The sequence below is a fragment of the Paenibacillus sp. JMULE4 genome, assembly GCF_013337105.1.
GTDB classification, from domain to species: domain Bacteria; phylum Bacillota; class Bacilli; order Paenibacillales; family NBRC-103111; genus Paenibacillus_G; species Paenibacillus_G naphthalenovorans.
Window position 1 is genome coordinate 461,372 of record NZ_SGWF01000010.1, and the last position, 56,554, is coordinate 517,925.

Consider the following 56,554-nt stretch of genomic DNA (forward strand, 5'->3'; position numbering starts at 1 on the left):
AATCCTGGAGTTTGAACAGTCCCCTTTCCTCAGCCTGATAAGCAATAACAGAAGCAATGGCGTCTAAAAACAACCTTTTTATCGAATCATGTAATAAGACTTAAAAATTTTGGAAGCTAAGAGGTATACCACCATGAGATTCGTGACCAAAACCAGGCTGGACTATCTTCAATCCATGATTCAAGCCATGGGAAATGATGATGAACATAAACTGGCATTGCATATCCTCGAATCCATTAAACGGGATATTGAAGAAAATTATGCGGAAATTAAAAAACCGATCCGGCTGCATGATAAGCTGAAGGATCGGTCCGAAAATACATATTGAAGGCAGGTTCGGTTCAATACATTTTGTTGCATTTATGTAAACTATGTTTACACCTTCGCCCGATTAAGTGTAAAATAAGGCAAAAACAAAATCGGGTGATCACCATGAGGATTGGCTTCCGCACGATTAAAACCGCGATTGGCGTCAGTATTTCCATCCTGCTGGCACAGGCCTTGCAGTTGGAATACTATACGGCTGCGGGGATATTAACCCTGCTGTGCATTCAGAAATCCCGCAAGCAGTCCACCCAAGCTGTGATCAGCCGTTTTTTCGCCTGCATAGCAGGTCTCTTGTTTTCGAGCCTATTATTTGAAGTGATCGGATACCGGCCCTATTCCTTTCTTGTGCTTCTGCTGTTATTCATTCCTTTTTGCGTTCGCTTCCGGATTCAGGAAGGAATCGCGAGCAGCTCCGTTATCGTTATGCATGTCTACATGCACGGGAAAATAGAGCCTTCCTTCTACTGGAATGAAATTCAGGTCATGTTGGTGGGGCTGGGTGTGGGCTTGCTGATCAATTGGTATATGCCTAGTATCGACAAAGAGCTCAACCGTTACAAAGAAGAAGTGGATCAACTGATTTCAAAGATTTTGAACGAAATGGCCAGCTACTTGAAAGAAGGCTATACGCTTTGGGACGGGAAGGAGCTGCTTTTGCTGTCCGATACTCTCCAAAAGGCCAAGCGTCTGGCCATTCTGGATGCAGAGAACAATCTGCTGCGCAAGGAGAATTCATATCAAGCCTACTTTGAACACAAGCAGAGGCAGTATGATATTCTCGAACGGATGCTGCCCTCCATTTCAAGAATAACCGTGCAAATGGAACAAGGGATACGGATCGGGGACTTCGTGCAAGAATTGAGCCATCACCTGAATAACCGCAGTCAAACCGCCTATTTTCGCGAAAAGCTGCGCGATATCAGAGATTACCACAAGCATCTTCCCTTGCCTGAATCAAGGAACGAATTCGAGAATCGGGCCAGCCTGTATACGGTAGCTAACGAGCTCGAGCGTTTCATTAATACGATTTGAGCAAGAACTGGAGGGGCGTTCCATGGAACGCTCCTCTACCTTCGTTTTCTTTACAGTGCCAATTAACCCGGTCCCAATCAATGACACCGGCAGAGATTCAGATAGAAGATTCCGTAAACGATACTGAACTTCCGCATGGAGGAATGTTAACGTCCGGACGCCAATACAATAGGAATATCCACGCACGGGAAAGAGGTGTTAACCTGTGTACTTTACTCAACCCTGGCATCCGGCCTCAAGGATGAATCCCTCCGTTCACCATCACCGCCAAATCATCGAGGTATCGGGTGAAGGAACCGTGTCTGCCCCTCCCGACAGAGCCGTTATTGATTTAGGTGTCATCACGGAGAAACCGAGCCTCTCTGACGCCCAAAGAGACAATGCCGCCTCCATAGCCAACATCGTTCACTCCCTCGTACAGCTGGGCATTCCCAAAGAACAGATCCAAACGGTAACTTACAGAGTCGACATCCAATATAATTATGTAGAGGGAAAACAAATCCTCAGAGGTTATCAAGTGACGCATATGCTTCAAATCACCCTGGAACAGATAAATCAAACCGGACTTGTTGTCGATACGGCTGTGAACCATGGGGCGAACTCCGTTTCCGGCATCCGATTCAGCATAGCGAACCCCGACATGTATTATAACCGCTCCCTTGCCTTAGCCGTCAAAAATGCCGAAGCCAAGGCCATGACCATCGCCAGAACGATAGGTGCGACTCTGATTACACTTCCGGTGAAGGTTCAGGAAGAAGCCCGTTCACGGGAACCCATACCTTATCAGGCCTCGCTGATGGCCCAAAGTGCGCCCGCCACACCGATCCTGCCGGGAGAATTGAAAATTACTGCTGCGATCAGGGCTGCATATACTTATGCTTAAACGTTTGTCCGCTCAGTCTTCTTTCCGTCCGGAAGGGAGGCATAACGATTAAAGCTTTAGCCTTTTTCGTTTTTTTACAGTTCCGACAATATACAGAACCAAGGGTATGCCTACAAAATTGATTGGGAAAATATACGGCATCCAAATAGTTTTGGGATAGTCGATGGAGGATTCAACGATATTGTTATAGCTCAATGCGAGAATGATTCCCGCCAGCGCCACAAACCAAATCATGATCTTCCATTGTCTAATATGCAGCCATTGTGCTGTTCCGTAGCTCGTAATAAATAAGTAAACGGATAATTTGATGCAAACACTTAAAAACCAGACAATGACAATGATGCTTTCAAGGTTTTGGATAAATTCCATGAAGGAAATATATCGAATCATCTCAAAAAACGGGTACCACATTTTTGCGCTCAAATGAGGTCCAAACGTCATTAAGCTGGCCAATACGGACAACGATAAAAAAAAGGAAGCGATGCCGACTCCCCACAGAGCTCTTGACACAACTTTTTTTTGATCATTGACAAAACAGGTTAACATCAACAATATGGTAGACGACTCCCCTAAAAAGGCAAGAGGCGGTATGGCACCTTTTAATATATTTATCCTTCCGGAGTCGGCATAAACGGGAAGCACCCGATTGACATCCATATTGATGACGCCCAGCAGCAAGACAAGTCCAAAAGCGAAAAATATAATCGGTCCCACGATTTCACTGCACCTTCCGATCCCTTGAATCCCGCCGTGGTACGTTACATAGATTACGGGGATAAGCACCAGCATAAGAATAAGAAGAAGCGGTGTCCTCGTGAACATGATCATGTCGATAAAATCGGACGCCTGCCGGAGAATGATGGGAATGACGGAATACCATTGAATAAAATAAGGAATGACAATGATTTTGCCAAGCCATTTTCCCAAGATGCTCTGGCTGAATTCGATAAACGTCAGGCCGGGATAAAGCAGGCTCAATTTTACCGATACCACCGTAATGAAAATGGCCGCGGCACCTGCTAATAAAAACGAAATCCATGCATCTTGTTTCGCATCCATAATGGAGGGCGAGGCGGTCAGCAGGATTGACATTCCAAGTTCGAATGTGGCTAACAGCCAAAGAATTTGCCGGCTTGACAGTTTCATTATTTTATCGCCCCTCCCTTCTGATGCAGCGGCAGCCCCGTAAGTCCCGTATTTTTGATTTTCAGGTCAACTCTAATGGACAGCTCGGCTTTCCGAAACTTCTCGTTCCATGTCTCTTTCATTTTTTTCCAAGCGTACGGATGTTTTTTATGGATAGCTTTCCTAAAGCCGAAAACGTCTGTTCCATAATTTTTTTGTACCTTTTTGATCATGTTCAGCATATCCTTTTGAACCGTTTCCTCAAGTGTTTTTTCCAAAACTTTAAGATTATTGAGCTCCTTTAAATCCAAATTAGTATTATTTTCCAGGATTTTTCCGGTCCCTTCCAAGAAGATTTCAAAGGAAATTTTATCTCCGGTTATGACCGGTTTAATTGTACTTTTAAAATAGTCCCCATCATACGAAATATTGCCCTCGCCTTCAGGAATATGGGCTATAATCGTATGTTTTTTCAATCGATTCAAAAGCCACAATCGTTCAACCGCTTCTTTATATGTATTTGTCAACTGAAAATCCGGCCACATAATCATTTAATTTCCGGCCACGCGGCATAAAAATAAAAGCTACGCCAACTGCTGTTTTTGCAACCACTCCTTTGTTTCTTTCATGCGATATGAATTTCCGTTCATGTTGACGATGTAAGACTGATGCGTCAGCCGGTCAATCATCGCAGCGGTCATCACCGGATCTTGAAAAATCTCACCCCATCGTTCAAAGGACAGATTGGTCGTAATGATCGTCGATTTACGTCCAGCCCGAAGTGACAGATGGGTAAACAATAATTCAGACCCTTCTTTATCAAACGAGATGTAACCCATCTCATCAGCTATGACCAGATCATACTTCTCGAAACGGTTCTGGAATGCACGTAGAGTCTGTTCCGACCGGCATTCCCTGATCCGGTTCACGAGCAGGGGGACGGTTGTAAACCATACTTTGTAACCCTCCAGGCAAGCTTTCAGACCTAACCCGATGCTAATGTGCGTTTTTCCAGTCCCTGGGTTTCCGGACAGAATTACGTTGCGCCCTTCTCGGATAAAATCTAGCGTTTTCAACAGTTTTAACTTCTTCTGTGCATCTTCCGGCAAGTCCCCGACAACCAAATCTTCGAGATATTTTTTGTGCGTAAATTCCGCCAACCGTATTCGGTTGTACCGGGACGCTTCCCGACGGGCATCGCATTCCTTTTCGAGAAGTTGCGTCAGAAATTCTTCGTAACTGGCGTCCCGTTGAGTCGCTTCCTGAATTTGCTCTTCCAAATGCTTACGAATCATCGGGAGCCGCAATTCTTTGCTGTATTCCAGAATCATTTCCTTCAACGCCTTGCGCGGCGAGTGGCTCATGCAGCGCCCTCCTTCGTTTCTGTCGGCCTAGTATCAAACAATTCATCGTACATGCGCAAATGCTCAACTGATCGCTCCGCAATCTCTTGGCCGGTTTCCGAATGTGTCGTCCGAACCACCGGCGCCAGATCTCGGTTTTTGGCACATAGCACTTTAATTTTATCCGTGGTTACATGGGCTGGGTGGATCCACTCCAATTCCTGAATAGCTTGCTCGATCTCCGCGAAACTGGCATCATCTCGAATATATTGCAATAGTTGTACAAATTCCTTGTTGCGTCTGGTATAATACCTTTCGTAGATTGTTTTTATCTTTTTGGGAGCCTGTTGCCACGCCGCGCTACCGGCGAATGCACCAGGTTTTTTCTTTAGCGTATCTAAATAATGGTTCAAGTCCAGCCGCCACTCATGGCTGCCGGTACACCGTACATGCTCCGCTACTTTCGTTTCTTGGTGAAAACAAAGCACTCGGGTCGAGTACACCTTGATCATGATCGATTCTCCAACCAGATGATCTGGTACGGAGTAACGATTTTGGTCCACCATAATCGTCGCGTATTTATCCGCCCGCCCGTAAAGTACACGGGCTGCGTCAAACGGGGGCGGGGAAGGCAAAAGGGTGGGGCGTTCTTCTTCCAGTCGTTCCTTCGCCGTCTGGCCGTTATTCTCGGTTTGCGGCTTTTGGTTGCGCTGAGTGCACACCTCCTGTAAATATTGGTTCGCTTCTTCAAGCGATTCAAATTCGTGCCGGAAGGCGAAGGCTTTCCGACGCACGACTTCTACGCTGCGTTCCACATGTCCTTTCTCATTGCCGCTGCGAATATTGCAAAACCGGAATTGAAAGCCGTAATAAAGCGACAGTTGGAGTAATCCTTGTGTCGGCTCCTTATCCGTTCCGACGAACCGTTTCACCGCGACTTTCATGTTGTCATACACCATGGTTCGATACACACCGCCGATATGCTGAAAGAACAGGGCATGTGCTTCTTGGAAGCATTCCGTCGTTTGCTTGGTGAACAGGTATGCAAAACGGTAATTCCCATATGCGGATGTGAAGACTGCCATCTGAAAAGTTTGAAACTTTCCATTAATTTTGAGCTTCACTTCACCCCAATCGAATTCGCAAATGTCCCCAAGCTCATACAGTGCCTTTATGTATGCTTCCTTTGGTTTTCGTTCCAAACTACGAACCGTCCGAAGAACAGTACTATAGCTGATTTGGATACCTTCGGCTTCTAGTGCCTCGAAGATATCTACCGCCTTCTTTTGCTGTTTGCGTTGCCCTTGGCTTCGCTTTACTTCGTTCTCATCCAGATGAGCCTGAATCTTAGCTGTCATTTCGTCGGTCAGTTTTCGTTTGGGTCGAATTCCGACTGTATACTTGGGCGCGGTAGTGAGGGCATCAATCAGTGCTTGGATATCCACCGAGTTGTTCCCCTCAGCTAGTAGCTGTTGTCTCCTTTCCTCATATTGCCTGATGTACTTCCCAACCGTCTCCCGATGGATCCCTGTCAATCTTGCAATCTCCCGGCGCGACCTCCCCTCATGAATATGCATCATTAATATTTGTTGCATCGTGTTCATCGCGATCATTCTCTCCCAGCCCCTACTTGTTGATTTTCTCTCCAAGTAGGTTTATCGGTTGTGGCCGGTTTTTCAATGATTTTGCTGGCCTGTTTTTAAGTTACCATAGACATTTATAACTCAAATATCCGATCAAGTTTAGTTTTTCATCAAAAATAGCTCTGCCGCCAAGCCGAATGGCTGAACTGTCTTTATTCCGGACAATTTCAACCGTCGGTACTGTCGGACTTTCCTCATCGCCACTTGCTGCCATAAGAAAATCCGCTAAGGTTGTGGTTGCGGAAACGGCTTCCAGACGAATTTTATGCGCAGCGATGGCAGGTACCTTCTCAAACGGGTAAGAAACGTTTAAAAAATGGTTAGCCGTCTCCCCTTTAACAACAAATATATCGCTTCTAAGTCTGACATCCGGATTTCTGCTGTATTCATCAATCAGTTTTGAGATCCCATGCCTGGCCAATTTTTCTCCGATAAAAATCGACCTTCGGTGACCGCCGAAGACGGTTCGGGAAAGCTTGTTTTGAATTCTTCGAGATACATCCATTAAATTTTTTCCCTTTGCCGTTTCAATAAAATAGGCTTTTTCCGGTCCGCTTTTTCCGTCACTGCTTAACTTAGGGCTTGCTGAACAAGATTCGTTCCATTTACACCCAACGTAAGTCTCTAAACCCAAGCAGTCTGAAAAAATGCAAAAAGAGAACACGCAGTCGCCGCTCCAGATTCATGACCAGAAACTGAAGGGCGATGACGGTCAAACTGGTTTCGGCGCCACGCGCCCGAATGCGACCTAGGCCCAATTTGCGCTTGCCTTCTCCAAATTTTCCTTCGATCGCATTACGCTGTACAGCGTCCTGGCGCTCTTGCCGACGATCGGCGACTTCACTTTGCTCTTTCGAGGGTCTGCCGAGCTTCGGGCCACTAAGGCGAATCCCTAGCGTTTTGCAATAGTTCAGGTTGTCTCGATTGCGGTAGATTTTATCGGCTAGAATGACGGCGGGATAATACCCGAATCGCTGTTTGTACGCTTCCACCGATGCTTGCAGCGTGGTTGCCTCGTTGAAGCTGTCCCATTGTGCCGTTTCGATCCAAGCGTAACCGTCCACCAGACTGGCGGCGATTTTGGCGCCGAACTCCACGTTCGCTCCAGCTTTGCCTCGAACCATCGGACGTACATGCGGCTGTTCGATACTCACGATGCGATCGGCGACGATATGTGTCTTCTTCTCCATCATTTCGCGCTGCTGACGGTAGAGCTCCGAGATGATCAGAAGCTGGCGATAGTGTCTTTTGCTCAGTTCCGTGAGAGGCGTATACTTCACGAGGGCTTCAATAATCCGCAGATTCCGTCCCACGTAGCCAAGTTGCTTTTTGATCGCTTTGCGGATCACCTTGCCCGATGCCTTGCGTTGCTTGGAAACACTCAGGTACGATTTTCTGGCTTTCTCGCGGTACGTGCGCGGCTTCTCCATCGCTCCGACATGGGGACGGTGCAGTACGTCGATGATGTCTTCCAGGATTTCACGGGCGTGATTCAGCAGCCCCAAGTCAGTCGGATACTTGATGTCCGCAGGCGCGCATGTCGCATCCAGCATGAGGGTGCCCTTGTTCATGACTTCCGCTGTCGGTGCGGCTGTAGGTGGCAGGACGTGTAGCTTTTTCGCCATGTTGCGGGGTTTCTTCGCCACAACAGGGGGCTCCTCGGGAATGGAGAAAGCGTCCCCTACCTCCATGGTGAGCTGCGAGCCACCCGCGTCGTTGTCGTCGTCATCGCGATCTCGCTTGGACGATTTCGGTTTCGCCTCGGCCTCTCGATCTGCTTGCAGCGCGGCTTGGGCGATCCAGTCATTGACTTCAGCTAGGATTTCCAAGCCGAGCCGTTCCCGAAAATGCGTGAGCAGGGAGTGATGAAACGGCACTGTATTTGTCAACTGAAAATCCGGCCACATAATCATTTAATTTCCGGCCACGCGGCATAAAAATAAAAGCTACGCCAACTGCTGTTTTTGCAACCACTCCTTTGTTTCTTTCATGCGATATGAATTTCCGTTCATGTTGACGATGTAAGACTGATGCGTCAGCCGGTCAATCATCGCAGCGGTCATCACCGGATCTTGAAAAATCTCACCCCATCGTTCAAAGGACAGATTGGTCGTAATGATCGTCGATTTACGTCCAGCCCGAAGTGACAGATGGGTAAACAATAATTCAGACCCTTCTTTATCAAACGAGATGTAACCCATCTCATCAGCTATGACCAGATCATACTTCTCGAAACGGTTCTGGAATGCACGTAGAGTCTGTTCCGACCGGCATTCCCTGATCCGGTTCACGAGCAGGGGGACGGTTGTAAACCATACTTTGTAACCCTCCAGGCAAGCTTTCAGACCTAACCCGATGCTAATGTGCGTTTTTCCAGTCCCTGGGTTTCCGGACAGAATTACGTTGCGCCCTTCTCGGATAAAATCTAGCGTTTTCAACAGTTTTAACTTCTTCTGTGCATCTTCCGGCAAGTCCCCGACAACCAAATCTTCGAGATATTTTTTGTGCGTAAATTCCGCCAACCGTATTCGGTTGTACCGGGACGCTTCCCGACGGGCATCGCATTCCTTTTCGAGAAGTTGCGTCAGAAATTCTTCGTAACTGGCGTCCCGTTGAGTCGCTTCCTGAATTTGCTCTTCCAAATGCTTACGAATCATCGGGAGCCGCAATTCTTTGCTGTATTCCAGAATCATTTCCTTCAACGCCTTGCGCGGCGAGTGGCTCATGCAGCGCCCTCCTTCGTTTCTGTCGGCCTAGTATCAAACAATTCATCGTACATGCGCAAATGCTCAACTGATCGCTCCGCAATCTCTTGGCCGGTTTCCGAATGTGTCGTCCGAACCACCGGCGCCAGATCTCGGTTTTTGGCACATAGCACTTTAATTTTATCCGTGGTTACATGGGCTGGGTGGATCCACTCCAATTCCTGAATAGCTTGCTCGATCTCCGCGAAACTGGCATCATCTCGAATATATTGCAATAGTTGTACAAATTCCTTGTTGCGTCTGGTATAATACCTTTCGTAGATTGTTTTTATCTTTTTGGGAGCCTGTTGCCACGCCGCGCTACCGGCGAATGCACCAGGTTTTTTCTTTAGCGTATCTAAATAATGGTTCAAGTCCAGCCGCCACTCATGGCTGCCGGTACACCGTACATGCTCCGCTACTTTCGTTTCTTGGTGAAAACAAAGCACTCGGGTCGAGTACACCTTGATCATGATCGATTCTCCAACCAGATGATCTGGTACGGAGTAACGATTTTGGTCCACCATAATCGTCGCGTATTTATCCGCCCGCCCGTAAAGTACACGGGCTGCGTCAAACGGGGGCGGGGAAGGCAAAAGGGTGGGGCGTTCTTCTTCCAGTCGTTCCTTCGCCGTCTGGCCGTTATTCTCGGTTTGCGGCTTTTGGTTGCGCTGAGTGCACACCTCCTGTAAATATTGGTTCGCTTCTTCAAGCGATTCAAATTCGTGCCGGAAGGCGAAGGCTTTCCGACGCACGACTTCTACGCTGCGTTCCACATGTCCTTTCTCATTGCCGCTGCGAATATTGCAAAACCGGAATTGAAAGCCGTAATAAAGCGACAGTTGGAGTAATCCTTGTGTCGGCTCCTTATCCGTTCCGACGAACCGTTTCACCGCGACTTTCATGTTGTCATACACCATGGTTCGATACACACCGCCGATATGCTGAAAGAACAGGGCATGTGCTTCTTGGAAGCATTCCGTCGTTTGCTTGGTGAACAGGTATGCAAAACGGTAATTCCCATATGCGGATGTGAAGACTGCCATCTGAAAAGTTTGAAACTTTCCATTAATTTTGAGCTTCACTTCACCCCAATCGAATTCGCAAATGTCCCCAAGCTCATACAGTGCCTTTATGTATGCTTCCTTTGGTTTTCGTTCCAAACTACGAACCGTCCGAAGAACAGTACTATAGCTGATTTGGATACCTTCGGCTTCTAGTGCCTCGAAGATATCTACCGCCTTCTTTTGCTGTTTGCGTTGCCCTTGGCTTCGCTTTACTTCGTTCTCATCCAGATGAGCCTGAATCTTAGCTGTCATTTCGTCGGTCAGTTTTCGTTTGGGTCGAATTCCGACTGTATACTTGGGCGCGGTAGTGAGGGCATCAATCAGTGCTTGGATATCCACCGAGTTGTTCCCCTCAGCTAGTAGCTGTTGTCTCCTTTCCTCATATTGCCTGATGTACTTCCCAACCGTCTCCCGATGGATCCCTGTCAATCTTGCAATCTCCCGGCGCGACCTCCCCTCATGAATATGCATCATTAATATTTGTTGCATCGTGTTCATCGCGATCATTCTCTCCCAGCCCCTACTTGTTGATTTTCTCTCCAAGTAGGTTTATCGGTTGTGGCCGGTTTTTCAATGATTTTGCTGGCCTGTTTTTAAGTTACCATAGACACGGCACTTCATCGACATACGCGGTGTAGCCCAAGAAGAACTGCAAATATGGATTTTCCTGGATTTGTAAGGTGGTCTCGCGGTCGCTTAAACCAAGGCGCTCCTTGATGATGAGCGAGCCAAGGGCGATACGTGCCGAGTACGCCTTTTGGCCGATGGCTGGGGACTTGAAAGAGCTCACATATTTCTCTTCTACTTTGTCCCAAGGGATGATCGCCGCAAGCTGCACCCACCGATTGGTTGGATTTAATTTTCCGCCAAAGGGCAAATAGAAGTTTTCCAACAAGTCTGCCATATCTCGATTCAGCACGAACACTTTCGCTCACTCCATCTGCAAGGTTTTTTACCGATTTTCCGTGTTTTCTTTGCAGATGAATTCGACAAAAGTGCCTCTAAACCCTTGTGAGATAAGGATTTTTTGATTTTTCAGCAAGCCCTAACTTAGAAGGCAAAATAAACTGAGCGCTTCCGAAATAAGTTCCATCTTCGGATAAATCCATGCCCCATCCAAGTAAAATGGCAAGATCGTTTAATTCCTTACGGTCCCAGCATCCTGTTATCACAATGGAAAGCAAGCTTAATAGAATCAACAGCTTCTTTTTCATTCTACTTATTCCTCTGTTCCTGAGCCTGGTTTTTGATTCTCTGGAATTCGTTTTTTGTTGCGTCCGCTCACTAAAGAAGGGCGATATTGCAGACTCCTTCGCGGCGCACGTATTAATACATCCTTCATGTTTGCCGGGATCTGCGGAGCTAACGGACTCATATAAGGAACTCCAAACGAACTCAGACAAACTAGATGGATTAATATGCAAACCGCTCCAATCATTATGCCAAACAGTCCAAGGGTCCCCCCCAAGATGAGCATCGGAAAGCGAAGCAGCCGATAAGCTGTTCCAAGATTGTATCGCGGGATAGCAAACGATGCTATCCCTGTCGTTGCCACGACGATAACCATAGGTGCAGAAATAATCCCTGCTTCTACGGCAGCTTGTCCAATAACAAGCGCACCTACAATGCTTACAGCTGAACCTATCGGTTTGGGAAGTCGAATGCCCGCTTCGCGCAATCCTTCAAACATAAATTCCATCATCAGCGCTTCAACAGCAGCAGGAAATGGTACCCCATCTCTGGCAGCGGCAATGCTGATTAACAAATTGGTTGGAATGAGCTGTGGATGAAATGTAGTGGTTGCTACGTATAGCGAGGGAAGAAATAAAGCAATGTTTAACAATAAATAACGAAGCCAACGAACGAAGGTAGTAATATAAACCGCTCGTAATAATCCTCCGACGCTTGAAGTCCAGCCCAAAACGTCATGGGAACAAGCAATGTAAATGGAGTGTTATCTATGATGATGGCCACTTTTCCTTCGAGAAGTCCCGCGCATGCAATATCAGGCCGCTCGGTATTTTGCACCTGAGGGAAGGGGGAATAAGGAAGATCTTCAATAAAATCCTCGATATAACCGGAATCCACTACCCCATCGATTTGTATGCGTTTGATTCTCTTGCGAACTTCCTCGAGCACGACATCCTGCACGATCCCCTCGATATAGGCAATGACAATATCCGTCTTTGAGAATTTTCCAACCGAATAGGTTTCCATCTTGAGTTTTGAACTTCGAATTCTCCTGCGTATAAGCATCGTATTGGTCCGAAGCGTTTCAGTAAAGCCGTCCCGCGGCCCACGAACAGTGCTTTCTGTAGTCGGCTCTTCAATACCCCGCTTATCGAATCCTTTCAAATCAGCTATAATGGCCTGGTTTTCTCCATCCACAAGAATAGCCGCATCGCCTTTTAGAACATGATCCACCAGATCGTTCAAACATGAAGCCATTTGAACTTGAGCAACGGCAATAAGCCTCTCATCGATGACAAACCTAACATCTTGAAGAATCCCTTCAAGGAGCGGTTTTAAAACAACTTCTTCCAGTGTTTTGGTATCACATAACCCATCGACATAAATCAGCAATAGATGTTTATTGTCGTTTAATCCTATCGGACGAAATATAACGTCAGTACAATTCCGAAATATTTCTTTCAAGCTTTTTTCATTGACGGATAGATCTTCGGACAACATCTGGCTTGGGATATCGGATTTCATTTCGACCACCTTGATTTGAACGCTTTTTTTAAACAGGTGTTACCAACCATGCTTTGTTTTCCTGCATAATTTACCCATTTATATGGCAATTATTCACCTGAAAGCGCCGGTGAGCATGAACCCGTATTCTCACAAAACAGCTGCCCGGGAACTGAAGCTGAGGCTTTTCGGGAGGGGTTAATTTTGCGGTGTCGACGGATCCGTCCGTGTGAAAGTGAAATGTTGTGCCACAATACGCACCAACCATTCCCTGTCCCACTGCTTTACCCACTGTTGGACATATTCGGATAAATTCGTTTCACGGATCCACTCCTCAAAAAGAGTTTCTTTTTTCCATATTAAAGCCTCCCTGCAATTAATCATAGACTTGGATACCGAACCATAAAGACATCCGCAGATCGAGTAAGCGACTGCTTTGAAAAAACAAAAAATTCTTTACTCTTATCCGATGGCAAAATCAAGGACCGCCGCCAGATCAATAATCAGAATGCTTCTTTGCCCTTCGTTCAATTTCGCAATTTCATGGATATACTTCTTTTTATTCCCGGCATCTAACGCTCCGGTACAATTTTCAAGAAGCTCCCTATGAACCATAATGACTTCTGTAACGGAATCGATAATGATACCTATACGTTCTTTTTGGTATTCAACAACCAAAAGCTTGGAAAAAGAACTCTTTCTTATTGAAGTTATCCCAAAAAATGTTCTCAAATTTAAAACAGGCATGATATCCCCTTTTCGGTTTACCATTCCGTCGATGAAGTCGGGAGCCCCGGGGAAGCTGTAAATTTCATCAATATTGATCACTTCACATACAAAATCGATGTTTATGCCATATTCTTCGTTATCTATTCTAAAAGCTACAATCTGCTCCTGATCCAAATATAAATTCCGCAGCCTTGCTTGGTTAGAAACGTTTCCGTTTTCTCCGCATACCTGATTCTCAAAGCGAAATGCTTTCAAATCGTTACAGGGTACTATCTTGTATGGGTCAAGAGTCATAACAACCTGTTTCCCTTCATTGATATGGGCAAATTGACGTATAAACTGCATTTCGGCATATGGAATCACATGATGAGGTTGGTAAAAAAGATTATTGGGAACTCGCGCCACTTCCGACACTTTATCGACAATCATCCCATAGGAAATATCGCCGGCATCAATCCACTTTCACTGTTCTTTAATAACTTTAGTAATTCTTCATCGGTAATCTGCTGCATTCGTAGTCCTCGTTTATGATTTTATGAAAAAAAACTTCAAACTATCTTGATACCCAAACGTACTTGCCGAAGCAAATCACTCCAACAGGATATCATACCCGTGAAATTCTCCTCCTCTTAGATAACTTCCTTTACAAGTATTGTAAAACTCCTGGATCTTCTTGACAGGGGAAGCTACGGTATGATTTCTATAAAGTGACATCAATCATCTTTAGAAGGAGGATCAAATAGAATTTTTGAGCTATGGTGCATATCTGGTACTGACGTAGATTTGAACATCCGCGTCGGTATACACAGATGCTCTGACATGATCGGATATTTCCGAGTCGAGAATCTATCATCCGAGAGATCGATCCTTTTGATCGAGCGGCAGGATGAAGGACGGTCACACACCGGTACTATCAAACGATAGGATTCGATTTTACTCCGTTTGACAGAACGCTATCTCCCTTTTGAATTTAACAAAATGATACTTTTGTTTTGTAGTTCGAAATCAATTTTCTTATCATAGGACAATTTTTTTTTTTTTTTTATTATTAAGACTTCGTTTAAATGAAAAAAACAAACTTAGTTGTAAAAGTGTTTCGAGAAAAGTCTCAAAAACAAAAGCCAATCTTACAAAGCGTTTATTTTGTAAGATTGGCTTTATTTTTTAAGCAAGGGTGAGCGATGAATCGTTTTGCTTTAGAAAGGGCAGACGAATGATGGCATTCAACCTGCCCTTTTCTTATCATATGTATGACTTCAATTCCAGCAATGAATACTAATTCCGGCCCAAACGGATAATCTATCGCATGATTGTTGTATGGGCGATATGCATTTCATTTTCTGCTAAATACGATAACTTAGGTTATATTTCAAATACCGTCTTACGGTTAGCAGAATCCAGGAAGCATCGTTTTTTAATCTCCGTAGAAAATAAGCTTGCTCGAGTAATCATTTCTCGGAAGGAGAGCGAAAACAGTTTCTCCCTATCTTTGCTTCCAAGAAAGACCCCTACGGAGGCACTTACTGTAATATGTCCAATCCTTATTTCTTCGGATAAATTCTCCGCCAATAATAATGCCCTTTCTTCATCTCGAAGAGATACGACAACAAATTCATCTCCTGCATACCTGCATAGATAGTCGGTTTCTTCCGAGGTTTCCTTTAGCCTTCTGGCATAGTAAACCAGCAAATCGTCTCCGACGGGATGACCATACTGTTTATTGATATCTCCGAATCGATCCAAATCGATAAATAGTACCTGGAACGCCTGTTTGTTTTCAATGAAATGTTCAGCCACGGCATGTATGTATGCTTGACGGTACAAACCGGTTAATGGGTCGATAAGCTGACTTAAAGCGCTTTTGAGCGCTTCGCGTGTCACCATTCCGCAAACCTCACTTCCGTCTTTGACAACCAGACGTTCAATTCGATGTGTATCCATAAGCTGGATGGCATCCCAAATAAAACACGTTCGGGGAACTGTGATCAGTTCGGTGGACATGGCGTCTGCAACGATCCGGTTGGGATGCGCGGATCGGACATCAAGTGAAGTGATAATACCTACCGTAATCCCGTGATCGATGACAAGAAAAGAACCTACTCGATGCTCATTCATCCGTTCCGCAACGTAAGCAAGACTTTTGTCGGAAGAAATCGTCATGACTGAAACATTCATTATTTCCTCCACTCTCAATGAAGCTCCACCTCCCGTTGAACAGAAATAGCCACCTTGAGTTCCGAGCGAAGCACCATCGTTTCGTTAATGAGGCCTTCCGCTTCCTCCAAAACGATTGACATCAGAAGGTCTTTGTCCAACATTTCAAATAATGTCTTACGAACCAGTACCGCCTCAATTTTAGGGTGTTCAACCTTTATAATGACAAACTGATCCGGTGACAACGCTTCGGCCATACGGCGGACGGCTTCAGGCCCAACCGGAGCTTTTCTGCCGATAATCAGCAAGTCCTGCATGGGTGGCACTTCAAATTCAGTTATTTTCATGGACAGCGTTGCTTTCCGGGAATAGAGCGACCGATTCATCCTCATTTACCTCGTTACTTAAAAATTCAATAATTCTATTGTAACTTTAGACATCGCACTTGACAATGTATCTAGGTTTTGTTATACATCAGCATCCCAGCGCTTTTCACAAAAATGTAAATAGAGATTCAATAAAACGAATTGATCGATATATCCACCAAACACACATGCTGGAAATGCTGAATCTTTGTCGTATTTAGTAGAGCAACAAAAAATCCTGATTTCTCAGGATTTTCCAAAACATGGTAATTAATTCCGCCAAACCGTTTCCTACAACTACGCCTTCACCAGTTCCCGCAGCTCCTTCACCACATTCGAAGGAGAATCACTGGTCAGCGCCGACACCAGATTCTTCGCGGCCAGCATGGCCATGTCAAATCGAGTAACGGCTGTGGCCGAGCCGATATGCGGAAGCGTCACGACGTTAGGCATCTTCAGCAGAGGGTTATCCGGTGAAGGCGGCTCCGGATCGAATACATCAAGGCCGGCCCCGCGAATCCGGCCGGTTTGAAGCGCCTCGATCAATGCCTGTTCGTCCACGGTTTGGCCGCGGGAAGCATTGATAAAGAAGGCCGTCGGCTTCATCATTTCAAAATGCTCTTTACGAATATAATGAACCGTCTCCGGCGTCAATGGCGTCATCAATACGACGAAATCAGACTGCTTCAGCAGATCTTCCAGGCTGCTGTATTTTGCACCGTAAAGCTCCTCGGCCTCCGGACGGCGGCTGCGGTTGTAGTATAACAGCTCCATATCGAAGCCGTTGACAGCCCGTTTGGCGACGGCCTCGCCAATGCGGCCCATGCCGATGATTCCGAGCTTGCGGTGGTGGACGTCCATACCGAAGAAGATGTCATCGGTAAGTCCTTTGCCCCGCTGCCATTTTCCTTGCTTCACGAACGCATCCAGCTCAGGGACCCGGCGCGCGGCGGATAACATGAGCGCCAGCACGAGATCGGCAACCGTATCGTCAAGCACGGTCGGCGTGTGCATGCCGAGAACGCCCCGTGCTTTCATGGCCTCGATATCATAGTGGTTATATCCGACCGATATGCTGCTCACGGCTCTCAGCTTGGGAGCATGATCCAGCAGCTCCTGATTGATCGGAACGCCGGTGGCCAGAAGTCCTTCCACGTCCGAAAGCTCGGCCAGCAAGGCCTGGCGCGAAGCCGTGCCTTGCCCGTCCCACATTCTGCAATCGCAGTGCTGCTCCAGATATGCCAATACTTCCGGCTGCACCGGTTTAGCTATATATATTTTCGGTTTCCCCATGATCACTTAGCCTCCTATTGCCCCGCTGCTTGAACGGCTTGCTGCTCCTGCGGCAGCACTTCGTTCAAGCTGCCCGAGCGGTAGCCTTTCAAATCCAAGGTGACGTAAGCGTAGCCGATTTCCTTAAGCTTGGCATGCACCGTCTCCGCGACGGCCAGTACCTCAGCCAGCTCGGAGGCCGGCACTTCAATCCGTGCCAGCGTGTCATGCTGACGCACGCGTACTTGACGGAAGCCCAGCTGAATAAGAAAATCCTCCGCCTGATCGATCATGGAAAGCTTCTGAGCCGTAATCAGCTCGCCGTAAGGTATTCTCGAGGACAAGCAGGCGAAGGACGGCTTATCCCATGTTTTCAATCCGAATTTGCGGGACAAATGGCGGATCTCCGATTTCTTGATCCCCGCCTCAAGCAGCGGCGCGCGGACGCCTCGTTCATGTGCGGCCTGCAGTCCCGGGCGGTGTTCGCCCAAGTCGTCCGCAATGGCGCCGAATACGACATGCTTGTAGCCGCGCGCCTCTGCAATCGGAATCAAATGATCGAACAGCGAGTTTTTGCAAAAATAACAGCGGTTTGTCGGATTCTCCGCATATCCGGGTATGTTCAGTTCACTTGTATGAATCACTTCATGCGACGCTCCCAGCTCGCTTGCCAGCGCGATCGCTTCATGCTTTTCCCGTTCGGGATACGTTTCGGAATCGGCCGTAATGGCAAGCACACGGTCTTTACCCAAAAATTCCAATGCCGCCTTCAACAAAAAAGCGCTATCAACACCGCCGGAAAATGCGACTACGACTTTGTCCATAGAACGGAGAATGTCCCCAAGTTTTTCATATTTTTGCTCTATTTGCTGCTCCATGACTGCCAGTTCCAGCCTCCTTTCATCATGCAGGGAAATCCATCGGATTCTCCCTGTCGCACACGTTTGCATAGTATGAGCTGGTATATCCACTCTTGCTTATTATAGACCCTTTTGAAGCTGAGAAAAAGGTATTTTTTTTAGATCTCCCTTCAGCATTATGAAAAATGTGTTAAAAAACAGCCCGCCCTGCAATCGCAGCAAGACAGACTGTTCCTCCAGGAAGTAAATTTACTTGCTCAACAGCGCTTTAATGTCCTCTTCAAGCGCCTCAGGCTCGGTACGGGCCGAGAACTGCTTGACCGGCTCTCCGTCACGATTCACCAGAAACTTGACGAAATTCCACTCAATATCCCCGGTGCGGCTATCTGCAGGAACGTTATTTACCAAATAAGTGTAAAGCGGATGAGCGTTCTCCCCTTTGACGTCGATTTTGGCGAACATCGGGAACGTGACCTGATATTTCAACTCGCAAAACGATTTAATCTCTTCTTCCGTGCCTGGCTCCTGGCCGCCAAACTGGTTGCATGGAAACCCGAGAACAACAAGTCCCTGATCCTTGTACTTGTCATAAAGCGCCTGAAGCCCTTTATAATGGGGGGTTAATCCGCAAGCGCTGGCCGTATTGACGATCAATAGCACCTTGCCTTTGTAATCCGCGAGAGACTTTTCTGTTCCGTCAATAGTTTTGGCTGAGAAATCGTAGACTGACATGTTATCCTCTCCTTATCGGCATGGAATCTGACTTCTCTATTGTACCATGAACCCCATTGGAATAAAAATCCTTGGCCGATTAGAGAAAAATGGTCCGCTCTGATACAATAATGAAGAAATACCGGGTGACAAGGCCGAAGGAGGTACTACGCTGATTATGAATGAAATGCAGACGATTCAAAATAAATTGGAAGAAGCCATCGGCCAATTAGAGTCTCGTTTTCTCGAGCGGGAGGAGCTGATCCGTTTGCTGCTGCTGGGACTCATGGCCGGCGAGAACGCGCTCTTGGTCGGTCCGCCGGGTACAGCCAAATCCCAGCTGGCGCGAGCAGTTTCCCAGTTGTTCGGCAGCGGGCGGTGGTTCGAATATTTGCTCACCCGCTTTACGACGCCGGACGAGATATTTGGGCCGGTCTCCTTGAGACAGCTGAAGCAGGACCAATATAAGGCAGACCGACGGGTATTTGCCTGCGGCGGATTTTGCCTTTTTGGATGAAATATTTAAAGCGAACAGCGCAATACTGAATGCACTTCTGTCGATTTTGAACGAACGCATCTTTTTTAACGGCCAGACCAAAGAGCAGGTGCCCCTGCTGTTCCTCATGGCGGCCTCCAACGAGCTTCCGGAGGAAAACGATCAGCTTGCGGCGCTGTACGACCGGTTCCTGATCCGGTATGAGGTCGGGTATTTAAAGCAAATGTCCAGTTACGAACGTATGTTCCAGATCCCGAATGATCCCCTGCCCCCGCTGCTTTCCCTGCGCGATATTGAAACCGTACGGAGAGCGGCAGCAGAAGTAACCATACCGGAACCGCTGATTTACATGCTGTATCAGTTGAAGAGCGGGATGGAAGAAAAGGAATTCGTACTGTCCGACCGGCGCTGGAGGAAAATAGGCCATGTCTGGAAAACGTCGGCCGCGCTGAACGGACGCACGGAGGTCGGCGTTTGGGATACGGTCTATACCCCTCATATGCTCTGGGACCTCCCGGAGGATTACGGGACATTGCGGGAGCTTTTTCAGAAGGTATTCCAGGACGCCTTGAAGCAGGAGACGGAGCGGGAGCTGCCGCTTAAGCGTTACGATCAGATTGCGAAGCATTGGCTCGCCAAAGAGGAAGAGCTCCATGCTTTCCAATTCAAGAAAGAAGTCGGCGGCCGTTTGAGTAAAGAGGATCAAGAGAAAGCGAATGCCAATCTGGAGGAATGCCGGATGGAGCTGGAGGAAACGGCCCGCGAGCTTCGCGGCAAGCTGGTGCAGTGGCTGCAGCGGGAAAAGGATTTGCCGGGTTATATCCGAAACCGGAATTTCCTGCTGTTTCAAACCGCCCAATACGCCGTGAAATACACGCACCTCCGGATTCAGGGCGAGCGCACGCTGCAGACGCTGCAAGGACTCTACCGCACGCTGTTCGACCGGGAGATTCCGGGCGTCGAATATGATTACACGCTGTAACTTTGTCGAGGTGGTGGCATCATGATCATACGCTGCGCGCGGATCGACCGCTTTGTGTTTGACGGATACGTTCACTCCTCCAGAACGGCGCAGGAGTGGATTCGTGAAGCCGAATCGCGGACGCCGTGGTTTACCATTGAGCTGTTCGCCGATTTCTTCTTATGCTTTTATCTGGCGAATCCGCAGGCCGACTACAGCGGCGAGGCTACCCCGTTTCACCGCTGGCTGGTCGGAGAGCTGCAGAAGCAATTTTTTTACCGGACTATCCATCCCCGGACGATTGGCAAAGTGAACGCTTCCTTCAAAACGGCGCTCAAATCGCTCATGTGGCTGACAGAAAGCTTCGAACAGGAAGTCAAGCGGAGAAAACACGAGGAACAGCAGCTCAGGACGATCGGAATGAATGAGCAAAAACGGCAGCAGGGCCAGGAGCAGTCGCAGGTTCAAGAGCACCTTACCGAGAAACAATTGGAGCAGCTTCGGCTTGTCGGGTACACCCTGCAGCGAGGCAAGCGGAATGTCGAGGAAAAGCAGGCGGCACTGGACAGCCGTCCTTTGGTCCATGCGGAAATCGACGCATTAAAAGAGCGGATCCGCTCACTTCAGAAGGAGATGAGGACCGACTTCATTCGCCGTGACAAGCTGCGGCAGAAGCTTGCAAAAGCGGAGGCCGAGCTTGGCGAGCGCGAAAAGCAGCTGGAGCGTATCAGCCGGCGGGAGCGGGAAACTGTCCGTCAGCTGGAAGAGCAGCTCGGAGGCTGGTTGAACCGGGCGCTGCAGGAATCGCTTGGACGCGAAGATGCCGAAAGCCTGGACGTGTTCGAGCTGCTGCAGGCCAGTCAACGGATTGCGAACCGCCGCTGGGGCAGCGATCTGGGGCGTCTGCATCGGCAGCAGTTTACGCATTACATGCAGTGGGTTGAAAGGCTGAAACGGCATCCGGAGCTGATCGCCTTCCTGCAGGAGGTCGGCCGGCAATTGCAGCATTTGAAGGCCCGGCGCCGCAAGCTGCGCTCCCCTCGCATCCCTGAAAGCTATGACGACCTGCGGCAGTCCGGAGATATCTCGCATATGCTTGCCAGTGAGGCCAGTCTGCTGGCCGATGAAGATTACGAAGCGTATTTTATGGTCAAATGGCTGGAAAGCAAGCTGCTGACCTATAACCTCTCCGGCTGGACCGAGGAGCCTCAGAGAGGTCCCGTCATCTGCATGCTGGACACCTCCCATTCCATGCGGGGCAGCAAACTCCGGCTTGCGCAGATTTTCATCGCCACCTTCGCGGCCTTCAGCATGCTGGAAAAACGCGATTTTCATCTGCTCCTGTTCGGCGCCCGCGGCGAGCTGATCGAGCATCCGCTCTATTGGCGGAAGCCTGACTGGCCAGCGTTCTACGCCTTGGCGCAGATGGCCTTCGGCGGCGGTACGCACTTCGACGCCCCGCTTCGCCGGGGCATCGAGCTGGTGCGCGCGGAGCCCCGCTATCATGACGCCGATTTCATCATGGTCACCGACGGTGTCGGCTCCGTCTCCCCGCCCGTGCGGGATGCGCTGGCCGAGCTGGGCAAGACAAAGCTCGTGCGCCTGCACTCGCTCATTATCGGCACGGCGCGGCAGCACCTCGCCCAGTGCTACGATATTTTGGGCGTTTCGCATCAAGTGCGCTTCGCCGCCTCCTGGGAGACACAGCGCAGCGGCGATCTGCTGCTCGACGTATTCAAGGGTCATTAATGGATGCCTTGCAGTCCATCCGGGAGGAGTGTCTCGTTGTCAATCGGTGTCGTTCGTGTTATGATATAGACAACAAAGACCAAGTGCTGGTAACACTTGGTCCGCACAATTGGCTTGGATGGGTTTTCCCTTCCCGGTCATAACGGAAAAGAACCCACCTGGGCGCTAACCTTAGGGTGGGTTCTCATTTTTTCTTGTAGTTATTACTAATGTATGTTAGTAGTGCAATGAGAAATGAACCGAATAACAACATCATCGTTATGGCATCATTGATTTCCATGGCCTCACCTCCTCCCTGCTTCGGCTGTTACACCTTACAGTCGAGAAAGGACACCATGCCCACCCAAGATTCAATTGTAATTTCCATTTTATCACACGAGATCAATCCGAACAAGCGTTCTTCCAATCCCTAGTAAGGCAATGCCGCTGCCGCCAGCTCTTCGTCCCTAGCCTTGGCCTTGAGCCGGCCTACAAGCGAATCCAGGGGCTCCGGCATCAGCAGCTCCACCGGCGAGATCCCGCGGTCAAACTCCAGTCCGTCTCCTTCCAGCACAACGACGTATCGATCCCCCAGCTTGGCGATATGCAGCCGGTCGCCAAAATCGGCGAGCAGCGCCTTCACGATCATATTTCCCAGCTTCAGCTTCATCTCGAGGTCCGGCTTTTGCTCGACCATCATCGAAGCAGCTTCGATCACCTGGCTTTGATCCCATTTTTCCTGAAGCTCCCGCTTCTCGCTATGAGCCCACAGCTCCATTTCTTCGAGCTCGCGCTCCTTTTCTTCCGGATGATCCTCGTATACCTGCTCAACGTACTGCTGCACGAAGCCGAGCACCTGATCGCTCATCAGCTCGGGCACCGATTTCTCGTATTCGACGAACTTCAAGAAGTCTTCAAAATATCGGGCATGCGAGGATTGGTGAATCTTAAGCTCCCATACCTCCATCATTCCCGGCTCCGGCATGTGCGGGTACATTATGGATTTCATATTTTTGGCGTTGATCGCCATCTCCACTTTATTCAATAGACTGCGCTCGTCCGTAATCCGGGCAATTTTTTGTTCGAAATCGCATTTGAACACGAACAGAAACGGCTCGTCAAAATATTGATTTGCCTTGGCCCGCACAATGAACATCGCGCCGCCCCGAATTGCACTCGCATTCATATAGGTGGTCACCAGCTCATCGGCATGGCCCATAAACGAATCGATCGTCTCCGCCGTGCGCAGCCGGGCAAACATATTATAGTTCGGGTTGCTGTCCAGATCATATCCGGGCTCAACAACGAATCGGCCGATCTTCGTCGGTACCTGTTCCGACTTCGGGTTGCGTTCGGCCTTGCGTTTGGCGGTTTTGGCGAACTCTCCGTCCAAAAACGCGCTGAGCTCGCTTGCGGAGTAGTCATCCCCGTCCATTGTCTGGTAATGCTTGCTTTGCTTGCCGCCTTGTCCGTCCTCTCCCTCCACCTGGATTACGAAAAAAGAAATATACTCGACGTCAAACTTCATCTAAGCGTCCCCTTCATCAGTACATTGTTAAGCCGCCGGTCAGAAGACCGACTACTAGTATACTACAAGGCGCCGATGGGTTCATAGAGACAAAAGTTCGAACATCCGATCGCGGCAGGGCCCGCGGTCGCCTTTTATTTCAACCATTCAAGCAATCGCTGCATAAGCATACCGCCAAGGTATATACCCACGATACCCAGTACTCCGGGCAGGACCGGCGGAGCGGGAAGCGGCAATTTTATCCATTTAAAAACAACCCCGACGATAAGCCCGGCGATGAATGCCAATACGGATTCTTTCATTTAGGCAACACTCCATGATCAAAGGTTTGGAATTTCGATATCTTAAATATCCTTATACGAATAAAGCGAATGAAAAAACTCCCTTTTAGGGGAGTCAATTCGATCGGCCATCACCAGGTAACAGACAAGCGATGTGATTATTCTTTGTTGAAACATGGATGCTTATGTATTCGTTTAATGCAAGCAATAATGGCCTGCCCATTAATAGAAGCTGATGTACGCCGGCTTCAACGCCGCTTGAGCAGCAGCTTTTTTGCCATCGGAAACACAAGTATGATGACTGTGAGGATCAGTAAAGAAAGCGAGATCGGACGGTCGATAAAGATCATTAGACTTCCGTTGGAAGCGGTCATCGATTGGCGGAACGATTGCTCCATCATTTCTCCCAAAATAAAAGACAGAATGAACGGAGCTGCAGGAAATGAGTATAAGTACATGAAATACCCGATCATCCCGAAGAGGACCAGCATATACAAATCAAATACATTGCTTCCGATCACATAGACCCCGATAAAGCAAAACGTAATAATGAGCGGAATCAGCATGGCTCTGGGTATATACATCAACCGTGAAATGTACGGGATTAAAGGGAGATTCAAGATCAGCAGGAAGATGTTTCCCACGTACATGCTTGCAATGACGCCCCAGAAAATATCGGGATGGTCCTGGAACAGCAATGGCCCCGGCTGGATGCCCATCACCAAAAAAGCTCCCAGCAGAACGGCCGTCGTCCCCGAACCGGGGATTCCAAGACTCAGTAAAGGGACGAAAGCGCCGCCGGACGCCGCGTTATTGGACGTTTCCGGTGCAGCTACGCCAACCAAGGAGCCTTTCCCGAATGCAGCCGGATTTTTGGACAAGCGTTTTTCGGTAATATAGGCGAGAAACGAGGAGATGGACGCCCCCGCACCGGGCAAAACGCCGATCACAAAGCCAAAAAAGGACTGCCGCAGCGTGGGGCCGGTGATCTCCTTGATCTCTTTTTTGCTCAACAGCAGACTTCCGATGGCCTTTCTGTCATGGAGGGCTTCATTCCGGTGGATGATAAGGGAGCTCACTTCAGCTAACGCAAAAAGTCCCAGAGCAATGATCAAGAAATCAAATCCTTCCAACAGGAACACGGAATCAAAAGTAAACCGCGGTGTTCCGGTCTGGGCATCGATTCCGACGGTAGCAACCATAAATCCGGCGACGACGGAGATCATCGCCTTTATCTTGGAGCCGTCAAACAAACTGGACACCGTAATGAGCCCCAGGAAAACAAGCGAAAAATATTCAGGAGGACCAAACGACAAAGCGATTTCCGCCAGATAGGGCGCAAATAACATGAGCAGAACGACACTGATCGTTCCGCCTGTGAACGAACCGATGGCCGCAACGGCAAGCGCCTTGCCGGCCTTCCCCTGTTTTGCAAGCTGGTAGCCGTCAAGCGTCGTCACGACGGAGGAGGATTCGCCCGGGGTGTTAATCAGGATCGATGTGGTGGAGCCGCCGTACATCGCTCCATAATAAACGCCGGCCATCATGATCAGTGCAAGCGTAGGATTCATCCCGTAGCTGACAGGAATCATCACGGATATCGCGGTGATCGGCCCGAGTCCCGGAAGCATGCCGATTAATGTGCCGACAGAAACGCCAATCCATACGTACAATAACGATTCCCAGCTCGTCGCAATTTGAAAGCCCTGCAGCAGTTGTTGAAAAGTATCCACGGCTACCTCCTATAAGGGCAATATCCCGGCAGGCAATTCGATATCCAGCAAATAGTTAAAGCTGAAGTAAATGGCCAACGAATAAATAAGCGAGACGCTGATATTGACTTTCCAATTCTTATAGCCCAAAAATTTCGTGCAAACGATTAAAAACAAGGCGTTCACAATGACAAACCCCACGGCTTCAAGCAGCAAAATGTACAGAAGCGCCATACCCAGCACGGATAACAGCACGCGCAAATCGGCGGGGCTGTGCTTTTCTTTGGCTGCTTCATCCGTTTTATTGAAGTACAAAGCGATCGATAGAGCGAACAGCAAAAATCCCAGCAATTTGGGCACGACATCAGAATCTACGTTGACATAGGGGAATTTAGGCAATTTAAAGCTGTAATAAAGAAAGACAATGGACACGATCAGCAAAACGGAAGCGATTTTTTGATTGGCTGTCTTGAACAACAATCATTCACCATCCCTTTTTAAAACGAAGTCAATGTAAGGGGAGGTAACCCGAACATTGACTTCCACCAATTTATTTTTTTATCAGGCCAAGCTCATCCAGCAGTTGTTTAAGTGCTGCTTCTTCCTTCTCCAGGTATGCTTTATACTCTTCGCCGGTTAAGAACAGTTCGTTCCAGCCGTATTTCTGGCGTATTTCCACCCAGGCGGAGTTCGTGTTTAATTCCTTGAATTTCGCTTCATAATATGCGAGTGCATTGGGGTCCATTCCGGGAGGACCGAAAAAACCGCGCCAATTTTCGAATGTCGCATCGATTCCCTGCTCCTTCGCTGTTTTAAATTCGGATATGCCATCACCCGAAAGCCTTTTCTCCGATGTAATTCCAAGCACTTTTACTTTTCCTGCCCGTACCTGCTCCACCGATTCCGCAATGCCGGTAGAGTAAATGTCAACGCTTCCATTCAAGAGAGCAGGCAGTGCACCCCCGTCTTGTATCGAAACATACTTGATTTTTCTAATATCCACACCGGCTGCTTTCGCTACCTTAATGAACTGCATATGGTCCATACTGCCGGGTGCCGATGCGCCGACAACGGTAATTTTAGCGGGGTCCTTCTTCATATCGTCAAACAATTCGTTTAAATTGTTCCACTTGGCGTCCGCTCTGGCGACAAATGAACCGTAATCGGTAATCAGGTTGGCAATCGGAGTGAAATCGCGAAAACTAAATTGCGATTGACCGTTCAGATGCACGAAAATAATCGGCGGGGATGTAACAAATAACGTATGATTATCTCCTTTTTTCGCATGCACGCCGGCCCAGGCCACCGCACCGCCGCCGCCGGCCTTGTTGACAGCGCCCATGCTTTGCCCGATGATGTTTTGTTGCTCCAGCACCTTCGCCGCCATACGCGCGGTCGTATCCCACCCTCCGCCTGCTCCGGCAGGCACGACAACCTCAATCGATTTGGCGGGAGACCAGGCAGCCGCCGTCCCCGTTGGATTGGCATTTGCATTGCCGTTAGCCTGCTTGTGATCGGCGGGATGATTCGAGGCTCCTCCATTCGTGCCCGATGTTTGCGTGGAGGAACTGCATGCGGCTATTGTAAAAGCCAGAACCGCAGCCAAACCAAGTGTGATCATTTTTTTCATCCTGTGTACCCCTTCTCGCTTAAAATGGTTAAACGTACGCGGGTCAGCCGGAAAGACTCCGCCTGAACCTTACCATATCCATATGCCGGATCCGGCTGCGCAATTCTTGAACCGCTTCAATTACTGAATTTTTTATACATAGGACAAAGCCACTCCGGCATATGCTTTTAAATAACCATTTACGGGGTGATCACATGAGTAAAGAATCAATGACGCTTGGACAGTTCATGGATAGACCGCATAAAAGCCGGCCTCATCGTTCCGTGCTGCTGATAAGGATACCTGGCGGAAAAAGAACGTCACGGATCATTCGCTCGATCTTCAACAGCAAAAAAGCTTAGTCGGACCGGGGAACGGTGTTCCGGCTAAGCTTTTTTAACAAATGTGAACCATAATATGCTACAATAGCACATAAAACCTATTTCATATCCCGGATGGTGTATTTATGCGCAATGTACTATTAATCGTGGCAATCCTCATTTTTGCCATAGGAAATCTGCTTTTTGCCGTTCCTAACTACATTATGAACGGTGGAATCACCGGTTTAAGCCAATTATCCTACTATATTTTTCATACAAATATCGGTTTAAGCCTACTGCTGTTCAATTTACCGCTTTTCATTTACGCCTTTTTTAAATACCGTGATTTATTTTACAAATCGGTGGCAAGCATGATCGTGTTTTCCCTGGCCGTCGGATTATTGCAGGATTTTATCATCCCTTTTGGAATCCAGAATATCTGGATCGGCAGTATCGTCGGCGGCTTTTGGATGGGAATTTCCCTGGGCATTCTCGCGAAGCTGAACGCCAGCTTGGGAGGCGGATCTTTGCTTGGCAAGATGCTCAATCTGCGTTACGGATTCTCGCTTAGCAAATCCATTTTTTTCATCGATGCTTCAGTATATCCGTTGAGCCTTTTTATCATCGGAGGAAGAGAGACCTTATTTTCCTTGATCTTAACCGCTTTTAGCGCTTTTGGCGTTTACGTGGTCGGCTTGTTATCCAACAGGATACCTGCTAAGGATAACAAGCCGTCTTTTCAGTAAGAGGCTTTGATTTGACGAAACAAGCATTCCGATTCCTGCAGCCAGGTTCTCCGTAATCGGGAAAAGCTGCCCAAGAAGGGCAGCTTTGTGTTTATTTCGGCAGGCTTTGACGGACAGCACCATGGCCATGGCCGGTCAAGCGGGCCTGAGGGAATACCTGCCGCAGGGAAACGGTGATTGCGGTTGCGGCAAGGGCTTTAATTACATCGCCGATAAGATAAGGATAAAATCCTAACGCTATCGCTTTATTCATGGAAAACCCTGCGGCATGGGCAAGCCATGGAACCCCTGTCACATACAAGAGCAAAGAGCCGAAGCCTTCCATAATCAGAAAGACGAGCACATATCCGGGCCACCCGCTGCTGCGTACTTTACTGACCAAAAGCCCAATAAGAAGCGCAGCGAACGGCCACATGATCACGTAGCCTCCTGTAGGTCCGAGAATTGCCGGCAGGCCTCCTTTGCCTTGAAGCAAAGGAAACCCGAGCGCGGTCAGGACAACGACGATCATCATGCTGAAAAAGCCGTAGCGTGCACCAAGTAATCCTCCGGCCAGCATAACCGCCAATGTTTGCAGCGTGATCGGCACCGGGGTAAACCCGAGCGGAATGCTGACATAACCGAAAACAACGACTAGAGCTGCGAATAAGGCGCTGAATGCAACGCCTCTTAAAGTTAACGTTTTTGCCAATTGTGTTTCTTCCCTTCATTATGATAAAGTATTAGATAATTTGATTGTCAACCCCATCAACATAGATTAGGTTAACAATATGCAAAACGCATTATAGCATGCTGATAAAGGAATGGATAGACCGATGACTGCAATTTCTCAACCTGTGATTCAACTGGAGCGAGTGACCGTCGATTATCTCGGCGGCGCTTCAGAACGGCCGGCCCTGGACCAGATTTCCCTGGAGCTGGCTAAAGGCTCATGGACAGCCGTCATTGGAAACAACGGAAGCGGTAAAAGCACGCTTACCAAAGTAATGGCCGGATTGAGCCCCATATCGGAAGGGCGGCTGATCGTCGCGCAAGGTCATTCGGTACATATGGTGCTGCAAAATCCGGAAACACAAATCCTGGGTGAAACCATTGATGAAGAAATGCATTTAAGTATGCGGGATACTCAAGATCGCACCCTTGCCGAACGGGAATCGAACATGCTCCGTCTGCTGAACGAGGTCGGTTTATCGTTACCGCCCGACGCTCCGGTCAAATCCCTCTCAGGCGGACAAAAGCAGCTTTTGAACATGGCCTGCTGCCTGGCCGCCGGCGCGGAAGTCATTCTTTTTGATGAGGCTACCTCGATGCTGGACCCCAACTCCCGCGAGGCCGTGCTGGAGGCAACCGCCAAGCTCCAAAGGTCAGGGCATACGATCGTTTGGGTCACCCATCGCATGGAGGAGCTTTGCTTTGCGCAGAGGGTGCTGCTGCTCGATCAGGGGCGCATCGCTTTTGATGGAACATGTGAACAGTTTTTTTACGGGAAAGGCCTACCCGATGAACCGAGCCCATGCGAGCGGTTCGGCTTCGAGCCGCCTTATGCTGTGCAAGTTGCCCGCGCTTTGCACAGGCTCGGGCATGAGCTGCCTGTCAGGCCCTTATTCCCCCAGCAATTAAGTCAGGCCGTGGTGAGCTTATGCCGATAAAAGTAAGCGGACTTACGGTATTTACGGATCACGGGCGGACCGGCACTATTTTGAACAACATCCATTGTACCGTTCAAGACCGGACGATGACGCTTGTCATCGGCAAGGCGGGTTCAGGTAAATCGACTTTGCTGCGCTCGCTGGCCGGCTTGACGGAAAACATCGAAGGCAACGTATTTTATGATGATCTCCCTTTATGGAAGCAAGGACGGATCGATCGTCAGCTTTTGCTTCGCAGCGTCCTGGCTTTTCAGTTTCCCGAGCATCAGCTGTTCGCCCGTACCGTTCAAGGCGAGTTCGATTATTCGTTAAAAGCTTACCGTCTCCCGAAGCCGGAAAAGCTTCGCCGCACCGCCGCCGCCATGGAAGGACAACGGCTCCCCGCTTCATATCTGTCCCTCTCCCCTTTTATTCTTAGCGGAGGACAAAAACGGCGGGTGGCTCTCGCTACCATCATGGCGCCCGAAACCCCATGGCTGCTGCTGGACGAGCCGTCGGCAGGCTTGGACGGAAGCTCGCTGGCCCGGCTGAAAGAGGAGCTTGCTCAGTGGAAGCGGCGAAGGGGCATCGTGCTCGCTACTCACGATTTGGACGCATTTTTGCCGATCGCCGACCGGGTTCTCCTGATGGAGCACGGACAAGTAGTCGCAGACCTGACGCCCAAGGAGCTGTATACGAACCCGCAGCTGCTGGTTCAAACCGGTATCGGCCTTACCGACGCGATGAAGGTTGCCGAATCGCTGCGCGAGGCAGGGCTTCCCATTCCGTCCGGTGCCTTAACGCCGCAGCAAGTAGCGGGCACACTTGCCCGTGAGATATGCGGCATGCCGCAGCAGCCGCAGGAGCGTTCGACACAGGGTACCCCGCCGACAGGTTATCAGCCTGCCAAACCTCGGAGCCAGGCAGCGGACCGGCCGGTCAAAAGCTTTATATACAGCATGGATGCCAAGTTAAAGTGGATGATCTATATGCTGATCTCAGTGGGGATCATACTTCAGCAGCAGTGGAAAGGCTTATGGGTTGCCCTGCTGTTCGCCGCCTTATGCCTGTCGCTGCTCCTTCCGGAGGATCGCCGGAAGCTGAAGCGAATGTCCAAGCCTCTACTGTGGTTCATGGCCATAGCGGTTTTGATCTCAGGCATCCAGATCAGTTTTGGACAAGGAATTCCTTGGACGGACAGGCTCGGTTTTTCCGTTGAATCCGCCCGGGAAACCTTGCGCAGATTGTTCACCTTTTTTGAAATTACTTTAATCGGCCTTGTTTTCACGCTGTCCACCAGCACTTCCCATATGAAGCAAGGGCTCGAGATCGCGCTGCGCCCGCTGAAACGAATCAAGGCGCCCACCGAAATGCTGGCATTGGCCGCTTCTCTTGTACTGCGCTTCATCCCTCTTATCATTGAAGAAACGGAGCGGTTTGCCATGATCGCCAAAGCGCGCGGCAAACGGACCTCCAGACGTGGACCGATCGGTATGAGAGAGATCCCGGTGTTCGTTATTCCGCTGCTGATCTCGTTATTTCAAGCCGTAGAAGAACTCATTCTGGCCATGGAGATGAAAGGATATATGACCGGATCTCCGCAGCATGTGCCGGCGGTTAAAGCGGAAGGACGATGGGACAAGATGGCTGTGCTCATCAGCACGATCTTTTTCTTCATACTCATAGGGATACGTTTGTCAGGTTAAAAGGAGGATGACGAATGGTTCTTCGATTACGCGGCCATCATTTACTTTGCTTGCTGGGATTTCGGGGAATGGGTTATTCTCCAGAATTCACAAGCAATATGACGAAAATCTACGAGGAGCTTCGAACAGAACCGGCAACGATGGTAACAATCGTGCGCGGCAGCGACGATCTCTGCAGCTGCTATCCGGATGACAAGCCCAATCACTGTGAGACGACCAGTGTGCATGATCGGGATGACACGGTGTTAAAGCGGCTCGGATTAGCGCCGGGCGTAGAGATCGCGTGGCAGGATATCCTTCAGCTTCTGGAAAAGCGCATAATGCCCGGGGACATCCCGCGCATATGCGCATCATGCCCTTGGCTGCCTTACGGAGTTTGCGAAGAAGGGGTCGCCCGTGTCGCTGCAGGAAGCGGCCTGGCTCCGCTGCCAAGCGTTGGATCGGGAGGCGCATCCCCGAAGGGATAAACCCCTGCTCAAAGTCCGGTCGAAGCGCCTTATTGATGTCCTCTTTCATAAGGACCCGCTCCTTGGAATAATTAAAAACTGGTAACACGAGCTATGTATTATATAATGTAGAAGGATGAACGGTTATGTCTTTTCAGGAGGTATGGGATGGACGCAAAAGTGAAACAGGCGTTAGACGTTACTTTAAGAAACTGGAACGCCATGTCGGGATCGAGGCATGAGGATGCCGAGGAAACCGCCAATGAATTTGAATCTTCTTTTTATCTTTTTATCGATGCCTTAAGCGACTGGACTTATGAATTGGATCCACAGCCGCAAACGCTGGAGGAATTTTTGGAGCTGCCCATGATCCAGGAGATTCTCGACCTGCTTCCCGCACCGCTGCATTTAAATTTTGAGACCGAAGCCGAACTCATTGTCGACCATAAAACCAGAATAGAAGATGCCAAGTACGATTAGGCTGTTGACACGATATCTTCCCGCTAGTCTAAGTAAGAATCAAAGGCAGTCCCTGGGCCCGATGAGCATAGGAGCCGCCTCTGATTCGCTTATAAAACCGATATAAAACAATTATTCGGCCTGCTTCAACTCCGCCGGCTTCTCCCGAAGGGACGGGAAATACCCATAGGTACCTGCACGCCATGCCCATTCCAGCGGCCCCATGCGGTAGCGGCGAAGCCAAGCCCGGCTCCACCAGGCTTGAAGCCAAAATAGAAGCACGGAGTAAATAAAACAAATCCACAGAGGCCATGAACCGTCCTGCCTCAAAAACACATAAAGAATAAGCATCGTTATAACGGACTGCGTCAGGTAATTCGTGAAAGCCATTCGGCCGACCGCGCCCAACCCTTTGAATCTTTGTTCGCCGGGATGACGAATCAGACGCATCAGCGTACAAAAATAAAATACGGCCATGGATTTGCCGGACAAGAACGTATAATGGTAAACATAGTTCGGATTATAAATGGATCCTGAAACATAGTAATATACCATCGGAATAAAGAAGAGGATCGATAAGGAGAGCGAGATCCACTGCATCCATTTCAGCCTGTCCGTCGAAAGCCCATTGCCCTCGAACCAGCCCTTCTTGCCGGCATATAGACCCAGCAGGAACAAGCCTGCGATCTCAGGGCCTTTCAGGAATATATTCAACGTGCTGTAGGTAAGCAAAAAGCCGATGCGCTGTGCCAGGTCCGGAACGGTCTGAAAAATAGGTTTGCTCAGCTCATCCGGAACAAATAAAATGGCGAGCAAGGTGGTTGCGACAGTGATGAGCCCGGAGAGAACAAGCAGACTCAGGCTCCAGATCAGAACGGTCTTCTCCTTCCTTCTATAGAAAAGCAGAAGGATGAACCCCAGTATGGCGTAGACATGCAGCACATCCCCGAACCATATCAAGACCCCATGGACAATACCGACGATAAGAAGGAGCAGCAGCCTCCTGGTCATCATTTTCTTGGCAGCGAAGCCCCGCCGCTCTGCACTGCGCATGAACAAATAAAAGCTCAACCCGAATAAAAAAGCAAATAGCGAATAAAACTTGGTCTGGATAAACATATCGTAGAGGAGCCGGAATAAGGCATTGGAGCCGGTATACTCCGATTCAAAAGCGACCCCATTGCCGAGCATCTCCGGTATATTGACCACGCAGATGCCCAATACGGCAAATCCGCGCACGATATCTACCTCCTTTAGTCTTTCCTTGCTGTCACCCTGCAGATTGTGCATATTCAAGTTCTCCCCATCGGTTTATAGAATGTGATCACTGTTTAGCAAGCACTATGAGATATAAGATAAGACACTTCCGCGGAAAAATAAATAAGGATATCCGACTGCCGCCGGGCGGCTTGGAGTATCCTTAATCCATTCTTGTAGTCCATATCATCGATCATGTCTGGTTAATTGAATTTTTCCGGCAGAGCTTTAATAATCTCTTCATATTGGAGAGCTACCGCCACTTCCAGAATATGAACAGGATTTTGATGGGCGTAGGCCAGCAGCAGTTCTTTATTAAACTCATCATCATTCATCTTCAAGCTTCGTTTGATTAATTCCATCATCGCTCTTTGATTACGAATATTAAGCTGCTCGATTTTTTCTACAGCCAATTGAATTTCATTCTCCATAGTGCCACTCCTAAGTTCGTTTTGCGTTATGTATGGAACATCAACAGCCATGTCCAGTTCATATCGTATCAAAAATTTTGAATGCAGCCCAGTTTTTTTCTCTGGGACTGCTGCACTTGAAGCTATGTCATTTCCTGATCAGGCATCTCCGGCGCCCTGTTCTTTCTCCATCGTTGATGGACAGATAAAGTAACCGCAAGAAAAATACTATACACCGCAATCGTGACTACGATATTTTCGGGCCCCGTCATCAAGCTGTCTCCAATCCATGCAAATAACAGCATGGACGGTATTTTGCCTATGGACGAAGCTGTGGCATAAGCGGCAAACGATACACGGCTTAAAGCCGAATAGGCATTTATAATGATCGAGGGTATAAAAGGAATCAACCGGGTAAACAGGATCGTCACAAACGCATTTTTTTCAAAAAGCACTGTGATTTTGCCCAGGCTGTTATGGCGATGCAGCACCCTTTCCCCCCATTCCTGATATCCGTAGCGGATAAACAAGAACATCAGAATAGAAGCGGAAACAGAGCCTATCCACGTAACGACCCCTCCAAGAACAGGGCCAAAAGCAGCACCGATCACTCCTCCGACTATGGGATACGGAATAACGGGAAATAAAGCCATGATAGTGGCGATGAGCATTATCAATGCGATATTCGTAGAATGCTGAAACCATGCTAAAATGACTTCCCCGTAAATATAAATCAGATAAGCAATCCCCAGATAGAGAACCGCTAAGCCCAGTTTTTTAACCATTCACTTTCTCCCGGAGTGTTATAGCCTCTATCATACCACATCATGCCTCTTTTCGAAAATTCACCCTTTTTCTCCCCGCGGCAACAAAATAAGACGCCTGTGGCCAGACGTCTTGATTGTTTTTACGTGTATGCGAATGGATTACCGTTAGATCGCCTCTTTTAAATCGGCTATCAAAGCCTCGTTCTCTTCGTCAATATAACCGTACCGTCTCAGGTTCTCCAATTCTTGACGGATCGCTTCTTTATCATTCGCGGAGATGTCCATTAGCTCCTGCAGGGTTGCCCGCGGGTGATCCTGGAGGTAGAGCAGCAAGCCTTTTGCCGCCCATGACAACCGATTGTCGCCAAAATCCCCTACGATGTCCCGGAATACTTTATGCGGCAGCACCTTCTGCTCAGCTAACTGCTGCAGAGCGGTGGTCGCCTCCTTGGTGCTCATTCGCCCTTGAGCGGCAATCTCTTCAACCGAAGGAATGCCCGTGGCGGCCATATTGACATAAGTGCTTAATACCACACAGACCATCTGCTGATAAATATCCAGTCCGGGTACCTTCAAAATCTCTTGTATGGAAAAATGACGCGGCGGATGCGCTTGCTGCAGGGTTGTCATCAGTCGATGCCTCCTTTAAGTGTCATATGCTGCTCATTGTACACAAAAATTATGACAGGAGTATGACCCATCTGTTAAAATTTGTCCCTAAGCAAGCCGATCCCCTTATTCCCGGCAAAAGGAGGAATCGGACATGACCAGCCGTCCATTCCGGCTTTAATAGGTATCGAGCAGGCTCCGCTGTTCTTCATCCGCGATACTTTGAACATCTTCGGCGGTGATGCTCAAATAACGATACCCCTCTTCTTCCTGCTTTCTAAGCGCTATTTGTTTGAAGTATTTCGGGCTTGCCTCTCCGGCGTCTTCATCATAGAAAAGAAGAATACCGTCCGATTTTCTGAGCAGCAGGTCGTCTCTGGCCTTTAACTGCCATACGCCATGATAAGGCTGCTTACTTACCGCGCCATAGTAATCAACGTCTTTTAGAATGTCACGGTAGTAATTTTGTTTATCCTCTTTCCACTTCTCCTCGGGATGAAGATACGCCGATACGATGGAAAGCTTTAAATGCGGATACCTTTTTTTCAGTCCGATGATGACTTCGCATGCCCACAAATCTACGCCGTACTGCCCCGGAGTAAGCACCCACTCCAATCCCTCTTCCACAAGAGGGACAATCCTGGCCTCAATCGCTTTTTTAATATATACGATCCCTTTATGCTTCTGGTCGAAGATACCGAGCTCATGCGCACGGTACCCCGTTACGAGAAGAGTTTTCATCCTTCCTCCACATAAGGGATCGTCAATGGACCTAAAGGCAGGACAGCCACCGTCATGTTTGGCCCGTATTTTTGCTTCAGCTCTTCAAGCGTTTGCTCAATGTCAGCGGTCGGTTTAAACATCGCTTTTCGAACATCTTCATCCGGCAGCGTGGAATACACATATACATCGGCCCATACCTGGATTACAGCCTGTTTTTGGACTTGCCACTGATCGAACATTTGGAAGCTGTCATCGTTAATCATCTCTAAAATTTCTTGCGGCGTTTTACGCATTTGCAGGATAGCCGCATAATTTCCGTGGTTTGGCAATCCGTCCCGGCATTCGGCGGCAGAGATGATCGTACCGCCCTTTTTAACGATTTTATGAGCCGCGCTCATCCCTTTGACAGCCTGGTATAAGTTCTGATCCAGAGGATATCCCGAATTCGAAGTGATGACCACATCAAATCGCTCATGACAACGAATCATCGCATGTTCTTTGGCGAAAGCGCATCCCTGATCATGGGCCTCGAAAAGTTCTCCAGCAAAGACATTGGTTATCTCTTTCTTTCCGTTCAGGGTAACATTGAGCATAAAATGAGGCTTGCACAACCGGTTCACTTCTCTGGTCATATCCTGCAGCGGGTTATTCTTCATATTCCCCCATGTGGCTAACGGGTCACCGATCATTCGGGCATTGTGAAAGGTTTGAATCGTTTCAATCCCGGCAATCCCCGGCATGATCCCTTTCGGCCCGCCCGAAAAACCGGCGAAAAAGTGGGGCTCGATAAAACCCGTCACGATGCGAAAATCGGCATGTACATAATCCTTGTTCAGGTATACATCGCACCCGAATTGGCTTCTTCCTACATTCACTAAGGCATCTTTATCATGACAGCGATTGTTCACAATGCGGATATTTTCTACGACCCACTCGCCTAACATCTGTACAAACTCTTCTCTCGTCTGATCCCTATGCGTACCTGTCCCGTTAATAATGACAAAATTTCGGTGAGGGACATGCGATAGCTCCTCTATCAGCCACGGAACCAGCTTGTGATTCGGTGTAGGTCTTGTGATGTCGCTGATGACAATCGCTACCGTATCGGTTTCTTTCACCATTTCCCGAAGGGGCGGTGTTCCGATCGGATGCCTCAATGCGTCCTGAACGGCCTTCTTTTCATCCTTCAATCCATCTAAATGCTTAGGCTCTACAATCACCGAATGATCCGGTACCTCAATCGTTAAGCCTTCCGTCCCATACAAAAGAGTTGTCTTCATCAAGTCGTCCTCGCTTTCGAACATCTGTCTATTTCATTTTAACAGGGATGGATGGAATAAAGAAACCCTTGGTTCGCCAAGGGGCTCTGTAGATCTGCCTATTAAATATCGTCGAGACGTCCGTCGATTCCCCTGCTTTTTTGATATTTATCCCACAAAATGACCGCAAGCGGACACATTAAAGCCGTAGACAGCGTTGCTATTGAAATTTGAGCCGTAGCAATGGGAACAAGGTCGGCATAGGCTTTAGCCATTTCCGGAGCCATCGCCCCTGTGGATGCGGATACGGCTGCTGCGGCTGCGATTGCGGCCGGAGTTCCTGCAGCATTACCGGCCGTACTTGCTTCTGCCCAACCGGAGATAGTGCTTTTCTCCCGGAATAATTTCAACGCCAGAACCATTCCTGCACCTGTTAACACGGTTGTCATTATTCCCAAAAGCAGCCCCGCGCCAACAACTTCCGGATTAAAGAAGTTCGCTAAATTCATTCCTGCCCCTAACGCAAAAGCAAAAAACGGAACAGGGAGGGTTTCACCCGGCTTCAAGAATTCCCTGATGTCCGGATCGAGATTTCCGAGAATCATACCGATCGCAATCGGCAGCAAAACCGCAATAAAAGCGATCACAGGGAAGTTCGCCCCCATTAACCCCAGGGCCATCAAAGTGAAGAACGGACCGTCGTTAAGGGAAAGAACAGATACCGCACCGACATCTGAACGATTCCCGTATTGCCCGGTCAAAGCGACATACATGCCCCCGTTTCCATTAGTCATGGCCCCGATAATCGCTACCGTTGAAAGCCCCAGCAATCCGGACATCGGATCAAACATGGAGCCTAATGCAAAACCGACAGCGACTCCGACCGCGTACTTCGTTAGCGTTAGAATGATTCCTTTTTTAAGAGATCTCCCGCCCACTTTCAGATTCATCTGGCTGCCTGCGCAAAATAAGAACAAAGCAATAAGCGTCAAAGCTCCAGTCGTGAACAGCGCTTCCGAAAATCCCCCGATTCTCATAAACTCGTAGTATCCTTTAGCATTGGGGGCCACCCCCAGCGCTTTAAGCGCATTCATAATCCATGGAATGTGCATTTGATCAATGGTATTTAACAAAGCGCCGAACAGCAGCGGGACAACCATCAGTCCGCCGGGTACCTTTTCAATTGTCTTTTTGATCTGCATATTGATCCCTCCGTTAAAAATAACCTGCTTAAATAAATGGGTTTGATGAACGCGCTTACAAATCGATGGGGAAAATTGACATCACACAAGCGATGCACCCGCACCGGTTTGTGCCATTTTAAACTCAACGATTGAAAGAAAGAGAGCCTTTCTATTCGGATTATACTACTAAATCAATAATAAATACTATTAAATGAATGAAATAGTTTAATTTTACAACACCCCGCTGATGAGGGAAGATCCAATAAAAAAGCCTGCCGCAGCAGTTTTTTGTCTAATCCACACGAAAAAAGACTGCTTTATGAGCAGCCCCTTTCAATCCGTATACCCGTTTACTCCAAGATTTCCCGTACCTTAGTCCGGATCCCGCTCCGCCTTCGTCATTGCCCCCGATTGTTCTGCCGGCGCTATCGGATAACGCCGCAAGCAATCCGGGCGCCTGCATTTCCAGCCGGTTCAGTCCTATTGTCGTCCGCCTTTTCATGAATGATCAAGGAAGTCCCTCCGGATTTCAGCAGCGAGTTCGGCTGATCCGGCACCAGCGTCAGCTGCTTTGCGACATATTCGAATTTCACCTTGCCTTCCGGATTCGCTTCCAGATTCGGAAGATCACCGGCATGCGAGCCTTGAGCGTTTCCCATACCGTGCTGGTGTCCTTGCGGGTTGAAATGACCTCCTGCCGATTTGAAATCCGGCGCCTCGCATTTGCCGTTCTCATGAACGTGAAAACCGTGCTGGCCCGGTGTCAAATGCTCCGATTCCAGCTCAATACGAACCCCTTCGCTCACCTGAGTAAGCCTGGCTTGGCCAATCGGTTTGCCTTCAAGACCGATCAGTTGCACATGGACCTCATCCTTGGTTTCTTGAGCCATGACCGCCTCGCTGTCATTCATTTCGTGTTGTTGATCCTTTGGTTCGCCGCCTGCGCCGAACCATGCACGAGGATCTGCTTGACAGCCGACCAGCATCAATAGCAATGCTATGGCCGCTGCAGCAATATACGCTTTAAAATTCAAAAAAGCTCCCTCCTAACGGTTACTTGTACAATTGATCATTGTAACCAATTTGGGGAGCTCTAAACCTCATTATCCGCGCTGCTGTATAAACGGATTCCGCCATTCCATCAGCATCGCATAATTATGGGACTCTTCGTCTTCCAGATAGTTTTCCACCAGCTTGACCGGCGTACGGCCGCAGCGCAGCAGAAATGTCATCACCGGGTCCTTCAGCTTCCCGTCAAGCACATGGCGCACATACACCTCTGCCGGCATCGAATCCGCATACTTGTGATAGCCGGGAAGACGGCCGCCGCCAAGCAGCCGTACCAGCTTGAGCTGCACGACAACCTCGTACATCGACATCATCAACCATTTGCCAAGTCCCAGCTTCCTGTATGCAGGCCGGGCCGAAATATCGACGATATACAATGTGTTTCCATTGGGATCATGATTGCGGATATAACCGCCGTCCGTCATTTCCTCCCATGTATGGTCCGCGTGAGCGGGATCGAAATTCACCCGCAGCCCGGTTATCGAAGCGGCCAATTCCCCCTCGATTTCCACACAAAGCGCACCCTCGGGAAATAACCTCACGTGGTTGCTCAACTGTTCTTCGTTCCACCACAGCTCCGAAGGAAAAGGCGGCGGGAAGCTTTCCTGTTGAATCCGGATCAAGCCTTCAAAATCATTCTCCGTATAGGAGCGGATCGTTGCCTTGACGGAACGATCCTGTTCAAACACGTAAAGTTCCTTACGGTAAAAAGCCATCTTACCGCTCCTCCCTAGCCTTTAACTCCAATCCGTATACAAGTCCGTCCGGCGGTCTCTCCACGTCGTGACGGAACCTTTCTCCCGAACCTCGTACAATAATGTCAGATCGAGATCTCCGGTAATGACCATATCGGCATTGATTTCACCAGCCGTCATGATGCCGCCCGGCGGAAAAGGAACGTCATTAGGCGTAATGATCGCCGCCTGTCCGTAATTGCCGCGCATAAAATCAACCGTCGGCAGCGACCCGACAGTACCCGTTGTGACAACGTACACCTGATTCTCAATCGTACGCGCATGACAAGTATACCGCACCCGGTGAAAGCCGTGCCGGTCATCCGTGCAGGAAGGACAGAACAGAACGTCCGCTCCGCGCGCTTTGGCCATCCGGACAATTTCCGGGAACTCCATATCATAGCAAATCAGCATCGCGATGCGGCCTTTATCGGTATCAAAAACGTGAATTCCGTCTCCGGCCTGCATATTCCATTCTTTCACTTCTGTAGGGGTAATATGCAGTTTCCGCTGCTCCCCTACCTTGCCATCGGGATAAAATAGAAACGCCGTATTGAACAGCTTGCCCTGCTCTTCGATGATATGCGTTCCCCCGATGATATGCATCCCGGTTTCCGCCGCTAAAGACTTGAACAATTCCATGTACTTCTCCGTATATGAAGGCAGCTCTTCGATCGAAAGCGCCTTTTTGCTTCCGTCTTTGCCGATCGACATCAATTGCGTTGTGAACAGCTCGGGGAACAATACGAAATCCGATTCGAATTCCTCTGCGGTTTTGACATAATGAGTCACTTGGGAGGCAAACTCCTCAAAGCTGTTAATGGTATGCAGGTGATATTGAACTGCCGATACTCTTAATTTCATGTTGTTCTCCTTTCCGTTATGTCCATTATGGACCCGTCTGAACCGGGCTCCTCTTCTGTTGTTCCTTCAAGAATATCCTGAATCGGGTCGAAAAACAATATGTGCGGTTTTTTCATGCACCAGACGGTCATGGATCGCTGCCCTTCCACCTGTACGGTCTTGATCGGATCCACGAACTGGCCGTGCAATTTCTCCGCCATGCGGTGAAGCGCTCCGGCGTCTACCAGATACCTTTCGCTGCCGTCGGGCAGCTCAAAGCGATTCCCACCGAGCGGACGGACCTGATTCTCCATTCCGATCGTGGAGGCCAGACGCGCAAAAAATAAACCGCCCGGTTTGAGCACACGCCACATCTCCGAGACCATCCGCTGGAAGTGACGTTCGTCTTCCGCAAAATGCAGCACGGCACAGGAAATCACGACATCAAACGTACCGTTGGCGAAACTCAGCTTCTCTACCGATTCCACACGAAACTGATCCGCCGGCAGCTCGTTATTCAGTTCCAGGGCCAGCTCGCGAACCTTGCGAATCGCCTGCTCCGACCGGTCCACGGCGAATACGTCATAGTCTTCCTGCAGGAAATAGACCAGATTGCGTCCCTCTCCGCAGCCCGCATCAAGAATGCGCATGCCCGGGACGATCCGGCCTTTGAGCAGCTGGTCGAACAAATGAATGTCCATATTTCCGAATAGTTCCTTCACATTCATGCAGCCGGATTCACTCACTTCCAGGTGGTGGCGTTTGTTCGATCATTATACCATCATCAGCGGCAGAAAACTACGATGTGTCTTTCAAGTGAACTCTCATTTCCAGGGAGTACCGCCACAACTGGCCGAAAATCCAAGCGTCAGCTATTTCATCCATGGTTCATGAACAGTTTGACATGATCCGACGAAATTCCGCAGGCTTTATCGGAGGGAACAACTGTTGTATACTGAGGATTCGAGGAAGGCAGTTTTTTGTGAGCGGATAACGGAAAGGAGCATGTATGAAATCATTAGTTCTTGCGGAGAAGCCGAGCGTGGCCAAAGAAATCGCCCGTGTGCTCGGCTGTACACAGAAGCATAAGCACTATATAGAAGGTCCCTCCTATGTAGTCACTTGGGCATTGGGACATTTGGTCACGCTTGCCGAGCCGGAGGAATACGACCCAAAGTACAAAAGCTGGAACCTTGAAGATCTTCCGCTGCTTCCGAAGCGCATGAAGCTGAAGGTCATTCGGGAGACGGCGCCTCAATTCAAAGCCATCGCCCAATTGGCCGGCCGCAGCGATCTGAAAGAGCTGATCATTGCTACAGACGCAGGGCGCGAGGGCGAATTGGTGGCCCGATGGATCATGGAGATGATCCGCTGGAGAAAACCGTTCAAGCGGCTCTGGATCTCGTCGCAGACGGATAAGGCTATCCGCGAAGGATTCGCTTCGCTCAAGCCGGGTCCCTCCTACGATCCGCTCTACCGTTCTGCGGTATGCCGCGCGGAAGCCGATTGGCTGATCGGACTCAATATTACGCGCGCATTAACCTGCAAGCATAACGCACAGCTGGCCGCCGGACGGGTGCAAACGCCTACGCTGGCGGCTCTGATGGATCGCGAACGGCAGATTAAAGCGTTCCAGGCCAAAGATTATTGGATGCTGCGCGCACAGTTCGGCTCATTCCAAGCCGTGTGGCGAAGCCAATCGCAGCCGGACGGGCGCCTGTTCGACAAATCGGCGGCCGACGCGCTGCTGAATCGTCTGAACACCGTTCGTTCCGCCAAAATATCCCGGTTGAAGGTAACGGAGAAAACCGAGCCCCATCCGCTCGCTTACGATTTGACGGAACTGCAGCGTGATGCGAACAAGAGATTCGGATTTACGGCCAAGCAGACATCGAATGTGCTGCAGCGGCTGTACGAGCAGCACAAGCTGGTCACCTACCCGAGAACCGATTCCCGGTACCTTTCATCGGATATGGTATCCACGCTGCCGGATCGGCTTAAGGCGCTGCAGCTACCGCCTTACGCTGCCTGGGTCAAACCGCTGGGGAACAAGCCGCTGCCGGTAACGAAGCGCATAGTAGACGACAGCAAAGTATCCGACCACCATGCGATCATCCCTACCGACGAGCGCCCGCAGCTGCAAAGCTTGACCGCAGATGAGCGAAAGCTTTATGATATGATCGTACGCCGGTTTATCGCGCTGTTTTACCCTACCTTCCGGTATGACGAAACGTCCGTTACCGTTGATATCGGCGGTGAAAGCTTTCATGCCAAGGGCCGGATTACACGTGAAGCGGGCTGGAAAACGCTGTATGAAGCCGATTCAATGGCTGCTGACGATGAAGTGGAAGATGCTGCGGAGGATGACACTTCTTCCCGCCAATCGCTTCCACCGCTTCAAGAAGGCCTGGAACTGAAAGAGATCCGGCTGAGCTTACAGAAGCAGACGACCAAACCGCCAAGCCGTTATACGGAAGCAGCTTTGCTGTCGCACATGGAGAAGCACAACCTCGGGACACCGGCCACACGGGCGGACATTATAGAGAAGCTTCTGCAGACCGATACGATCGAACGGCGGATGAACACGCTGCAGCCTACCGGCAAAGGCGTTCAATTGATCGAGCTTGTCGTGCCCGAGCTTCGCTCCCATGAGCTTACTGCCGCATGGGAGCAGGAACTGGAGCGGATATCCAAAGGAAAAGGCGACGCCGATGCCTTCATGGAAAGCATCCGTAAACAAACGCAAGCCATCGTGAATCAGGTTAAAGCAAGCGCAGCGGAATACAAGCCTCACAATTTGACGAGCTCCCGCTGTCCTGATTGCGGCAACCCGCTCCAGGAGATCAAGGGCAAACGCGGAAAGATGCTGGTTTGCAGCAGCCGGGAATGCTCTTACAAGCGCGCAGCCGAGGTGCCGTTATCCAATAAACGCTGCCCTCAATGCCGCAAAAAGATGGAAATTCATATGGGGAAAGCGGGCAAATATGCCCAGTGCCGTCCATGCAACGTTATAGAGATGCTTGGCGAATCGGGCAGCAAAGGCGGGCGCGCGGCGAAGCGCCAGCAAGCGCAGTTAGCCAAGCAGTATAGTGACAATGTGGAGCTGACCTCCAGCCTCGAAGAAGCGTTCAGGGCCGCACTGCAGAAAAAACAGGAATAGCGGCAGAGCACGAATTTCTCTCCAATGCAGGATGAAAAAAAGGGTTGTCAGCTCAATGACAACCCTTTTTACTTGGTCCAAACGCCTTCATCCCCGATCCGCTTAACCGATCTGATGCCTTACCTCCCGCTCATAGAACGACCTAAGCTGCTGCTTCTCCGATTCCGTGAAGCGAAACTCGCAATCCCGCCCTTCGTCCTGTGGCACGATATCAAAGATCTCGCCGTCATGCGTACAAATGAGCAATGCGCTGAGCTCTTCAATTCCTTCCGGCGGCACTGCTCCGTCGGCCAACCGGAAGCGCACCTCGACATCGATCCATTGCTCATCTCTCGGTTCGATGCGGGCTTCCATCCGCTCAAATCGCAGCTCTTTCAGCTCTGTACTCCCATAAGCAATCATAATCCTTTACTTCACCGCCTTGATCTCTGGATCCAACAGATCCTTTAACGCCATCTCAAGCACCGGGAAATGAAATTGAAACCCTTGGTTAATCGCCACATCCGGAATAACCCTTTGTCCTTCCAGCAGCAGCATCGACATTTCTCCAAACATGAGCTTCAACACGAAGGAAGGAAGCGGAAATCCATACGGCTTATTCATGAATTTGGCCAGCTGTCTTCCGAACTCGTCATTGGTAACAGGCTGCGGCGCCGTGGCATTCACCGGTCCTTCGATGTCTTCCTTTTCAATACAGAATTCGATCAGTCGGACGAGATCACGAATATGAATCCAGGACAGCAGCTGCTTGCCGCTGCCGATACGGCCGCCTAAGCCGAACTTGAAAGGGAGGCTCATTTTCGGAAATGCCCCTCCGTCCTTGGCGAGCACCACTCCGATCCGCAGAAGAACAACGCGAATATCCGGAATCAACTCCGCCGCAGCTTCCCATTTATCCGCAACATTGGACAGGAAATCATTTACGTTAAGATCGCTGTCTTCCGTAAAGCTGGCATTTTCCGAGCTGCCATAGATCCCTACGGCCGAGGCATTGATCAGCACCGGTTTGTTTTCCATACGTTCGATGATGCTTCGTACCCGCTCGACGGAATCCAACCGCGATTGCAAGATGCGCTCCTTGGCCTTTGGCGTCCACCGTTGGTTAATGGTTTCACCCGCCAAATTGACGATCGCATCGACCCCATCGATAGGTTTTACGCTTTTTTCCAGTTCTTCCCATGTGATATTGCGGATTAGCGGATGCTCGGATTTGTGCTTTTGCCTGGAGATGAGTAAGACGGTTGTCTTTTTATCTAAAAAATATTGGGTCAGGTGTTTTCCTATAAAGCCTGTTCCCCCTGCAATGGCCACTTTCATGCTTTTCCTCCGCTCAATCGTAAAATTTGCTATGAGACTCATTATATATCAAAATGTAAGCTCGAACAAAGAAAAGTCAAGACGAATCGTTCTTGCTGCATGATTTCGTTCCGCCATATCATACAGATGAGGTGAAAAGATGGAATCCAAAGAAGCGCTCGAGCATTTTGTCATGTATTTGCAAACCATAAACCGCCATTGACGCTCCCAAACGTTCGATCAGCAGGAAACCTCCCTGACCCGTGTACAATGGCTGCTGATGCGAAATCTTTACCGGAACGGAGCCTAAACGATCGGGCAGTTGGCCGGTCATCTGGACGTTCGCTCCAGTACGATGTCGCAGTGGACCGTCTCGAATAAGCGGGTTTGGCCTACCGGGAAAGCAGCGAGCCGGATGCCCGCGTGAGATGGGTGAAGCTGACGGAGGAAGGCAAACGTGTGATTCGCCAAACCAAAGCGTTGTGGGCGCAAACCTTATCCGAACCGTTCGAGCAGTTCAGCGAAGCTGAAAGACAACAGTTCTTGGAGTTTATGCACCGTTTATCCGAAGCCCTCCCCGCCAAAAAAGCGTAAGTTTCTCAGGGCGGTATCCCGCCGGTTCTCCGATGGATCTCATCCCCTGGATCAAGAAGAACCCGAAGGGGCCTACCCGGTCCGGGAATCACACCTCGCTCAAAAAAACAAAAAAAGGCCCGCTTGCCTGGGAACCAGCCAGAGTTCCAGGCAGCGGGCTTTCTGTTTGAGGATCAGGTTTGGGTTGAAGGAAAGCTTCGTTCGATGAAGCTCAGCGCTTCAGGCAAATGCCCTCCGAAATAGTCCCAATTGTGATCTCCCTCAAACTCCATATACTCATGCTCATATCCAAGCTGATCCAGCAGCGCCTTGTAAGCAGAGTTCAAAGGATATAAGTAATCGGAAAAGCCGCAGTTAAAATGCAGCGCCGGCCGATTTTTCTCCCGGACGCGCCGCGATGCAAGCACGTGCAGGTCAAGCTCCTTTACGTAGGGCCCATGCACCGGACCGGTCATCCGGACAACCTCGGAACGAAGCATTTGCTCGGTCATCAAATTCGCAGACATGAGCGCCCCGGATATGCTGGCTGCCGCACCGAATACGTCCGGATTTCGCAGCGCGAGCACGAAAGCGCCGTAACCGCCCATGGATAATCCGCACACCGCTCTTTGCGTACGGTCAGCGATGGTCCGAAACTCCCGGTCGATGGCGGGAATCACGTCGTACAGCACATAATCCTCGAACCGTCCGCTGCCGTCATACCAGTTTACATAGAACGTTCCGTGCCCGTATCCACCGTCGCTAATCATCACGACGATGCTTTCCCGGAGCGCTCCGGAGGAGATCATATCATCAAGCGTAGCTTCCGCATTCCCCTTGACGATCCAGCTGGTTTCATCGCCATTCAGCCCATGAAGCAAATAAATAACGGGATACCGCGTTTCCTCGGACTGCTCGTAGCTTGCAGGAAGGTAGACATGACAAACTTTTCTCGAGTACAACGCGCCTGAAAAAAACGAAAACGGCTTCACACTCATTCGATCCCTCTCCTTTGCTTGTTTCGGTGCGCATTAATTCAGAACGGCACTCATATGCTGCTTGGTGATAGACCAATGGGAGGTGTTCCAGACCGTTTCTTTATTTTTGATATATAAAATTTGCGGAGACGCATGCTTGATCCCCGTATCCTCAGCGATTTGATTGGATACCGGACGGGATTCAATCACTTTGACAAGGATGTAATCGACATCGGTATTCGGGTTTTTGCTCAGATAGCCTTCAAATTCCTCCAAAGCGTTGGCGCTGACCGGACAAGCCGTGCTGTGCTTCAGCACCACAACCGGCTTCGAAGTGGTACCTTCAAAAATGGTGTTCCATTCCTCGTTCGTCGTAATCTCTTTCCAATGTGCCATGTGTTCCGCTTCCTTTCATTTCTTTATTTATGATCGTAATAATGATGTTCGGCTTCCACATCCGCGCCAAGGCGAAGAATGCCAAAGGAATAACGGGGCTGCCGGCGTTTATCGGTCGGCGAACCGGGATTGAACAGTAGTATTCCGTCTTTTCTTTCCAAATAGGGCGTATGCGAATGTCCGAACAGAATAATATCAACGGTCCCCTTACCATCCGCATCGCAAAAAGCTTGAAAAGCCGTATCCGGGGTTGAACGACCTCCATCGCCATGAATCAAGCCAACACGGTAACCCGCCAGCTCCAGCACCTTTCGGCGGCCGAATCTGCGGACGATTGCGGGTCCGTCATTGTTACCGGCAACGCCGTCTATCGGAGCCAGGTCTGCGAAGAGATCAACCACCTCTTCATCAATCCAGTCGCCCGTATGAAGGATCATGTCCACTCCCCGAAGACCTTCTACCAAATCTTGAGGCAGTGATTGGGACCTTCTGAACATGTGTGTGTCCGAGACGACACCGATTCGCATCGAACCCCGTCCTTCCTGATTTGTTTATCCCTCTATTTTACCATAATTGCTCTTAAAAGAAAAAGCTCTTTACCGACGTCTCAAAGAGAAAAGCCGCCTTTCTCGTTGATGCGCAAGGCGGCTCAGACAACTAAAACCCATAAGCCTATGCGCTCATGGGTTTATATAGTCCGGTAATGGTTTGTACGGGTGCTGCCGCAAACGGTCTGCGGACGGCATGAAGTACTTATGGCATGCCTGTCAAATTCAACGCTTGCGAGGAAATATCCTCTTTAAAACGCCCCATGCAGTTGCACAAATAATCTTTACGGCAAATCGGGCAAGGCTCTTTGAGCAGACGGTTAATATGAGTAACCTTCGCGCCTCCGGAAACGTCTTGTTCGTAAATAAGACGGCAAACCGTCCGGTCCTTGAGTTGAGCTACGATTTCGAATAACCCGTTCTTCGAATTGTGACTGACGATTTTGGCATCAACGACTTGAGGATTATATGCCATCTTCAGCACCTCTTTCCTTTATGTATTAAAGCGGCAATCCGTTTGCAATATGAATCATATCGTTTTTTAACACTCTCCGTCAAGCGACCTGCCCTGTCATTCACATGAAAAGGCCCTTCACTGGTATTCGATCCTCAGGCTCGATGCCGACTCCTTAGCCTGCTTCCGCGCCTGTTCAACGGTATCGGCCGAACTGAGCGCCACGGCCATACGGCGGCCTTTCTTTGTCTCCGGTTTCCCAAATATCCGCACTTGCGAATTCGGAACCGCCAGGGCTTCCTCAAGCCCTCCGATCCGGAATGTTTCCGTCTCCCTATCCGCCTTCAAAGTATAGGAGGCTCCTGGCGTCAGAAGACGAATCGTCGGAACAGGAAAACCGAGAATCGCCCGGACGTGCAGCGCAAACTCAGACAAATCCTGCGTTACCATGGTAACCATCCCTGTATCGTGAGGACGCGGACTTACTTCACTGAAATAGACACGATCCGGAGCCAGGAACAGCTCGACACCATAAATCCCTGCCCCGCCCAGCGCATCGGTAATCGATTTTGCTATATGCTGCGCTTCCCGGATCTGCGCTTCGCTCATGGCATGCGGCTGCCAGGATTCGATGTAATCGCCATCCTTTTGAATGTGCCCTATAGGCGCACAGTACGTCGTACCGGACACCGAACGAACCGTGAGCAGGGTAATCTCCGAATCAAAATGGATAAATTCCTCCACGATGACACGCGTTTTTTTGGCACGCCCCCCTTCCATCGCGGCATTCCATGAGGCTTCTACATCATCCGGAGTGCGGCAAATGCTTTGTCCTTTCCCCGAGGAGCTCATGATCGGTTTAATGACGCATGGAGTGCCGATTTGAGCGACTGCGGCTCGCAGCTGTTCCAAATTGTCGGCAAAGGCAAATTTGGCCGTAGGCAGGCCAAGCTGTTCCGCTGCAAGTCTGCGGATTCCTTCGCGGTCCATCGTGAGTCTGGCCGCCGTTGCCGTTGGCACAACCTTGTATCCTTCCCGTTCCAAATCCACCAGCGTCGGGGTCGCGATCGCCTCGATCTCAGGAACGATCAGATCCGGCTTCTCCTGCTCGATGACCCGCCGCAGCTCTTCGCCGTCCAGCATGTTTATAACATAAGACCGATGAGCCGCCTGCATCGCCGGAGCATTGGCATACCGGTCCACGGCAATCGTTTCTACACCAAGCCGCTGCGCTTCGATCACTACCTCTTTCCCCAGCTCGCCCGAACCGAGCAGCAGCATTTTTTTGGCTTGTCCAGATAACGGTGCACCATACATGTAATCGTTCCTCCCAAAATCTTATCATTTTAATGCCTAACGCAGTTATACTGTACTTGAAATGATTTTTCAAGAAAATTTTAGAAAGCCGGCACATAAAAGCTTAAGATTATATTTTAACAACCTTACAATTGTCAAGTTAATTATGTTAAAATAGAACCAAGAAGAGGTGAAGACGATGACAGAAAACTCGCAACCTGTATGTGCCAGGCAGCAACTTTGCCCTAAATTCGAAGCCGCTTTCGAAATACTCGGAAAGCGCTGGAGCGGTCTGATTATCCGCGCTCTGCTCGAAGGACCATGCCGTTTCAAGGATATCTCCGAGATGATCCCCGGCATGAGCGACCGGATGCTTGCAGAGCGGTTCAAGGAGCTGGAGGCGGCCGGCCTGATCAGCCGAAATGTTTATCCGGAGACACCGGTAAGAATCGAATATCAGCTGACGGAAAAGGGAAAAGCGTTGGAGCCGGTAATGGATGCCGTGCAGAAGTGGGGAGAAACGTGGGTCAAGTGACCCCGTTTCCATCCTGTTGATATTAAAAGTTTTTTATGTATGCCGATCACATATCGCCATTCGGATATTAAAAACTCCTGTTACCGGTTGGATTACCCGACACAGGAGTTTTTTGTCATTTCCTTGTATTCGTATCGTCTGGAAATACATATTGAACCATCGTATTAAACTCGTTCATATAATCCGTAAACGTGCCGCGCTCTTGCTCCTCTTTGGCGTATAGGCGGATCCGCTGCACGAAATTCGGATTGGCCGACACGTATACCTGATCAATATTTGTCGGGGCATGCTGCAGCACCAGCTTTCGGATTTCATCCGACAAGCTTGTCGATAAGCCGCCGTTCTCCGTCCAGGAATACTGGTTCGGACCTCGCTCTGAAGCAAATATGCCTACGCCGCCTGCAGGTGTAATCCGGTATTTCATCATGTCGGGCGAAGCTTCTGAATCCGGATTATGGCCTTCCATGACGACCGCTACATAACCGTTCACTTCGGTAAGCAGCACCTGCGCTTCCTGAATTCCGGGCAAGCTTTTCACCCTCTCCGCCAACTGCGGGTCGAAACCGGCCGTATTCGTCAAATGAGGGTTGGTCATATCGAGCTGCTCACGTCCGCTGTACTCCGTACCCTTACGATTCTGCTGCTCATCCACCCAGCGCTGCTTTACACCGAGGGACGGGTCCTCGTTGTTTCGCGAATCCCGGTCGAAGAGCGCCTGCTGGCGGTAATCCTCCATGCCTCCTCCAGGACGGCTGGCCTCGGGCTTGTTTCCTGCACACGCGCCGAGAAGCAGCAAACAGACTGCCGCGGAGAAAAGGAATAACGGGCGCTTCCGGTTTATGCTTATGTTCATCCTTCGATCGTCCCTCCTGTTGCTTGTCTTGATCGACTCACGCTTAGGATGAATCACTGTCCGGAAAATATGCGCATTATTCCTTTTTTTCTCCGTCATCCTTATTCAGCTTGTCCAGAAGCTTCCGCACGCTATCCTCAGAAAGATCCCCCTCCGCCTTGAATTTGGCGAGCTGCTGCGCGATCTCCAGTCCCAGCGCCTCATGCTCCTCTTCTTCCGCGGCATAAGAGGGATCAAACCAAACATAATCGCCCTCCGGTCCATTCCTCAAAAAAGGTTTATCCCAATGGTTGGGATAATCGTACGGCTGCTCTCCAAACAACAGACCGAGCACATCATCGCTGGTGAGGGGCATCAATTGATGAAAAACTTCTTCCTGCCCCGAATCCGGCCCGACGGCTTTGAAATTCCGGTGCAGATAAGCATAGTGCAAATAATGCTCTCCGGTTTCTTTATCTTTTGCAATTTCATACATTTCATGTTCAAGCTCTTTTAAGGAACGAACGGTCTTCAAGCGCTCTCCAAGCACTTGGGAAGGCACACGTTTCCACTCCGTCCAAGATCCGCCCAAAGTCATATTGAATCCAAGCTCCTTTACGCTTTATGAAATCTTATCATCCCATCGTTCCGGCGAAAGCCGCAGCGAGCGCCGGGGCAGCCGCCATTTGAAAGTCACCGAAAGCATGCGTAAGGTGACAATGAGCGCGAACAAAAATAACAAAGGCCAGGAGCCTTGAAACCATCCCATACCAATGACAAGACCGGCAAGCATGCCCCATACGGCATAGATCTCATCGCGCAGCACCAGCGGCTTCCGGCCGGCCAGCACATCGCGAATGATGCCCCCTCCGATTCCGGTCAGCATCGCAGCCACAATGACGGCGCTGAGAGGCACATTCATCTGCGTCGCATACAAAGCGCCCTGAATGGAAAACGCAGCCAAGCCGATGGCATCGAAAAGCGACTCCCAGGTTTTCCATCGCCGGATCCAGCTTACAGGCACGATAAAAACGAGAAATGCGGCAAATAACGCGATTTTTAAAAAAAAGCCCTGGTTCCATAACGTCGTAACCGGAATTCCGATCAGCACATTGCGGACGACGCCGCCGCCAAAAGCCGTCACAAAAGCCAAAACGAATACGCCAAGCATGTCGTACTCCTCTTCCATGGCTACTACCGCGCCAGAAATGGCAAACGCAATCGTACCGATCAGGCTGAATAGTTGTAAATGAAGCTCCATCAGTTCACTCATGAGTCATTAATCCAGATTCCAGTCCAAAGTAATGACATTGCCCGTGCGCGACGATTCATAGATGGCTTCCAGCACCAGGCTGTTCGTTAACCCTGACATCGCTGAGGCGATCGGCTCGCGGTTATTGCGGATGGATTCAATAAAATGACGGCTCATCCTGACTCTTGGACCTTCGTCATCCTGCGGCGCCGTCAGTTCGACATCGGCGGTACGGTCAAAGAGCTCGCTATGCAGTACGCCCTTGCCGCCGCGCAGTGAGGCTCCGCCTTCCGAACCCATTAAATAAATGTACGGGCCGTTATCCTGGAAAGTCGTGTGCGCCGCCCAGCTTACGTCCAGTGTCTGCGTGCTGCCGTTGTCCAGCTTGATCAAGGCCGTAGCCAAGTCCTCCACATCATAGAAGCCGTCCCAGTCCGGCTTGCCCCAGGTGCCGATGCCTCTCTTCTTCGGTCCAAACTCCGCATAAGTCGTACCGAACACGGAGACCGGCTTCGGACTGCCCATGAAATGGAGCGACAGATCCAGCATATGAACGCCCAAATCAATCAGCGGTCCGCCGCCTGCTTTGTGCATCCGGGTAAACCATGTGCCCCAGCCTGGAATGCCTTTGCGGCGCATCCAGCCCGCTTTGACATTGTAGATGTTTCCCAATGCGCCCTTGTCAATTTGCTCTTTCACCTGCATATTTAACGAATCCCAACGCATTTGATGGGACATCATCAGCACTTTGCCGGACTTGAGGTACGTCTTCATGATTTCTTTAGCCGAAGCGGCGTTAATCGCCATAGGCTTCTCCAGCAGCACATGTTTGCCGGCTTGCAGGGCATCGATAGCTATCGGAGCATGAGACTCATTCGGTACGGCGATAATTACCGCATCGATGCTGGAATCCTGCAGCAGTTCCTGATATGTATTATAAATTTTCGGAATGTTGTATTGCTTGGCCCGTTCGATCGCCATAGGCTGGTAAGCGTCCGTGACCGCGACGATCTGCGCTTCGGAAACTTTACCGAACTCTTGAAGATGGACATTTCCGATTCCTCCGGCACCGATGATGCCGATTTGAATTTTATCATTTGTACTCATCACTTGCGTTTTCCTCCGTTTGCCGTGTTGTTGCATCCAAACTGTACCTACTATATCATATACCGGGCGGAAAAGGTAATTGAAAAAACGGCTTCCTCCGGGCTCTTTTCCCCTCGTCAGCCGCTTCCTTGAGACGGACTACAAAATGCCCATATCCTTGGCCTTTTGCGCCGCTTCTTTACTGCTTTTGCCCCCGAGCTTTTTAAGAATATTGCCGACATGAACCTTAACGGTTCGTATGGAGATCACAAATTTGTCGGCGATTTGCGTCTGGGTGTGCCCTTTATCGATCAAATCGAGCACCTGAATTTCAGTCGGTGTAAGCAAATTTTTCAGTTCTTTGGCCCGCATCTCCTTTTCCAACTGCTTGAGGCGCCGGAATTCTTCGCGCATTTGTGCGGCTACGCTGGGGTGAATAGCGCTTCGGTTGGCATAAGCGCTGCGAATGGCCTGCGGGATTTCGGTGAAATTGGATTTGACCATGTAATCCACGGCCCCGGCTTTGAACGCGTCGAAAATCAATTCCTTATCCTCCATGGAAGAAAGCATAATGACGCGCGCGCCGCTGCACTTGACGATTTCCGCAGCAGCCCAAATCCCTTCCGGACTATCAGACATCATAATGTCCATTAAAACAACGTCCGCTTCCGTCTTCTCCAGCAGCTCCACCGCCGCTTTCCCGGAAGAAGCGTGACCGACCAGCCTGATATCCGGTTCCTTTTGCAGGTAGCTTTGCAGCCCGCGCAGCCAGTCAGGATCGTCCTCTACGATCACGACGCGAATCCCGCTCTGCTCCATTTAACCCAACTCCCTTTCCGCCGCAAGCGGTTTCCGTTTCGGAAACTGCATGAACACACTAGTTCCTTGACCCGGTTTGCTGTGAATGCTAATCGTTCCTTTGTGCTTTTGAACTATATTATAACAGTATGACAGACCTAATCCGAAGTTCATGTTTTTCCCTTTTTTGGTAGAGTAAAACGGATCGAACACCCGTTTTAGCTGATGTTTTTCCATGCCTGGTCCGGTATCCTTGATTTCCGCGACGATTTTTCGCTTTGTTTCCGTCAATCTGACCGTTAACCGTCCGCCGCCGGGCATCGCTTCCATCGCATTGGTCAGCACGTTCGTCCAAACCTCTGCAAGCAGCACCCGGTCAGCCGACATGATGCCGTTATACGTATATTGTTCAATCACTTCAATGCCCGCAAGCTCCGGCGACAGCATGCGCAGGCACTGCCGCATGAGTTCCGCCGGACGAACCTCCTCAAGCTTAAGCTCTACTTCTTGGGTCTGTCCATGTATGCGATATATCATGTCATAAATATGCTGCGATGCCTGTAAAATGACTTCAACATCCTGAATGATCCGAGAAGAATCCGCCTGCCCGGACACGGCTTCCGATTTGATCTTATCGCCAAACAGCCTGATTTTGCCCACATCATTTTTGATCGCATGGTTCAGAATGGATGTTCCCGAGGTGATCGCACGAAGCGTATAATCGAGCTTTTGGTTTTGGATAGAGATCTGAAGTCCCATAAATCCGTAACGGAAGCTGGAGACGATGATGACGGCTAAAGTAAACGCAATGGCCCAGGCATTGTAACGCCACCATTCGTACGTTTCAAAGAAATGCGGCAGCAAATAAAGCGTAAACAGCGCAAAAAACAATGCAGGCGCCGCTGCCGCCGTCGTCATCATCCGGCTGCGCCGTAGAAATGAATTGCGTTCCTTCAGCGTGGCTGCCACAAGCAGCCCAATGCCAGTTAAAATATACGGAGCTGCCCATAGGGTCACGTAACTATAAGGAATAGGCTCGTTCGGCTTCGGCTCGAAAGCCAAAGAGAGCAGAACCGGAACAAGAAGCAGCCAGGGGATATAGCGTCTTTTGGTCCACAACGAGTAACCCGGATAATAAACGACGGCAAACATCAGGAACGTGTAGGGCAAACCGTAGTAACAAATACGCGAACAAACCGTCTCCACGATGGGAAGCAACTCCGCCAGCAGTTCCGTCATCCAGCCGCGGCCGGCCAAATAAGGTATAAGCTGATCCCCGATGACGGCGGCCATTCCGCCGGACCCTCCGGTAAATGCGATGCTGCTGATCCACCGTGTCGTCTGCCGCTTCGGGTCGGTTACGATCAGGAGCAGGCCGATCGACCATAGTCCGATGACTACAAACAGCATAGCTGACACACTTCCGTCCTAATTATATTCTCCTTTCAAAAGCTCCAATTCATGGAGGCAGCGCTCGGCCCAGCGAATCATCCGCCGCAGTTCTTCCTCCTGCCGCTGCAGGGCACTGTGCAGTGACTCTTTGTAATCCGGCACCGGGCCGCTATAAGGCCGAACCGTATTTAACGGCATCAGCGCGATTTCCTGATATGCAAGCGCACGCCTCTGATGAAAGAACGCCACGTCGGGGTCCATATTCGTGTGCAAATCGCCCTGTGTCGGATGTTTGACTACAGCTAAAATTTTCACCGCAGCTTTGGCGTTGGAGGTCTGCTCCACCACTTCACCGATATATTCGCCGGTTTTGTAGGAAGCTCTGACCCGCGTGCCCGGTTCATAAGCGAATGATTCCATATTTTAGGATCGTCTCCTTTTGAAGGATGATAGGTTGGATTGATCTTCAAATCTTCAAGACCGATCGGTTACTTTGCCGCTCTCGTCCAGCATCCACAGGCGAAGCTCTTGTACGC

The 56,554-nt window shown here is 49.6% G+C and carries 60 protein-coding genes and 4 pseudogenes (1 of these 64 only partly in view); 13 read left to right on the plus strand and 51 right to left on the minus strand.

The window, feature by feature from the left end; genetic code table 11:
* Positions 1-133: 133 nt before the first annotated feature.
* The 3 genes from EXW96_RS04490 (at position 134) to EXW96_RS04500 (ending at position 2,242) form a co-directional block, all read left to right on the plus strand.
* On the plus strand, positions 134-328 hold the full coding sequence (locus EXW96_RS04490; protein ID WP_054818371.1) for a hypothetical protein: 195 nt from the start codon (positions 134-136) through the stop codon (positions 326-328).
* A gap of 104 nt (positions 329-432) precedes the next feature.
* Positions 433-1,359 carry an aromatic acid exporter family protein gene (locus tag EXW96_RS04495; RefSeq protein ID WP_074726912.1) on the plus strand — a complete coding sequence of 309 codons (927 nt, stop codon included), beginning with the start codon at positions 433-435 and terminating at the stop codon, positions 1,357-1,359.
* Between the two features lie 205 nt (positions 1,360-1,564).
* Complete coding sequence (locus tag EXW96_RS04500) at positions 1,565-2,242, plus strand: SIMPL domain-containing protein (RefSeq protein ID WP_309225015.1); 678 nt, start codon at positions 1,565-1,567, stop codon at positions 2,240-2,242.
* Positions 2,243-2,290: 48 nt separating this feature from the next.
* On the opposite strand, the gene EXW96_RS04505 is transcribed toward EXW96_RS04500, so the two are convergent.
* From EXW96_RS04505 to EXW96_RS04585, 17 genes and pseudogenes are all read right to left on the minus strand, one after another.
* A complete protein-coding gene (locus EXW96_RS04505; RefSeq protein WP_062408664.1) occupies positions 2,291-3,388 on the minus strand; it encodes a GerAB/ArcD/ProY family transporter in 1,098 nt (365 codons plus the stop codon).
* Positions 3,388-3,918, minus strand: a complete 531-nt coding sequence (locus EXW96_RS04510) for a Ger(x)C family spore germination C-terminal domain-containing protein (RefSeq protein WP_217437246.1) — start codon at positions 3,916-3,918, stop codon at positions 3,388-3,390. The genes EXW96_RS04505 and EXW96_RS04510 overlap by 1 nt, the downstream gene beginning before the upstream one ends.
* Before the next feature lie 33 nt (positions 3,919-3,951).
* Positions 3,952-4,731 (minus strand): IS21-like element helper ATPase IstB, encoded by a 780-nt coding sequence (gene istB / locus EXW96_RS04515; RefSeq protein WP_174349575.1) that lies wholly within the window; start codon positions 4,729-4,731, stop codon positions 3,952-3,954.
* A complete protein-coding gene (istA, locus tag EXW96_RS04520; RefSeq protein WP_155615814.1) occupies positions 4,728-6,323 on the minus strand; it encodes an IS21 family transposase in 1,596 nt (531 codons plus the stop codon). Before istA (EXW96_RS04520) ends, istB (EXW96_RS04515) begins: the two co-directional genes overlap by 4 nt.
* Positions 6,324-6,414: 91 nt before the next feature.
* Positions 6,415-7,017 carry a Ger(x)C family spore germination protein gene (locus EXW96_RS04525; protein ID WP_174349982.1) on the minus strand — a complete coding sequence of 201 codons (603 nt, stop codon included), beginning with the start codon at positions 7,015-7,017 and terminating at the stop codon, positions 6,415-6,417.
* A pseudogene (locus EXW96_RS04530) lies at positions 6,959-8,254 on the minus strand (IS5 family transposase); the annotation flags it as partial. The pseudogene EXW96_RS04530 and the gene EXW96_RS04525, both read right to left, overlap by 59 nt.
* Before the next feature lie 45 nt (positions 8,255-8,299).
* Positions 8,300-9,079 carry an IS21-like element helper ATPase IstB gene (istB, locus tag EXW96_RS04535; protein ID WP_174349575.1) on the minus strand — a complete coding sequence of 260 codons (780 nt, stop codon included), beginning with the start codon at positions 9,077-9,079 and terminating at the stop codon, positions 8,300-8,302.
* Complete coding sequence (gene istA, locus EXW96_RS04540; protein ID WP_155615814.1) at positions 9,076-10,671, minus strand: IS21 family transposase; 1,596 nt, start codon at positions 10,669-10,671, stop codon at positions 9,076-9,078. Before istA (EXW96_RS04540) ends, istB (EXW96_RS04535) begins: the two co-directional genes overlap by 4 nt.
* 103 nt (positions 10,672-10,774) lie before the next feature.
* Positions 10,775-11,068, minus strand: a pseudogene (locus EXW96_RS04545) (transposase); the annotation flags it as partial.
* 97 nt (positions 11,069-11,165) lie between these two features.
* Complete coding sequence (locus tag EXW96_RS04550) at positions 11,166-11,378, minus strand: hypothetical protein (RefSeq protein WP_174349983.1); 213 nt, start codon at positions 11,376-11,378, stop codon at positions 11,166-11,168.
* A 5-nt stretch (positions 11,379-11,383) separates the two neighbouring features.
* Positions 11,384-12,879 (minus strand): annotated as a pseudogene (locus EXW96_RS04555) (spore germination protein).
* Between the two features lie 441 nt (positions 12,880-13,320).
* Positions 13,321-14,001: a chemotaxis protein CheW gene (locus EXW96_RS04560; protein WP_174349984.1), complete on the minus strand. Its 681-nt coding sequence runs from the start codon at positions 13,999-14,001 to the stop codon at positions 13,321-13,323.
* 948 nt (positions 14,002-14,949) lie between these two features.
* The gene (locus EXW96_RS04565; protein ID WP_174349985.1) at positions 14,950-15,762 is read right to left on the minus strand and encodes a GGDEF domain-containing protein; all 813 of its coding nucleotides are present in this window, start codon (positions 15,760-15,762) and stop codon (positions 14,950-14,952) included.
* A 14-nt stretch (positions 15,763-15,776) separates the two neighbouring features.
* A complete protein-coding gene (locus tag EXW96_RS04570; protein ID WP_235594294.1) occupies positions 15,777-16,127 on the minus strand; it encodes a hypothetical protein in 351 nt (116 codons plus the stop codon).
* A gap of 276 nt (positions 16,128-16,403) precedes the next feature.
* Entirely contained in the window at positions 16,404-17,399 is a 996-nt protein-coding gene (locus tag EXW96_RS04575) for a 2-hydroxyacid dehydrogenase (RefSeq protein ID WP_054819421.1), read from the minus strand.
* A gap of 14 nt (positions 17,400-17,413) precedes the next feature.
* Positions 17,414-18,256 carry an ATP-dependent sacrificial sulfur transferase LarE gene (gene larE, locus EXW96_RS04580; protein ID WP_137669696.1) on the minus strand — a complete coding sequence of 281 codons (843 nt, stop codon included), beginning with the start codon at positions 18,254-18,256 and terminating at the stop codon, positions 17,414-17,416.
* A 231-nt stretch (positions 18,257-18,487) separates the two neighbouring features.
* Positions 18,488-18,970, minus strand: a complete 483-nt coding sequence (locus EXW96_RS04585) for a glutathione peroxidase (protein WP_054819420.1) — start codon at positions 18,968-18,970, stop codon at positions 18,488-18,490.
* Between the two features lie 157 nt (positions 18,971-19,127).
* On the opposite strand from EXW96_RS04585, the pseudogene EXW96_RS04590 reads away from it, so the two are divergent.
* Both EXW96_RS04590 and EXW96_RS04595 read left to right on the plus strand, forming a co-directional pair.
* A pseudogene (locus EXW96_RS04590) lies at positions 19,128-20,427 on the plus strand (AAA family ATPase).
* Between the two features lie 21 nt (positions 20,428-20,448).
* A complete protein-coding gene (locus EXW96_RS04595) occupies positions 20,449-22,155 on the plus strand; it encodes a vWA domain-containing protein (RefSeq protein ID WP_174349986.1) in 1,707 nt (568 codons plus the stop codon).
* 184 nt (positions 22,156-22,339) lie between these two features.
* Here the strand turns inward: EXW96_RS04595 and EXW96_RS27255 are convergent, their stop codons facing one another.
* From EXW96_RS27255 to EXW96_RS04620, 6 genes are all read right to left on the minus strand, one after another.
* On the minus strand, positions 22,340-22,435 hold the full coding sequence (locus tag EXW96_RS27255; protein WP_280874145.1) for a putative holin-like toxin: 96 nt from the start codon (positions 22,433-22,435) through the stop codon (positions 22,340-22,342).
* A 129-nt stretch (positions 22,436-22,564) separates the two neighbouring features.
* Entirely contained in the window at positions 22,565-23,662 is a 1,098-nt protein-coding gene (locus EXW96_RS04600) for a DUF3900 domain-containing protein (RefSeq protein ID WP_174349987.1), read from the minus strand.
* A 134-nt stretch (positions 23,663-23,796) separates the two neighbouring features.
* Positions 23,797-23,964, minus strand: a complete 168-nt coding sequence (locus tag EXW96_RS04605; protein ID WP_062408682.1) for a XapX domain-containing protein — start codon at positions 23,962-23,964, stop codon at positions 23,797-23,799.
* A gap of 227 nt (positions 23,965-24,191) precedes the next feature.
* Positions 24,192-25,676 (minus strand): tripartite tricarboxylate transporter permease, encoded by a 1,485-nt coding sequence (locus tag EXW96_RS04610; RefSeq protein WP_174349988.1) that lies wholly within the window; start codon positions 25,674-25,676, stop codon positions 24,192-24,194.
* 9 nt (positions 25,677-25,685) lie between these two features.
* Positions 25,686-26,135, minus strand: coding sequence for a tripartite tricarboxylate transporter TctB family protein (locus EXW96_RS04615; protein ID WP_062408684.1), 450 nt, complete (start codon positions 26,133-26,135; stop codon positions 25,686-25,688).
* A 70-nt stretch (positions 26,136-26,205) separates the two neighbouring features.
* Positions 26,206-27,285, minus strand: coding sequence for a Bug family tripartite tricarboxylate transporter substrate binding protein (locus EXW96_RS04620; protein ID WP_174349989.1), 1,080 nt, complete (start codon positions 27,283-27,285; stop codon positions 26,206-26,208).
* A gap of 445 nt (positions 27,286-27,730) precedes the next feature.
* Here EXW96_RS04620 and EXW96_RS04625 point away from each other — a divergent pair, with 445 nt between their 5' ends.
* Positions 27,731-28,330: a YitT family protein gene (locus tag EXW96_RS04625; RefSeq protein ID WP_062408686.1), complete on the plus strand. Its 600-nt coding sequence runs from the start codon at positions 27,731-27,733 to the stop codon at positions 28,328-28,330.
* 91 nt (positions 28,331-28,421) lie between these two features.
* Here the strand turns inward: EXW96_RS04625 and EXW96_RS04630 are convergent, their stop codons facing one another.
* Positions 28,422-29,021: a biotin transporter BioY gene (locus EXW96_RS04630; protein WP_054819416.1), complete on the minus strand. Its 600-nt coding sequence runs from the start codon at positions 29,019-29,021 to the stop codon at positions 28,422-28,424.
* Between the two features lie 124 nt (positions 29,022-29,145).
* Between EXW96_RS04630 and EXW96_RS04635 the strand changes: the two genes are divergently transcribed.
* The 4 genes from EXW96_RS04635 to EXW96_RS04650 all read left to right on the plus strand — a co-directional run bounded on the left by EXW96_RS04635 (position 29,146) and on the right by EXW96_RS04650 (position 32,590).
* On the plus strand, positions 29,146-29,979 hold the full coding sequence (locus EXW96_RS04635; RefSeq protein ID WP_174349990.1) for an energy-coupling factor ABC transporter ATP-binding protein: 834 nt from the start codon (positions 29,146-29,148) through the stop codon (positions 29,977-29,979).
* Positions 29,970-31,664, plus strand: a complete 1,695-nt coding sequence (locus EXW96_RS04640) for an ATP-binding cassette domain-containing protein (protein WP_174349991.1) — start codon at positions 29,970-29,972, stop codon at positions 31,662-31,664. The genes EXW96_RS04635 and EXW96_RS04640 overlap by 10 nt, the downstream gene beginning before the upstream one ends.
* A gap of 14 nt (positions 31,665-31,678) precedes the next feature.
* Positions 31,679-32,131, plus strand: coding sequence for a DUF1284 domain-containing protein (locus tag EXW96_RS04645; protein WP_174349992.1), 453 nt, complete (start codon positions 31,679-31,681; stop codon positions 32,129-32,131).
* A gap of 147 nt (positions 32,132-32,278) precedes the next feature.
* On the plus strand, positions 32,279-32,590 hold the full coding sequence (locus EXW96_RS04650) for a hypothetical protein (RefSeq protein WP_074726898.1): 312 nt from the start codon (positions 32,279-32,281) through the stop codon (positions 32,588-32,590).
* Between the two features lie 111 nt (positions 32,591-32,701).
* Here EXW96_RS04650 and EXW96_RS04655 read toward each other — a convergent pair whose 3' ends face one another.
* From EXW96_RS04655 to EXW96_RS04705, 11 genes are all read right to left on the minus strand, one after another.
* The gene (locus EXW96_RS04655; protein ID WP_174349993.1) at positions 32,702-33,859 is read right to left on the minus strand and encodes a DUF418 domain-containing protein; all 1,158 of its coding nucleotides are present in this window, start codon (positions 33,857-33,859) and stop codon (positions 32,702-32,704) included.
* 170 nt (positions 33,860-34,029) lie between these two features.
* Complete coding sequence (locus tag EXW96_RS04660; RefSeq protein ID WP_062408693.1) at positions 34,030-34,257, minus strand: hypothetical protein; 228 nt, start codon at positions 34,255-34,257, stop codon at positions 34,030-34,032.
* A gap of 122 nt (positions 34,258-34,379) precedes the next feature.
* Positions 34,380-35,021, minus strand: a complete 642-nt coding sequence (locus EXW96_RS04665; RefSeq protein WP_174349994.1) for a TVP38/TMEM64 family protein — start codon at positions 35,019-35,021, stop codon at positions 34,380-34,382.
* A gap of 147 nt (positions 35,022-35,168) precedes the next feature.
* Positions 35,169-35,633: a hypothetical protein gene (locus EXW96_RS04670; protein ID WP_054818254.1), complete on the minus strand. Its 465-nt coding sequence runs from the start codon at positions 35,631-35,633 to the stop codon at positions 35,169-35,171.
* Positions 35,634-35,789: 156 nt separating this feature from the next.
* Positions 35,790-36,353, minus strand: coding sequence for an SLOG family protein (locus EXW96_RS04675; protein ID WP_174349995.1), 564 nt, complete (start codon positions 36,351-36,353; stop codon positions 35,790-35,792).
* Complete coding sequence (gene larA, locus EXW96_RS04680) at positions 36,350-37,615, minus strand: nickel-dependent lactate racemase (protein ID WP_062410932.1); 1,266 nt, start codon at positions 37,613-37,615, stop codon at positions 36,350-36,352. Before larA ends, EXW96_RS04675 begins: the two co-directional genes overlap by 4 nt.
* Positions 37,616-37,716: 101 nt before the next feature.
* Positions 37,717-38,796 carry a 2-keto-3-deoxygluconate permease gene (locus tag EXW96_RS04685; protein ID WP_062408697.1) on the minus strand — a complete coding sequence of 360 codons (1,080 nt, stop codon included), beginning with the start codon at positions 38,794-38,796 and terminating at the stop codon, positions 37,717-37,719.
* A gap of 407 nt (positions 38,797-39,203) precedes the next feature.
* Positions 39,204-39,812 carry a superoxide dismutase family protein gene (locus EXW96_RS04690; RefSeq protein WP_254611211.1) on the minus strand — a complete coding sequence of 203 codons (609 nt, stop codon included), beginning with the start codon at positions 39,810-39,812 and terminating at the stop codon, positions 39,204-39,206.
* A gap of 69 nt (positions 39,813-39,881) precedes the next feature.
* Positions 39,882-40,562 (minus strand): GNAT family N-acetyltransferase, encoded by a 681-nt coding sequence (locus EXW96_RS04695; protein ID WP_174349996.1) that lies wholly within the window; start codon positions 40,560-40,562, stop codon positions 39,882-39,884.
* 21 nt (positions 40,563-40,583) lie between these two features.
* Positions 40,584-41,444, minus strand: a complete 861-nt coding sequence (locus EXW96_RS04700) for a carbon-nitrogen hydrolase family protein (protein WP_062408699.1) — start codon at positions 41,442-41,444, stop codon at positions 40,584-40,586.
* Positions 41,441-42,151 (minus strand): class I SAM-dependent methyltransferase, encoded by a 711-nt coding sequence (locus EXW96_RS04705; RefSeq protein ID WP_062408700.1) that lies wholly within the window; start codon positions 42,149-42,151, stop codon positions 41,441-41,443. Before EXW96_RS04705 ends, EXW96_RS04700 begins: the two co-directional genes overlap by 4 nt.
* Before the next feature lie 281 nt (positions 42,152-42,432).
* Between EXW96_RS04705 and EXW96_RS04710 the strand changes: the two genes are divergently transcribed.
* Positions 42,433-44,583, plus strand: a complete 2,151-nt coding sequence (locus tag EXW96_RS04710; protein ID WP_174349997.1) for a DNA topoisomerase III — start codon at positions 42,433-42,435, stop codon at positions 44,581-44,583.
* 102 nt (positions 44,584-44,685) lie between these two features.
* Here the strand turns inward: EXW96_RS04710 and EXW96_RS04715 are convergent, their stop codons facing one another.
* The 3 genes from EXW96_RS04715 to EXW96_RS04725 form a co-directional block, all read right to left on the minus strand.
* Positions 44,686-44,985 (minus strand): hypothetical protein, encoded by a 300-nt coding sequence (locus EXW96_RS04715; RefSeq protein WP_174349998.1) that lies wholly within the window; start codon positions 44,983-44,985, stop codon positions 44,686-44,688.
* A 6-nt stretch (positions 44,986-44,991) separates the two neighbouring features.
* A complete protein-coding gene (locus EXW96_RS04720; protein WP_174349999.1) occupies positions 44,992-45,900 on the minus strand; it encodes a TIGR01777 family oxidoreductase in 909 nt (302 codons plus the stop codon).
* 118 nt (positions 45,901-46,018) lie between these two features.
* Positions 46,019-46,213 (minus strand): hypothetical protein, encoded by a 195-nt coding sequence (locus EXW96_RS04725; protein ID WP_174350000.1) that lies wholly within the window; start codon positions 46,211-46,213, stop codon positions 46,019-46,021.
* A 53-nt stretch (positions 46,214-46,266) separates the two neighbouring features.
* On the opposite strand from EXW96_RS04725, the gene EXW96_RS04730 reads away from it, so the two are divergent.
* Entirely contained in the window at positions 46,267-46,473 is a 207-nt protein-coding gene (locus EXW96_RS04730; protein ID WP_174350001.1) for a MarR family winged helix-turn-helix transcriptional regulator, read from the plus strand.
* Positions 46,474-46,646: 173 nt separating this feature from the next.
* On the opposite strand, the gene EXW96_RS04735 is transcribed toward EXW96_RS04730, so the two are convergent.
* From EXW96_RS04735 to purT, 5 genes are all read right to left on the minus strand, one after another.
* Positions 46,647-47,450: an alpha/beta hydrolase gene (locus tag EXW96_RS04735; protein ID WP_174350002.1), complete on the minus strand. Its 804-nt coding sequence runs from the start codon at positions 47,448-47,450 to the stop codon at positions 46,647-46,649.
* Between the two features lie 33 nt (positions 47,451-47,483).
* Entirely contained in the window at positions 47,484-47,825 is a 342-nt protein-coding gene (gene ytxJ, locus EXW96_RS04740; protein WP_074726892.1) for a bacillithiol system redox-active protein YtxJ, read from the minus strand.
* Positions 47,826-47,848: 23 nt separating this feature from the next.
* The gene (locus EXW96_RS04745) at positions 47,849-48,352 is read right to left on the minus strand and encodes a metallophosphoesterase family protein (protein WP_174350003.1); all 504 of its coding nucleotides are present in this window, start codon (positions 48,350-48,352) and stop codon (positions 47,849-47,851) included.
* Between the two features lie 226 nt (positions 48,353-48,578).
* Positions 48,579-48,848, minus strand: coding sequence for a hypothetical protein (locus EXW96_RS04750; protein WP_054818248.1), 270 nt, complete (start codon positions 48,846-48,848; stop codon positions 48,579-48,581).
* Positions 48,849-48,965: 117 nt separating this feature from the next.
* A complete protein-coding gene (gene purT / locus EXW96_RS04755; protein ID WP_174350004.1) occupies positions 48,966-50,144 on the minus strand; it encodes a formate-dependent phosphoribosylglycinamide formyltransferase in 1,179 nt (392 codons plus the stop codon).
* Between the two features lie 178 nt (positions 50,145-50,322).
* Between purT and EXW96_RS04760 the strand changes: the two genes are divergently transcribed.
* On the plus strand, positions 50,323-50,658 hold the full coding sequence (locus EXW96_RS04760; RefSeq protein WP_054818247.1) for a winged helix-turn-helix transcriptional regulator: 336 nt from the start codon (positions 50,323-50,325) through the stop codon (positions 50,656-50,658).
* Between the two features lie 115 nt (positions 50,659-50,773).
* Here EXW96_RS04760 and EXW96_RS04765 read toward each other — a convergent pair whose 3' ends face one another.
* The 8 genes from EXW96_RS04765 to EXW96_RS04800 all read right to left on the minus strand — a co-directional run.
* Positions 50,774-51,511, minus strand: coding sequence for a YhcN/YlaJ family sporulation lipoprotein (locus EXW96_RS04765; protein WP_054818246.1), 738 nt, complete (start codon positions 51,509-51,511; stop codon positions 50,774-50,776).
* A 76-nt stretch (positions 51,512-51,587) separates the two neighbouring features.
* Positions 51,588-52,088: a hypothetical protein gene (locus tag EXW96_RS04770; RefSeq protein ID WP_174350005.1), complete on the minus strand. Its 501-nt coding sequence runs from the start codon at positions 52,086-52,088 to the stop codon at positions 51,588-51,590.
* A 24-nt stretch (positions 52,089-52,112) separates the two neighbouring features.
* Positions 52,113-52,763 (minus strand): trimeric intracellular cation channel family protein, encoded by a 651-nt coding sequence (locus tag EXW96_RS04775; RefSeq protein ID WP_062408708.1) that lies wholly within the window; start codon positions 52,761-52,763, stop codon positions 52,113-52,115.
* A gap of 6 nt (positions 52,764-52,769) precedes the next feature.
* Positions 52,770-53,849, minus strand: coding sequence for a Gfo/Idh/MocA family protein (locus tag EXW96_RS04780; protein WP_174350077.1), 1,080 nt, complete (start codon positions 53,847-53,849; stop codon positions 52,770-52,772).
* 138 nt (positions 53,850-53,987) lie between these two features.
* Positions 53,988-54,647 carry a response regulator gene (locus EXW96_RS04785; RefSeq protein ID WP_062408710.1) on the minus strand — a complete coding sequence of 220 codons (660 nt, stop codon included), beginning with the start codon at positions 54,645-54,647 and terminating at the stop codon, positions 53,988-53,990.
* Positions 54,648-56,036 carry a sensor histidine kinase gene (locus tag EXW96_RS04790; RefSeq protein WP_174350006.1) on the minus strand — a complete coding sequence of 463 codons (1,389 nt, stop codon included), beginning with the start codon at positions 56,034-56,036 and terminating at the stop codon, positions 54,648-54,650. It abuts the gene before it with no gap.
* An 18-nt stretch (positions 56,037-56,054) separates the two neighbouring features.
* A complete protein-coding gene (kapB, locus tag EXW96_RS04795; RefSeq protein ID WP_074726889.1) occupies positions 56,055-56,438 on the minus strand; it encodes a kinase-associated lipoprotein KapB in 384 nt (127 codons plus the stop codon).
* 54 nt (positions 56,439-56,492) lie between these two features.
* A protein-coding gene (locus EXW96_RS04800; protein ID WP_254611212.1) for a thioredoxin family protein crosses the window boundary here: on the minus strand, positions 56,493-56,554 show its 3' portion. 283 nt of this gene lie beyond the right edge of the window; only the last 62 of its 345 coding nucleotides appear in the window; its start codon lies off the right edge, out of view; it ends in the stop codon at positions 56,493-56,495.

Excerpts from the sequence above, each read along its gene's own strand:
- EXW96_RS04490 (WP_054818371.1), top strand. The coding sequence starts at position 134 with ATGAGATTCGTGACCAAAACCAGGCTGGACTATCTTCAATCCATGATT.
- EXW96_RS04495 (WP_074726912.1), top strand. The coding sequence starts at position 433 with ATGAGGATTGGCTTCCGCACGATTAAAACCGCGATTGGCGTCAGTATT.
- EXW96_RS04505 (WP_062408664.1), bottom strand. The coding sequence starts at position 3,388 with ATGAAACTGTCAAGCCGGCAAATTCTTTGGCTGTTAGCCACATTCGAA.
- EXW96_RS04510 (WP_217437246.1), bottom strand. The coding sequence starts at position 3,918 with ATGATTATGTGGCCGGATTTTCAGTTGACAAATACATATAAAGAAGCG.
- istB (WP_174349575.1), bottom strand. The coding sequence starts at position 4,731 with ATGAGCCACTCGCCGCGCAAGGCGTTGAAGGAAATGATTCTGGAATAC.
- istA (WP_155615814.1), bottom strand. The coding sequence starts at position 6,323 with ATGATCGCGATGAACACGATGCAACAAATATTAATGATGCATATTCAT.
- istB (WP_174349575.1), bottom strand. The coding sequence starts at position 9,079 with ATGAGCCACTCGCCGCGCAAGGCGTTGAAGGAAATGATTCTGGAATAC.
- istA (WP_155615814.1), bottom strand. The coding sequence starts at position 10,671 with ATGATCGCGATGAACACGATGCAACAAATATTAATGATGCATATTCAT.
- EXW96_RS04550 (WP_174349983.1), bottom strand. The coding sequence starts at position 11,378 with ATGAAAAAGAAGCTGTTGATTCTATTAAGCTTGCTTTCCATTGTGATA.
- EXW96_RS04565 (WP_174349985.1), bottom strand. The coding sequence starts at position 15,762 with ATGAATGTTTCAGTCATGACGATTTCTTCCGACAAAAGTCTTGCTTAC.
- EXW96_RS04570 (WP_235594294.1), bottom strand. The coding sequence starts at position 16,127 with ATGAATCGGTCGCTCTATTCCCGGAAAGCAACGCTGTCCATGAAAATA.
- EXW96_RS04575 (WP_054819421.1), bottom strand. The coding sequence starts at position 17,399 with ATGGGGAAACCGAAAATATATATAGCTAAACCGGTGCAGCCGGAAGTA.
- larE (WP_137669696.1), bottom strand. The coding sequence starts at position 18,256 with ATGGAGCAGCAAATAGAGCAAAAATATGAAAAACTTGGGGACATTCTC.
- EXW96_RS04585 (WP_054819420.1), bottom strand. The coding sequence starts at position 18,970 with ATGTCAGTCTACGATTTCTCAGCCAAAACTATTGACGGAACAGAAAAG.
- EXW96_RS04595 (WP_174349986.1), top strand. The coding sequence starts at position 20,449 with ATGATCATACGCTGCGCGCGGATCGACCGCTTTGTGTTTGACGGATAC.
- EXW96_RS27255 (WP_280874145.1), bottom strand. The coding sequence starts at position 22,435 with ATGGAAATCAATGATGCCATAACGATGATGTTGTTATTCGGTTCATTT.
- EXW96_RS04600 (WP_174349987.1), bottom strand. The coding sequence starts at position 23,662 with ATGAAGTTTGACGTCGAGTATATTTCTTTTTTCGTAATCCAGGTGGAG.
- EXW96_RS04605 (WP_062408682.1), bottom strand. The coding sequence starts at position 23,964 with ATGAAAGAATCCGTATTGGCATTCATCGCCGGGCTTATCGTCGGGGTT.
- EXW96_RS04620 (WP_174349989.1), bottom strand. The coding sequence starts at position 27,285 with ATGAAAAAAATGATCACACTTGGTTTGGCTGCGGTTCTGGCTTTTACA.
- EXW96_RS04625 (WP_062408686.1), top strand. The coding sequence starts at position 27,731 with ATGCGCAATGTACTATTAATCGTGGCAATCCTCATTTTTGCCATAGGA.
- EXW96_RS04635 (WP_174349990.1), top strand. The coding sequence starts at position 29,146 with ATGACTGCAATTTCTCAACCTGTGATTCAACTGGAGCGAGTGACCGTC.
- EXW96_RS04640 (WP_174349991.1), top strand. The coding sequence starts at position 29,970 with ATGCCGATAAAAGTAAGCGGACTTACGGTATTTACGGATCACGGGCGG.
- EXW96_RS04645 (WP_174349992.1), top strand. The coding sequence starts at position 31,679 with ATGGTTCTTCGATTACGCGGCCATCATTTACTTTGCTTGCTGGGATTT.
- EXW96_RS04650 (WP_074726898.1), top strand. The coding sequence starts at position 32,279 with ATGGACGCAAAAGTGAAACAGGCGTTAGACGTTACTTTAAGAAACTGG.
- EXW96_RS04655 (WP_174349993.1), bottom strand. The coding sequence starts at position 33,859 with ATGCACAATCTGCAGGGTGACAGCAAGGAAAGACTAAAGGAGGTAGAT.
- EXW96_RS04660 (WP_062408693.1), bottom strand. The coding sequence starts at position 34,257 with ATGGAGAATGAAATTCAATTGGCTGTAGAAAAAATCGAGCAGCTTAAT.
- EXW96_RS04665 (WP_174349994.1), bottom strand. The coding sequence starts at position 35,021 with ATGGTTAAAAAACTGGGCTTAGCGGTTCTCTATCTGGGGATTGCTTAT.
- EXW96_RS04670 (WP_054818254.1), bottom strand. The coding sequence starts at position 35,633 with ATGACAACCCTGCAGCAAGCGCATCCGCCGCGTCATTTTTCCATACAA.
- EXW96_RS04675 (WP_174349995.1), bottom strand. The coding sequence starts at position 36,353 with ATGAAAACTCTTCTCGTAACGGGGTACCGTGCGCATGAGCTCGGTATC.
- larA (WP_062410932.1), bottom strand. The coding sequence starts at position 37,615 with ATGAAGACAACTCTTTTGTATGGGACGGAAGGCTTAACGATTGAGGTA.
- EXW96_RS04685 (WP_062408697.1), bottom strand. The coding sequence starts at position 38,796 with ATGCAGATCAAAAAGACAATTGAAAAGGTACCCGGCGGACTGATGGTT.
- EXW96_RS04695 (WP_174349996.1), bottom strand. The coding sequence starts at position 40,562 with ATGGCTTTTTACCGTAAGGAACTTTACGTGTTTGAACAGGATCGTTCC.
- EXW96_RS04700 (WP_062408699.1), bottom strand. The coding sequence starts at position 41,444 with ATGAAATTAAGAGTATCGGCAGTTCAATATCACCTGCATACCATTAAC.
- EXW96_RS04705 (WP_062408700.1), bottom strand. The coding sequence starts at position 42,151 with ATGAATGTGAAGGAACTATTCGGAAATATGGACATTCATTTGTTCGAC.
- EXW96_RS04710 (WP_174349997.1), top strand. The coding sequence starts at position 42,433 with ATGAAATCATTAGTTCTTGCGGAGAAGCCGAGCGTGGCCAAAGAAATC.
- EXW96_RS04715 (WP_174349998.1), bottom strand. The coding sequence starts at position 44,985 with ATGATTGCTTATGGGAGTACAGAGCTGAAAGAGCTGCGATTTGAGCGG.
- EXW96_RS04720 (WP_174349999.1), bottom strand. The coding sequence starts at position 45,900 with ATGAAAGTGGCCATTGCAGGGGGAACAGGCTTTATAGGAAAACACCTG.
- EXW96_RS04725 (WP_174350000.1), bottom strand. The coding sequence starts at position 46,213 with ATGACCGGCCAACTGCCCGATCGTTTAGGCTCCGTTCCGGTAAAGATT.
- EXW96_RS04735 (WP_174350002.1), bottom strand. The coding sequence starts at position 47,450 with ATGAGTGTGAAGCCGTTTTCGTTTTTTTCAGGCGCGTTGTACTCGAGA.
- ytxJ (WP_074726892.1), bottom strand. The coding sequence starts at position 47,825 with ATGGCACATTGGAAAGAGATTACGACGAACGAGGAATGGAACACCATT.
- EXW96_RS04745 (WP_174350003.1), bottom strand. The coding sequence starts at position 48,352 with ATGCGAATCGGTGTCGTCTCGGACACACACATGTTCAGAAGGTCCCAA.
- EXW96_RS04750 (WP_054818248.1), bottom strand. The coding sequence starts at position 48,848 with ATGGCATATAATCCTCAAGTCGTTGATGCCAAAATCGTCAGTCACAAT.
- purT (WP_174350004.1), bottom strand. The coding sequence starts at position 50,144 with ATGTATGGTGCACCGTTATCTGGACAAGCCAAAAAAATGCTGCTGCTC.
- EXW96_RS04760 (WP_054818247.1), top strand. The coding sequence starts at position 50,323 with ATGACAGAAAACTCGCAACCTGTATGTGCCAGGCAGCAACTTTGCCCT.
- EXW96_RS04765 (WP_054818246.1), bottom strand. The coding sequence starts at position 51,511 with ATGAACATAAGCATAAACCGGAAGCGCCCGTTATTCCTTTTCTCCGCG.
- EXW96_RS04770 (WP_174350005.1), bottom strand. The coding sequence starts at position 52,088 with ATGACTTTGGGCGGATCTTGGACGGAGTGGAAACGTGTGCCTTCCCAA.
- EXW96_RS04775 (WP_062408708.1), bottom strand. The coding sequence starts at position 52,763 with ATGAGTGAACTGATGGAGCTTCATTTACAACTATTCAGCCTGATCGGT.
- EXW96_RS04780 (WP_174350077.1), bottom strand. The coding sequence starts at position 53,849 with ATGAGTACAAATGATAAAATTCAAATCGGCATCATCGGTGCCGGAGGA.
- EXW96_RS04785 (WP_062408710.1), bottom strand. The coding sequence starts at position 54,647 with ATGGAGCAGAGCGGGATTCGCGTCGTGATCGTAGAGGACGATCCTGAC.
- EXW96_RS04790 (WP_174350006.1), bottom strand. The coding sequence starts at position 56,036 with ATGCTGTTTGTAGTCATCGGACTATGGTCGATCGGCCTGCTCCTGATC.
- kapB (WP_074726889.1), bottom strand. The coding sequence starts at position 56,438 with ATGGAATCATTCGCTTATGAACCGGGCACGCGGGTCAGAGCTTCCTAC.